55 protein-coding genes and 4 pseudogenes (2 of these 59 only partly in view) are annotated in these 56,196 nt (G+C 58.8%); 29 read left to right on the plus strand and 30 right to left on the minus strand.

What is annotated here, in order from left to right; all coding sequences use genetic code 11:
• Together ACZRMO_RS20510 and ACZRMO_RS20515 are read left to right on the plus strand one after the other, a co-directional pair.
• Window positions 1-19 carry the 3' end of a TetR/AcrR family transcriptional regulator gene (locus tag ACZRMO_RS20510; RefSeq protein WP_463974010.1) on the plus strand. It extends 587 nt beyond the left edge of the window, so 19 of the gene's 606 nt are visible here — the last part of the coding sequence; its start codon lies beyond the left edge, outside the window; its stop codon occupies window positions 17-19.
• Window positions 20-219: 200 nt separating this feature from the next.
• Entirely contained in the window at window positions 220-678 is a 459-nt protein-coding gene (locus tag ACZRMO_RS20515; protein WP_463974011.1) for an REP-associated tyrosine transposase, read from the plus strand.
• A 129-nt stretch (window positions 679-807) separates the two neighbouring features.
• Here the strand turns inward: ACZRMO_RS20515 and ACZRMO_RS20520 are convergent, their stop codons facing one another.
• Complete coding sequence (locus tag ACZRMO_RS20520) at window positions 808-1,248, minus strand: GlcG/HbpS family heme-binding protein (RefSeq protein ID WP_463974012.1); 441 nt, start codon at window positions 1,246-1,248, stop codon at window positions 808-810.
• A 256-nt stretch (window positions 1,249-1,504) separates the two neighbouring features.
• On the opposite strand from ACZRMO_RS20520, the gene gcl reads away from it, so the two are divergent.
• From gcl to ACZRMO_RS20560, 8 genes are all read left to right on the plus strand, one after another.
• On the plus strand, window positions 1,505-3,280 hold the full coding sequence (gene gcl, locus ACZRMO_RS20525) for a glyoxylate carboligase (RefSeq protein WP_026136466.1): 1,776 nt from the start codon (window positions 1,505-1,507) through the stop codon (window positions 3,278-3,280).
• Between the two features lie 10 nt (window positions 3,281-3,290).
• Complete coding sequence (gene hyi, locus ACZRMO_RS20530) at window positions 3,291-4,073, plus strand: hydroxypyruvate isomerase (RefSeq protein WP_463974013.1); 783 nt, start codon at window positions 3,291-3,293, stop codon at window positions 4,071-4,073.
• 172 nt (window positions 4,074-4,245) lie between these two features.
• On the plus strand, window positions 4,246-5,136 hold the full coding sequence (locus ACZRMO_RS20535; RefSeq protein ID WP_463974014.1) for a 2-hydroxy-3-oxopropionate reductase: 891 nt from the start codon (window positions 4,246-4,248) through the stop codon (window positions 5,134-5,136).
• A 172-nt stretch (window positions 5,137-5,308) separates the two neighbouring features.
• Entirely contained in the window at window positions 5,309-6,589 is a 1,281-nt protein-coding gene (locus ACZRMO_RS20540; RefSeq protein ID WP_463974015.1) for a glycerate kinase type-2 family protein, read from the plus strand.
• A complete protein-coding gene (gene pyk, locus ACZRMO_RS20545; RefSeq protein ID WP_017734355.1) occupies window positions 6,579-7,994 on the plus strand; it encodes a pyruvate kinase in 1,416 nt (471 codons plus the stop codon). The genes ACZRMO_RS20540 and pyk overlap by 11 nt, the downstream gene beginning before the upstream one ends.
• 129 nt (window positions 7,995-8,123) lie before the next feature.
• Entirely contained in the window at window positions 8,124-8,987 is an 864-nt protein-coding gene (locus ACZRMO_RS20550) for an urea transporter (protein WP_463974016.1), read from the plus strand.
• 31 nt (window positions 8,988-9,018) lie between these two features.
• The gene (locus ACZRMO_RS20555) at window positions 9,019-9,843 is read left to right on the plus strand and encodes an ion transporter (protein WP_463974017.1); all 825 of its coding nucleotides are present in this window, start codon (window positions 9,019-9,021) and stop codon (window positions 9,841-9,843) included.
• Between the two features lie 105 nt (window positions 9,844-9,948).
• Window positions 9,949-10,953 (plus strand): sulfate ABC transporter substrate-binding protein, encoded by a 1,005-nt coding sequence (locus tag ACZRMO_RS20560; protein ID WP_124525340.1) that lies wholly within the window; start codon window positions 9,949-9,951, stop codon window positions 10,951-10,953.
• Window positions 10,954-11,084: 131 nt separating this feature from the next.
• Here the strand turns inward: ACZRMO_RS20560 and ACZRMO_RS20565 are convergent, their stop codons facing one another.
• Complete coding sequence (locus ACZRMO_RS20565) at window positions 11,085-11,699, minus strand: DUF5666 domain-containing protein (protein WP_463974018.1); 615 nt, start codon at window positions 11,697-11,699, stop codon at window positions 11,085-11,087.
• A 173-nt stretch (window positions 11,700-11,872) separates the two neighbouring features.
• On the opposite strand from ACZRMO_RS20565, the gene ACZRMO_RS20570 reads away from it, so the two are divergent.
• Complete coding sequence (locus tag ACZRMO_RS20570) at window positions 11,873-13,069, plus strand: MFS transporter (protein WP_463974019.1); 1,197 nt, start codon at window positions 11,873-11,875, stop codon at window positions 13,067-13,069.
• Between the two features lie 39 nt (window positions 13,070-13,108).
• Here the strand turns inward: ACZRMO_RS20570 and ACZRMO_RS20575 are convergent, their stop codons facing one another.
• From ACZRMO_RS20575 to ACZRMO_RS20585, 3 genes and pseudogenes are all read right to left on the minus strand, one after another.
• Window positions 13,109-13,513, minus strand: coding sequence for a type II toxin-antitoxin system HicB family antitoxin (locus ACZRMO_RS20575; RefSeq protein WP_463974020.1), 405 nt, complete (start codon window positions 13,511-13,513; stop codon window positions 13,109-13,111).
• Between the two features lie 11 nt (window positions 13,514-13,524).
• The gene (locus ACZRMO_RS20580; protein WP_026136468.1) at window positions 13,525-13,713 is read right to left on the minus strand and encodes a type II toxin-antitoxin system HicA family toxin; all 189 of its coding nucleotides are present in this window, start codon (window positions 13,711-13,713) and stop codon (window positions 13,525-13,527) included.
• Window positions 13,714-13,820: 107 nt separating this feature from the next.
• Window positions 13,821-14,273, minus strand: a pseudogene (locus tag ACZRMO_RS20585) (cytochrome P450); the annotation flags it as partial.
• Between ACZRMO_RS20585 and ACZRMO_RS20590 the strand changes: the two are divergent.
• Window positions 14,268-14,705 (plus strand): annotated as a pseudogene (locus tag ACZRMO_RS20590) (transcriptional regulator); the annotation flags it as partial. The pseudogenes ACZRMO_RS20585 and ACZRMO_RS20590 sit on opposite strands and share 6 nt — an antisense overlap.
• Before the next feature lie 126 nt (window positions 14,706-14,831).
• Here the strand turns inward: ACZRMO_RS20590 and phnN are convergent.
• From phnN to ccmA, 13 genes are all read right to left on the minus strand, one after another.
• Window positions 14,832-15,392 (minus strand): phosphonate metabolism protein/1,5-bisphosphokinase (PRPP-forming) PhnN, encoded by a 561-nt coding sequence (gene phnN / locus ACZRMO_RS20595; RefSeq protein WP_463974021.1) that lies wholly within the window; start codon window positions 15,390-15,392, stop codon window positions 14,832-14,834.
• A gap of 49 nt (window positions 15,393-15,441) precedes the next feature.
• A complete protein-coding gene (locus ACZRMO_RS20600) occupies window positions 15,442-16,023 on the minus strand; it encodes a histidine phosphatase family protein (protein WP_463974022.1) in 582 nt (193 codons plus the stop codon).
• 226 nt (window positions 16,024-16,249) lie between these two features.
• The gene (locus tag ACZRMO_RS20605) at window positions 16,250-17,020 is read right to left on the minus strand and encodes a hypothetical protein (protein ID WP_463974023.1); all 771 of its coding nucleotides are present in this window, start codon (window positions 17,018-17,020) and stop codon (window positions 16,250-16,252) included.
• Window positions 17,021-17,263: 243 nt separating this feature from the next.
• Complete coding sequence (locus ACZRMO_RS20610) at window positions 17,264-17,662, minus strand: hypothetical protein (RefSeq protein ID WP_463974024.1); 399 nt, start codon at window positions 17,660-17,662, stop codon at window positions 17,264-17,266.
• Between the two features lie 16 nt (window positions 17,663-17,678).
• Entirely contained in the window at window positions 17,679-18,863 is a 1,185-nt protein-coding gene (ccmI, locus tag ACZRMO_RS20615) for a c-type cytochrome biogenesis protein CcmI (protein ID WP_463974025.1), read from the minus strand.
• The gene (locus ACZRMO_RS20620; protein WP_017734370.1) at window positions 18,856-19,329 is read right to left on the minus strand and encodes a cytochrome c-type biogenesis protein; all 474 of its coding nucleotides are present in this window, start codon (window positions 19,327-19,329) and stop codon (window positions 18,856-18,858) included. The genes ccmI and ACZRMO_RS20620 overlap by 8 nt, the downstream gene beginning before the upstream one ends.
• Window positions 19,326-19,862 carry a DsbE family thiol:disulfide interchange protein gene (locus tag ACZRMO_RS20625; RefSeq protein WP_017734371.1) on the minus strand — a complete coding sequence of 179 codons (537 nt, stop codon included), beginning with the start codon at window positions 19,860-19,862 and terminating at the stop codon, window positions 19,326-19,328. The genes ACZRMO_RS20620 and ACZRMO_RS20625 overlap by 4 nt, the downstream gene beginning before the upstream one ends.
• Complete coding sequence (locus ACZRMO_RS20630; protein WP_463974026.1) at window positions 19,859-21,847, minus strand: heme lyase CcmF/NrfE family subunit; 1,989 nt, start codon at window positions 21,845-21,847, stop codon at window positions 19,859-19,861. Before ACZRMO_RS20630 ends, ACZRMO_RS20625 begins: the two co-directional genes overlap by 4 nt.
• A gap of 3 nt (window positions 21,848-21,850) precedes the next feature.
• Entirely contained in the window at window positions 21,851-22,306 is a 456-nt protein-coding gene (gene ccmE, locus ACZRMO_RS20635) for a cytochrome c maturation protein CcmE (protein ID WP_026136470.1), read from the minus strand.
• Window positions 22,303-22,479 (minus strand): heme exporter protein CcmD, encoded by a 177-nt coding sequence (gene ccmD / locus ACZRMO_RS20640; RefSeq protein WP_003172771.1) that lies wholly within the window; start codon window positions 22,477-22,479, stop codon window positions 22,303-22,305. Before ccmD ends, ccmE begins: the two co-directional genes overlap by 4 nt.
• On the minus strand, window positions 22,476-23,231 hold the full coding sequence (locus ACZRMO_RS20645) for a heme ABC transporter permease (protein WP_463974027.1): 756 nt from the start codon (window positions 23,229-23,231) through the stop codon (window positions 22,476-22,478). The genes ccmD and ACZRMO_RS20645 overlap by 4 nt, the downstream gene beginning before the upstream one ends.
• Window positions 23,232-23,309: 78 nt before the next feature.
• Window positions 23,310-23,978, minus strand: coding sequence for a heme exporter protein CcmB (gene ccmB / locus ACZRMO_RS20650; RefSeq protein ID WP_017734375.1), 669 nt, complete (start codon window positions 23,976-23,978; stop codon window positions 23,310-23,312).
• Window positions 23,975-24,610 carry a cytochrome c biogenesis heme-transporting ATPase CcmA gene (gene ccmA / locus ACZRMO_RS20655; protein WP_124525354.1) on the minus strand — a complete coding sequence of 212 codons (636 nt, stop codon included), beginning with the start codon at window positions 24,608-24,610 and terminating at the stop codon, window positions 23,975-23,977. The genes ccmB and ccmA overlap by 4 nt, the downstream gene beginning before the upstream one ends.
• Window positions 24,611-24,810: 200 nt before the next feature.
• On the opposite strand from ccmA, the gene fliK reads away from it, so the two are divergent.
• From fliK to ACZRMO_RS20670, 3 genes are all read left to right on the plus strand, one after another.
• Entirely contained in the window at window positions 24,811-26,388 is a 1,578-nt protein-coding gene (gene fliK, locus ACZRMO_RS20660) for a flagellar hook-length control protein FliK (RefSeq protein ID WP_463974028.1), read from the plus strand.
• Complete coding sequence (locus tag ACZRMO_RS20665; protein ID WP_463974029.1) at window positions 26,385-26,714, plus strand: EscU/YscU/HrcU family type III secretion system export apparatus switch protein; 330 nt, start codon at window positions 26,385-26,387, stop codon at window positions 26,712-26,714. Before fliK ends, ACZRMO_RS20665 begins: the two co-directional genes overlap by 4 nt.
• Window positions 26,715-26,901: 187 nt before the next feature.
• The gene (locus ACZRMO_RS20670) at window positions 26,902-27,231 is read left to right on the plus strand and encodes an EscU/YscU/HrcU family type III secretion system export apparatus switch protein (protein WP_463974030.1); all 330 of its coding nucleotides are present in this window, start codon (window positions 26,902-26,904) and stop codon (window positions 27,229-27,231) included.
• Between the two features lie 129 nt (window positions 27,232-27,360).
• Here ACZRMO_RS20670 and ACZRMO_RS20675 read toward each other — a convergent pair whose 3' ends face one another.
• Both ACZRMO_RS20675 and moaB read right to left on the minus strand, forming a co-directional pair.
• Complete coding sequence (locus ACZRMO_RS20675) at window positions 27,361-28,548, minus strand: molybdopterin molybdotransferase MoeA (protein ID WP_463974046.1); 1,188 nt, start codon at window positions 28,546-28,548, stop codon at window positions 27,361-27,363.
• A gap of 22 nt (window positions 28,549-28,570) precedes the next feature.
• Complete coding sequence (gene moaB / locus ACZRMO_RS20680; RefSeq protein WP_017734379.1) at window positions 28,571-29,110, minus strand: molybdenum cofactor biosynthesis protein B; 540 nt, start codon at window positions 29,108-29,110, stop codon at window positions 28,571-28,573.
• Window positions 29,111-29,187: 77 nt separating this feature from the next.
• Here moaB and mobA point away from each other — a divergent pair, with 77 nt between their 5' ends.
• Complete coding sequence (mobA, locus tag ACZRMO_RS20685; RefSeq protein ID WP_463974031.1) at window positions 29,188-29,790, plus strand: molybdenum cofactor guanylyltransferase MobA; 603 nt, start codon at window positions 29,188-29,190, stop codon at window positions 29,788-29,790.
• 79 nt (window positions 29,791-29,869) lie between these two features.
• On the plus strand, window positions 29,870-30,091 hold the full coding sequence (locus ACZRMO_RS20690) for a YgdI/YgdR family lipoprotein (protein WP_016978480.1): 222 nt from the start codon (window positions 29,870-29,872) through the stop codon (window positions 30,089-30,091).
• A 55-nt stretch (window positions 30,092-30,146) separates the two neighbouring features.
• On the opposite strand, the gene ACZRMO_RS20695 is transcribed toward ACZRMO_RS20690, so the two are convergent.
• The 3 genes from ACZRMO_RS20695 to ACZRMO_RS20705 all read right to left on the minus strand — a co-directional run bounded on the left by ACZRMO_RS20695 (window position 30,147) and on the right by ACZRMO_RS20705 (window position 31,727).
• Complete coding sequence (locus ACZRMO_RS20695; RefSeq protein WP_463974032.1) at window positions 30,147-31,037, minus strand: pseudouridine synthase; 891 nt, start codon at window positions 31,035-31,037, stop codon at window positions 30,147-30,149.
• A gap of 43 nt (window positions 31,038-31,080) precedes the next feature.
• Window positions 31,081-31,416: a hypothetical protein gene (locus tag ACZRMO_RS20700; protein WP_003189932.1), complete on the minus strand. Its 336-nt coding sequence runs from the start codon at window positions 31,414-31,416 to the stop codon at window positions 31,081-31,083.
• A gap of 74 nt (window positions 31,417-31,490) precedes the next feature.
• Window positions 31,491-31,727 carry a glutaredoxin family protein gene (locus ACZRMO_RS20705; protein ID WP_207041428.1) on the minus strand — a complete coding sequence of 79 codons (237 nt, stop codon included), beginning with the start codon at window positions 31,725-31,727 and terminating at the stop codon, window positions 31,491-31,493.
• Window positions 31,728-31,955: 228 nt separating this feature from the next.
• Between ACZRMO_RS20705 and ACZRMO_RS20710 the strand changes: the two genes are divergently transcribed.
• Entirely contained in the window at window positions 31,956-33,680 is a 1,725-nt protein-coding gene (locus ACZRMO_RS20710; protein WP_463974033.1) for a cation:proton antiporter, read from the plus strand.
• Here ACZRMO_RS20710 and ACZRMO_RS20715 read toward each other — a convergent pair.
• The gene (locus ACZRMO_RS20715) at window positions 33,667-34,875 is read right to left on the minus strand and encodes an ammonium transporter (RefSeq protein ID WP_463974034.1); all 1,209 of its coding nucleotides are present in this window, start codon (window positions 34,873-34,875) and stop codon (window positions 33,667-33,669) included. The two genes, ACZRMO_RS20710 and ACZRMO_RS20715, sit on opposite strands and share 14 nt — an antisense overlap.
• A 346-nt stretch (window positions 34,876-35,221) precedes the next feature.
• Between ACZRMO_RS20715 and ACZRMO_RS20720 the strand changes: the two genes are divergently transcribed.
• From ACZRMO_RS20720 to dgt, 5 genes and pseudogenes are all read left to right on the plus strand, one after another.
• Complete coding sequence (locus ACZRMO_RS20720) at window positions 35,222-35,536, plus strand: ElaB/YgaM/YqjD family protein (RefSeq protein WP_463974035.1); 315 nt, start codon at window positions 35,222-35,224, stop codon at window positions 35,534-35,536.
• Between the two features lie 2 nt (window positions 35,537-35,538).
• Complete coding sequence (locus ACZRMO_RS20725) at window positions 35,539-35,922, plus strand: phage holin family protein (protein WP_012723020.1); 384 nt, start codon at window positions 35,539-35,541, stop codon at window positions 35,920-35,922.
• Window positions 35,919-36,260 carry a hypothetical protein gene (locus ACZRMO_RS20730; protein WP_463974036.1) on the plus strand — a complete coding sequence of 114 codons (342 nt, stop codon included), beginning with the start codon at window positions 35,919-35,921 and terminating at the stop codon, window positions 36,258-36,260. Before ACZRMO_RS20725 ends, ACZRMO_RS20730 begins: the two co-directional genes overlap by 4 nt.
• 93 nt (window positions 36,261-36,353) lie before the next feature.
• Entirely contained in the window at window positions 36,354-37,517 is a 1,164-nt protein-coding gene (locus tag ACZRMO_RS20735) for an EAL domain-containing protein (protein WP_463974037.1), read from the plus strand.
• Between the two features lie 71 nt (window positions 37,518-37,588).
• Window positions 37,589-38,218: pseudogene (gene dgt / locus ACZRMO_RS20740) on the plus strand (dGTP triphosphohydrolase); the annotation flags it as partial.
• A 157-nt stretch (window positions 38,219-38,375) separates the two neighbouring features.
• On the opposite strand, the gene ACZRMO_RS20745 reads toward dgt, so the two are convergent.
• The gene (locus tag ACZRMO_RS20745; protein ID WP_456134786.1) at window positions 38,376-39,740 is read right to left on the minus strand and encodes a deoxyguanosinetriphosphate triphosphohydrolase; all 1,365 of its coding nucleotides are present in this window, start codon (window positions 39,738-39,740) and stop codon (window positions 38,376-38,378) included.
• Window positions 39,741-39,981: 241 nt separating this feature from the next.
• On the opposite strand from ACZRMO_RS20745, the gene ACZRMO_RS20750 reads away from it, so the two are divergent.
• Window positions 39,982-41,670, plus strand: coding sequence for an LA2681 family HEPN domain-containing protein (locus ACZRMO_RS20750; RefSeq protein WP_463974038.1), 1,689 nt, complete (start codon window positions 39,982-39,984; stop codon window positions 41,668-41,670).
• A 131-nt stretch (window positions 41,671-41,801) separates the two neighbouring features.
• Here ACZRMO_RS20750 and ACZRMO_RS20755 read toward each other — a convergent pair whose 3' ends face one another.
• Window positions 41,802-44,951, minus strand: a complete 3,150-nt coding sequence (locus ACZRMO_RS20755) for a DEAD/DEAH box helicase (RefSeq protein WP_463974039.1) — start codon at window positions 44,949-44,951, stop codon at window positions 41,802-41,804.
• On the minus strand, window positions 44,941-45,756 hold the full coding sequence (locus tag ACZRMO_RS20760; protein WP_122769914.1) for a Hachiman antiphage defense system protein HamA: 816 nt from the start codon (window positions 45,754-45,756) through the stop codon (window positions 44,941-44,943). Before ACZRMO_RS20760 ends, ACZRMO_RS20755 begins: the two co-directional genes overlap by 11 nt.
• Window positions 45,757-46,268: 512 nt before the next feature.
• On the opposite strand from ACZRMO_RS20760, the pseudogene ACZRMO_RS20765 reads away from it, so the two are divergent.
• From ACZRMO_RS20765 to ACZRMO_RS20780, 4 genes and pseudogenes are all read left to right on the plus strand, one after another.
• A pseudogene (locus tag ACZRMO_RS20765) lies at window positions 46,269-46,985 on the plus strand (deoxyguanosinetriphosphate triphosphohydrolase); the annotation flags it as partial.
• 173 nt (window positions 46,986-47,158) lie between these two features.
• Window positions 47,159-47,560 (plus strand): response regulator, encoded by a 402-nt coding sequence (locus ACZRMO_RS20770; protein WP_463974040.1) that lies wholly within the window; start codon window positions 47,159-47,161, stop codon window positions 47,558-47,560.
• Between the two features lie 251 nt (window positions 47,561-47,811).
• Complete coding sequence (locus ACZRMO_RS20775; RefSeq protein ID WP_463974041.1) at window positions 47,812-48,435, plus strand: response regulator; 624 nt, start codon at window positions 47,812-47,814, stop codon at window positions 48,433-48,435.
• An 8-nt stretch (window positions 48,436-48,443) separates the two neighbouring features.
• Entirely contained in the window at window positions 48,444-52,076 is a 3,633-nt protein-coding gene (locus ACZRMO_RS20780) for a transporter substrate-binding domain-containing protein (RefSeq protein ID WP_463974042.1), read from the plus strand.
• 46 nt (window positions 52,077-52,122) lie between these two features.
• Here the strand turns inward: ACZRMO_RS20780 and ACZRMO_RS20785 are convergent, their stop codons facing one another.
• Together ACZRMO_RS20785 and ACZRMO_RS20790 are read right to left on the minus strand one after the other, a co-directional pair.
• Window positions 52,123-52,605, minus strand: a complete 483-nt coding sequence (locus ACZRMO_RS20785; protein ID WP_207041409.1) for a GAF domain-containing protein — start codon at window positions 52,603-52,605, stop codon at window positions 52,123-52,125.
• Entirely contained in the window at window positions 52,602-53,492 is an 891-nt protein-coding gene (locus ACZRMO_RS20790; protein ID WP_124525371.1) for an ATP-binding protein, read from the minus strand. The genes ACZRMO_RS20785 and ACZRMO_RS20790 overlap by 4 nt, the downstream gene beginning before the upstream one ends.
• A 163-nt stretch (window positions 53,493-53,655) precedes the next feature.
• Here ACZRMO_RS20790 and ACZRMO_RS20795 point away from each other — a divergent pair, with 163 nt between their 5' ends.
• Window positions 53,656-55,965, plus strand: a complete 2,310-nt coding sequence (locus tag ACZRMO_RS20795; protein ID WP_463974043.1) for a hybrid sensor histidine kinase/response regulator — start codon at window positions 53,656-53,658, stop codon at window positions 55,963-55,965.
• On the opposite strand, the gene ACZRMO_RS20800 is transcribed toward ACZRMO_RS20795, so the two are convergent.
• Window positions 55,919-56,196: the 3' portion of a MarR family winged helix-turn-helix transcriptional regulator gene (locus ACZRMO_RS20800; RefSeq protein ID WP_463974044.1), read on the minus strand. The gene runs 214 nt beyond the window's last position; the window shows 278 of its 492 coding nt (coding positions 215-492); its start codon lies beyond the right edge, outside the window; the stop codon is at window positions 55,919-55,921. The two genes, ACZRMO_RS20795 and ACZRMO_RS20800, sit on opposite strands and share 47 nt — an antisense overlap.

Below are 56,196 nucleotides of genomic sequence, written 5' to 3' on the forward strand. Positions count from 1 at the left end.
GGGGTGTGAGCCGGACTGATACAGCGCGGTGCCTGTGGGATTCGCGCTCCCACAGGGGTATTGTGCCAGACACACAATGTATGAACACCGCAAATCCAATGTGGGAGCGGGCTTGCTCGCGAAAGCGCCCTCCCCGACACATCTTGCCAAAAGCCTGCCGATCAACATCTACCAACCGGATCTAGCCTCTCAGAACCCCACTTGAAGAGAGGCCATGGAATGCCTGATCTTGCTACCTCACACCGCCTGCGCATCGGACGGTTCAGCGAACCCGACCGCATCTACCTGATTACCACCAACACACATGAACGAGTGCCTTTATTCACCAACTTTCATCTGGGTCGCCTGGTGGTTTGGCAATTCAGACTCGCTCAATATCAAGGGCTGGCTAACTCCCTGGCGTGGGTGGTGATGCCCGATCACTTCCACTGGCTGATCGAACTGCAAAAAGGCTCACTGGGCGATCTGATGTGTCAGGTGAAGTCGAAAAGCACTCGAACCGTGAATGGCGCCACAGGCCGCAAAGGCAGGCTTTGGCAATCCAGTTTTCATGACCGGGCACTGCGTAAGGAAGATGACTTGGTGAAGATGGCTCGGTATGTGGTGGCGAACCCATTGCGGGCGGGGTTGGTGGAGCGCATTGGCGACTATCCGCTGTGGGATGCGGTTTGGGTATAGGGCAGAGACCGAGTTGCCCCTTTCGCGAGCAAGCCCGCTCCCACATTTTGACTGCATTCCAAAGTGAGAGCTCGGTCAAACTGTGGGAGCGGGCTTGCTCGCGAAGAGGCCCTACCAGTCACCCTACGATCAAGCCGACACCCCCGCATCCGCCAACAACCCCACCCCCTCAATCGCCGTTATCGCGCACTGCTCGTCAATATCCGACGTATCCCCGCTGATCCCGATCGCCCCCAACACCCGACCCTCCTGATCCCGGATCAACACCCCACCCGGCGCCGGCACCACGCTGCCCTGCCCCAGGCTGTTCAACGCGGCGATAAACGCCGGCCGTTGCTGCGCGTCCAGTGCCAGCAGGCGTGAGCCCTTGCCCAGGGCAATCGCGCCCCAGGCCTTGCCGATGGCGATCTGTGGGCGCAGCAGGCTGGCGCCGTCTTCCCGTTGCAGGGTGATCAGGTGCCCACCGCTGTCGAGCACCGCGATGGTCAGCGGTGCCGCCGCAATGGTGCGCCCGGCAGTCAGGGCCTGGCTGGCCAGTTGGGTGGCGAGTTTCAAGGTTAAAGCGCTCATGGTGCCGTCCTTATCTTGTTATGGGAAAAGCGGTGGAGGTCTGAAGGATCAGATGCTCGATCAAACAAATAGAACACAATGACATTTGTTTTTGTATACAATATTTTCTAACAAACCTTCCATACGTCGCAAAAATGCCTTCCGACGAACGCAAAGGCCCGCCGATAAAATGGATTGACCTGCGCAGCTCACCGTGAATACACTTTGACCAGACACCACTTGTATACAATTACAAAACGCAAGAGGCACCAAAATCATGAGCAAAATGAGAGCAATCGAAGCCGCCGTTCTGGTAATGCGCCGTGAGGGCGTGGACACCGCCTTCGGTATCCCAGGCGCTGCGATCAACCCGCTGTACTCGGCCTTGCAGAAGGTGGGTGGCATCGATCACGTCCTTGCTCGCCACGTTGAAGGCGCCTCCCACATGGCCGAGGGCTATACCCGCACCAAGGCCGGCAATATCGGCGTGTGCATCGGCACCTCGGGCCCGGCGGGTACCGACATGGTCACCGGCCTGTACAGCGCCTCGGCGGACTCGATCCCGATCCTGTGCATCACCGGCCAAGCCCCCCGCGCCCGGATGCACAAGGAAGACTTCCAGGCCGTGGACATCACCAGCATCGTCAAGCCGGTGACCAAGTGGGCAACCACCGTGCTGGAACCCGGCCAGGTGCCCTACGCGTTCCAGAAAGCCTTTTATGAAATGCGCTCCGGCCGCCCAGGCCCGGTGTTGATCGACCTGCCGTTCGACGTGCAGATGGCCGAGATCGAGTTCGACATCGACGCCTACCAGCCGCTGCCCCTGGCCAAGCCACTGGCCACGCGAATCCAGGTGGAAAAAGCCCTGGCCTTGCTCGACCAGGCTGAGCGCCCGCTGTTGGTGAGCGGTGGTGGCGTGATCAACGCCGACGCCAGCGACCTGCTGGTGGAGTTCGCCGAACTGACCGGTATCCCGGTGATCCCGACCCTGATGGGCTGGGGCACGATCCCCGACGATCACCCGCTGATGGTCGGCATGGTCGGCCTGCAAACCTCGCACCGTTATGGCAACGCGACGATGCTCAAGTCGGATGTGGTGCTGGGCATCGGTAACCGCTGGGCCAACCGCCACACCGGTTCGGTGGAGGTGTACACCGAAGGACGCAAATTCATCCACGTCGACATCGAGCCGACGCAGATTGGCCGCGTATTCACCCCGGACCTGGGCATCGTGTCCGACGCCGGTTCTGCCCTGACCATGTTCATTGAAGTGGCTCGCGAGTGGAAAGCCGCCGGCAAGCTCAAGGACCGCAGCGCCTGGCTGCACGATTGCCAACAGCGCAAAGCCACCCTGCACCGCAAGACGCACTTCGACAACGTGCCGGTCAAGCCGCAACGGGTGTACGAAGAGATGAACCAGGTGTTCGGCAAAGACACGTGCTACGTCAGCACCATCGGTTTGTCGCAGATTGCCGGTGCACAATTCCTGCACGTCTATAAGCCACGCCACTGGATCAACTGCGGCCAGGCCGGCCCGCTGGGTTGGACCATTCCGGCTGCGCTGGGCGTGGTCAAGGCCGATCCGAGCCGCAAGGTCGTCGCGCTGTCCGGCGACTACGATTTCCAGTTCATGATCGAAGAATTGGCCGTGGGCGCGCAGTTCAAGCTGCCGTACATCCACGTGGTGGTGAACAACTCCTACCTCGGCTTGATCCGTCAGGCCCAGCGCGGATTTGAGATGGACTACTGCGTGCAGCTGTCGTTCGACAACCTCAACGCCCCGGAACTCAACGGTTATGGCGTCGACCACGTGGCTGTCGCCGAAGGCCTGGGTTGCAAGGCCCTGCGTGTGTTCGAGCCGGGCCAGATCCAGCCAGCCTTGCGCAAGGCGCAGGAAATGATCGAAGAATTCAAGGTGCCGGTGATCGTTGAGATTATTCTGGAGCGCGTGACCAATATTTCCATGGGCACCGAGATCAACGCCGTCAACGAATTCGAAGATCTGGCCCTGGTCGGCAACGATGCGCCGACCGCCATTTCCCTGCTCGATTAAGGAGAACCCTATGCCGCGCTTTGCCGCCAACCTGTCCATGCTGTTCACCGAGCAAGACTTTCTTGCTCGCTTCAAAGCGGCCGCCGATGCGGGCTTCGAAGGGGTGGAGTATCTGTTCCCGTATGAATTCAGCTCGGCTGAAATCAAGGCACACCTTGACGCCAACGGCCTGACCCAAGTGCTGTTCAACCTGCCGGCCGGTGACTGGGCCAAGGGCGAACGCGGCCTGGCGTGCCACCCGGATCGGGTTGAGGAATTTCGTGCTGGCGTCAAGCTGGCCATCGCCTACGCACAGGTACTGGGCAATACCCAGATCAACTGCCTGGCGGGCATTCGTCCGGCCGGTGTGGATGACGAGACCCTGGAAAAAACCTTCGTCGCCAACCTCAAGTACGCCGCCGACAAGCTGCAAGCCGCGGGCATCAAGCTGGTGATGGAGATGATCAACACCCGCGACATCCCGGGTTTCTACCTGAACAACACGGCGCAAGCCCTGTCGATCCGTGAGCAGGTGGGCAGTGCCAATCTGTTCCTGCAATACGACATCTACCACATGCAAATCATGGAAGGCGACCTGGCCCGCACCATGGCCGCGCACCTGGATGCGATCAACCATATCCAGTTGGCGGACAACCCCGGGCGCAACGAGCCGGGCACCGGTGAGATCAACTACCGGTTCCTTTTCGAGCATCTGGACCGCATTGGATACACGGGTTGGGTTGGCTGTGAATACAAGCCGTTGACCACCACCGACGCAGGTTTGGGCTGGCTCAAAACCCATAACGCGATCTAACGGACACAACACAAAACCAATGTGGGAGCGGGCTTGCTCGCGAATGCGGTGGATCAGTCGACGCAAATGTTGAATGAAAGACCTTCGCGAGCAAGCCCGCTCCCACATTTGGAACTCCTGTGCTTAGCAGACCGAGACTGGCCTGCCTATCGAATAACAAGAGGAATTTCTCATGGCTAAAATCGGATTCATCGGCACCGGCATCATGGGCCAACCCATGGCCGCCAACCTGCAAAAGGCCGGTCACCACCTGTTCCTCTCCGAACACCACGGCAAGGCCCCGCAAGCCCTGGTCGACGCCGGTGCCATCGCCCTGGCCAACCCGCAGCAAGTGGCCCAGGAAGCCGAGTTCATCATCGTCATGGTGCCCGACACCCCGCAGGTCGAGGACGTGTTGTTCCGCGCCGACGGCGTAGCCGCTGGCCTGTCGCCAAACAAAGTGGTGATCGACATGAGTTCGATCTCCCCCACCGCCACCAAAGCCTTTGCCGCGAAGATCAACGCGGCCGGCGCGCAATATCTGGACGCCCCGGTATCCGGTGGTGAAGTCGGCGCCAAGGCCGGCAGCCTGAGCATCATGATCGGTGGCGAGCCGCAGACCTTCGAACGCGCCCTGCCGCTGTTCCAGGCCATGGGCAAGAACATCACCCTGGTGGGTGGCAATGGCGATGGCCAGACCGCCAAGGTGGCCAACCAGATCATTGTCGCGCTGAACATCCAGGCGGTGGCCGAAGCGCTGCTGTTCGCCGCGAAAAACGGCGCCGACCCGGCCAAGGTGCGTGAAGCGCTGATGGGCGGTTTTGCCTCGTCGAAGATCTTGGAAGTGCATGGCGAGCGCATGATCAAAGGCACCTTTGATCCAGGCTTCCGCATCAACCTGCACCAGAAGGATTTGAACCTGGCGCTGGCCGGTGCCAAGGAGCTGGGGATCAACCTGCCAAACACCGCGGGCACCCAACAGGTATTCAGCACGTGCACCGCAATCGGTGGCGGCAACTGGGACCACTCGGCGCTGATCAAGGGCCTGGAGCATATGGCGAATTTCTCGATTCGCGACAAGTAAACCTTGATTTGAAATGCGGTCGAATGTGGGAGCGGGCTTGCTCGCGAAAGCGGTGGACCAGTCAGCATGGATGTTGAATGTAAGACCGCATTCGCGAGCAAGCCCGCTCCCACATTTGATCGCATTCCAATTGCTGCATCTCTAATAACAAGAATCCCCCGGGAGCCCGCTTATGTCGGTCGATCCGCAACACCTGCTTCGCGAGCTGTTTGCCACAGCCATCGACGCCGCCCACCCCCGGCAAGTCCTTGAACCCTACCTGCCCGCCGACCGCAGCGGCCGAGTCATCGTGATCGGCGCCGGCAAGGCCGCTGCCGCCATGGCCCTCGTCGTCGAAAACTGCTGGCAAGGCGAAGTCTCCGGCCTGGTGGTAACCCGCTACGGCCACGGCGCGCCCTGCAAGCACATCGAAGTGGTTGAAGCCGCCCACCCGGTGCCCGATGCCGCTGGCCTGGCCGTGGCCAAGCGCGTGCTGGCACTGATCAGCAACTTGAGCGAAGACGACCGCGTGATCTTCCTGCTCTCCGGCGGTGGCTCGGCCCTGCTGGCCCTGCCGGCCGAAGGCATCAGCCTGGCCGACAAACAAACCATCAACAAAGCCCTGCTCAAATCCGGCGCCACCATTGGCGAGATGAATTGCGTGCGCAAGCACCTCTCGGCGATCAAGGGTGGCCGCCTGGCGAAAGCCGCCTGGCCCGCGACGGTGTACACCTACGCGATTTCCGACGTGCCGGGCGACCAGGCTACGGTGATCGCCTCCGGCCCCACCGTCGGCGACCCCAGCACCTCGGCCCAGGCCCTGGCGATCCTCAAGCGCTACCACATCGACGCCCCCGCCGCCGTGCGCAGCTGGTTGCAGAACCCCGCCTCGGAAACCGTCAAGCCCGGCGACCCGGCGCTCGCCCGCAGCCACTTCCAACTGATCGCCCGCCCGCAGCAATCCCTCGAAGCGGTGGCGGTCAAAGTCCGCCAGGCCGGGTTCAGCCCGCTGATCCTCGGCGACCTCGAAGGCGAAGCGCGGGACGTGGCCAAGGTGCACGCCGGCATTGCCCGGCAGATCGTGCAACACGGCCAGCCGCTGGCGGCGCCGTGCGTGATCCTGTCCGGCGGTGAGACCACCGTGACCGTGCGCGGCAATGGCCGCGGCGGGCGCAACGCGGAATTTCTGCTGAGCCTTACCGACAGCCTCAAGGGCCTGCCCGGCGTGTACGCCCTGGCCGGCGACACCGACGGCATCGACGGCTCCGAAGACAACGCTGGCGCGATCATGACCCCGTGCAGCTACGCCCGCGCCGAAGCCCTTGGCCTGTCGGCCAGCGATGAGTTGGACAACAACAATGGCTACGGCTACTTCGCCGCCCTCGACGGGTTGATCGTCACCGAACCGACGCGCACCAACGTCAACGACTTCCGCGCCATCCTGATTCTTGAGACTGCCAAACATGACGCCTGACAAGAAGGTCAAAATCCTCGCCACCCTGGGCCCCGCCACCGACGGTATCGACGATATCCGCGAGCTGGTGGAGGCCGGGGTGAATATCTTCCGCCTCAACTTCAGCCACGGCGACCATGCCGACCACGCCCAGCGCTACCAGTGGATTCGCCAAGTGGAGCGCCAGCTGAACTACCCGCTGGGCATCCTCATGGACCTGCAAGGACCGAAGCTGCGCGTCGGCCGTTTTGCCGAGGGCAAGGTGCAACTGGTGCGCGGCCAGGCCCTGCGCCTGGACCTGGACCCGACCCCGGGCGACCAGTGCCGGGTCAACCTGCCCCACCCGGAAATCATCGCGGCGCTGGAACCCGGCATGGACCTGTTGCTGGACGACGGCAAGTTGCGCCTACGGGTGATCACCAAACACGCCGAGGCCATCGACACCACCGTGCTGAATGGCGGCGAGTTGTCTGACCGCAAAGGCGTGAATGTGCCACAAGCCTTGCTGGAGCTGAGCCCATTGACCGCCAAGGATCGGCGCGACTTGAGCTTTGGCCTGGAACTCGGCGTGGACTGGGTGGCGCTGTCGTTCGTGCAGCGCCCGGAAGACATCCGCGAAGCCCGCGAGCTGATCGGCGACAAGGCGTTTTTGATGGCCAAGATCGAGAAACCGTCAGCCGTGCAGCGCCTGCAGGAAATCGCCGAGTTGAGCGACGCAATCATGGTGGCCAGAGGGGATCTGGGTGTGGAAGTGCCGGCCGAGAGCGTGCCGCAGATCCAGAAAGACATCATCAGCGTCTGCCGCCAGCTGGGCAAGCCGGTGGTGGTGGCCACGCAGATGCTCGAATCCATGCGCTTCTCCCCGGCGCCGACCCGTGCCGAGGTGACCGATGTTGCCAACGCCGTGGCCGAAGGGGCGGATGCGGTGATGTTGTCGGCGGAAACCGCGTCGGGCGAATACCCGCTGGAAGCTGTGCAGATGATGAGCAAGATCATCCGCCAAGTGGAAAGCGGCCCGGACTACCAGGCGCAACTGGACGTGAGCCGGCCGAAGGCGGATGCCACGGTGTCGGATGCCATCAGCTGCGCGATCCGGCGCATCAGCAACATCCTGCCGGTGGCGGTGCTGGTCAACTACAGCGAGTCCGGCAGCTCCAGCCTGCGCGCGGCGCGGGAGCGGCCGGTGGCGCCGATCCTCAACCTCACGCCGAACCTGTCCACGGCGCGGCGCTTGAGCGTGGCCTGGGGGGTGCACTCGGTGGTCAATGACCGGCTGCGCCAGGTGGACGAGGTGTGCTCGACGGCGCTGGAGATTGCCCAGGCCCAGGGCATGGCGCAACGCGGGGATACGTTGGTGATTACTGCGGGGGTGCCGTTTGGGCAGCCGGGGTCCACGAACTCGCTGCGTATCGAGACGCTGATTTAGCGCCTGTAAGGGCCCTTTCGCGAGCAAGCCCGCTCCCACATTCGACTGCATTCCAAGGGATGTACTCGGTCAAGTGTGGGAGCGGGCTTGCTCGCGAAGGGGGCAACTCGGTCTAACTGACTTACCCCCATGCATAACCCAACTTGCCCCGACTGGGCCGAAGCCCTGCTCAACGGCTTCAGCCAGATATTCCTCCAGCGCCAGCCTCTATGCGGCCTGCTGTGCCTGCTGGCCATCCTGATCGGCGCCCCAGCCTTGTTCGGCGGCGCGTTGCTCGGTGGCGTCGCGGGTTTGCTCACGGCCCAGCGCCGGGGCTATCCCAAGGCCGAGCGCCAGGCCGGTCTTTATAGTTACAACGGCGTGCTGCTGGGCTTGTTGATCAGCCAGTACCTCCCCTGGTCAGCCTTGTTGCCGCCGCTGATCCTCGCGTGCGGCGGCCTGGCGGCGATGCTCACGCGACAATGGCTGAAACAGACGGCCTTGCCGCCCTACACAGCGCCCTTCGTGGGCCTGGGTTGGTTGCTGCTGGGCACGGTGCCGCCAAGCGCCCTTGCCCTGACCGAGCCGGATACCCTCGCCGTCGTTGCCGCGCCCTTTACCGGACTAGCGCAAATCATGTTGCTGGACCAACCGGCGGCGGGCGTACTGATTGCCCTTGGCCTGTGGCTGGCCAACCGGCGCGCCGCACTGTGGGCCTTGCTCGGCGCCAGTCTCGGCGTGCTGGTCGCGCTGCTGTTTGACGAACCGACCGGCGCCCTCCTCGGCCTGCACAGTTACAACCCGGCGCTGGCCGCATTGGCTCTGAGCCAAGTGCGCCGCCAACCCTGGCTACCACTGCTGGGCATAGGCCTGTCGATCCTCCTGATGCCAGCCTTCGCCGCCCTGCACCTGCCCGCGCTTACGGCACCGTTCATCCTCGCCTGCTGGCTGGTGCGCGCCGGTGTTCGCACGCTTCAGAAACCCCGCATGGACAGCCCCTTCGAATCCCCCTAGGCTTGCTCGACATCTGATTCAGGCGGGCTTTATGGACAGCAACAACGACTGGCGCCAGCGGCTCTACGTCATGATTTTCCAGACCGACACCAACGCCGGGCGACGCTTTGACGGCATCTTGTTGCTGATCATCCTCGCCAGCCTGGTGATCGTGATGCTCGACAGCATCGACGAGATACACCAGAACTACGCCGACGTGCTGGCCTACATCGAGTGGGGCTTCACCGTCATCTTCGCCATCGAATATGGGCTGCGGCTGTATTGCTCGCCCAAACCGTTGCGGTATGCCTTCAGCTTTTACGGGCTGGTGGATTTGCTGGCCATCGTGCCGGGCATCCTCGCCCTGTATTACAGCGACGCGCAGTACCTGTTGATCATCCGCATCATCCGCATGCTGCGCATCTTCCGCGTGCTCAAGCTCAGCCCGTACCTCAAGCAGGCCAACTACCTGATGGCGGCGCTGCGCGGCAGCAAGCAAAAGATCGTGGTGTTCCTGGTCAGCGTGTGCACCCTGGTGACGGTGTTCGGCACCCTGATGTACGTGATCGAAGGCCCGGAACACGGCTTTACCAGCATTCCCAAGGGCATCTACTGGGCCATTGTGACCCTGACCACCGTGGGCTTTGGCGATATCGTGCCGAAGACGCCCTTGGGCCAGGTGATTTCGTCGCTGGTGATGATCACCGGTTATTCGATCATCGCCGTGCCCACCGGGATTTTCACCGCCGAACTGGCCAGTGCCATGCGCGGTGAACAGCTGCAACACGACTGCCCGGTGTGCAAGAAAAACAGCCACGAGCCCAACGCCGCATTCTGCTCGCGCTGTGGGAGTAATCTTTTTCGTAAAGTGGAATAAGCAAAGTGCGTTTTAATCTTTAAACGTCTATGCAGGCCCGGCTATAGTCGCTGGCAAATTGCCGTCATTTACACCGTCACCTTCTCGAACAACAAGGAATGAGCAGTGAAAAAACTCGTTAGCGCCTCCCTACTGGCCGCCGGCCTTGCCCTGGCGGGCGCCGTCCAGGCCGCCCCCGTGACACTGCTTAACGTCTCCTACGACGTGATGCGCGATTTCTACAAGGACTACAACGCCGCCTTCCAGAAGCACTGGGACGCCGAGCACCCGAACGACAAGCTGACCTTGCAGATGTCCTTCGGCGGCTCGAGCAAACAAGCGCGCTCGGTGATCGACGGCCTGCCGGCTGACGTGATCACCATGAACATGGCCACCGACATCAACGCCCTGGTGGACAACGGCAAACTGGTGCCGGACAACTGGGTCACCCGCCTGCCGAACAACAGCGCACCGTTCACCTCCGCCACTGTATTCATCGTGCGCAAAGGCAACCCGAAAGCCCTGAAAGACTGGCCGGACCTGTTGAAAGATGGCGTGCAAGTGATCGTGCCCAACCCGAAAACCTCGGGTAACGGCCGCTACACCTACCTGTCGGCCTGGGGCTATGTGCTGAAAAACGGCGGCGACGAAAACAAGGCCAAGGCCTTTGTCGGCAAGCTGTTCAAGCAAGCGCCAGTACTGGACACCGGTGGCCGTGCGGCCACCACCACGTTCATGACCAACCAGATCGGCGATGTGCTGGTGACGTTTGAGAACGAAGCCGAAATGATCGCCCGTGAATTCGGCCGCGACCAATTCGAAGTGATCTACCCAAGCGTCTCCGCTGAAGCTGAGCCACCGGTGTCGGTGGTCGACAAAGTGGTTGAGAAGAAAGGCACCCGCGCGGCGGCCGAAGACTACTTGAAGTACCTGTGGTCGGCAGAAGGCCAGGAAATCGCGGCCAACAACTACCTGCGTCCACGTGACCCGAAAGTGCTGGCCAAGTACACCGACCGCTTCCCGAAAGTCGACTTCCTGTCGGTGGAGAAGACCTTTGGTGACTGGCGCACCGTGCAGAAAACCCACTTCAATGATGGTGGGGTGTTTGACCAGATCTACAGCGGTCAATAACTGAATAAACGCGGTTAAAACTGTGGGAGCGGGCTTGCTCGCGAATGCGGTGGATCAGCCAATAAATCTGTTGACTGACACACCGTATTCGCGAGCAAGCCCGCTCCCACATTTGGTTCTGTGCTTGGCAGTTACATCGGTGGAGTTACGCCATCCTTGCCAGCTGATATTGCTTGAGCTGTGATGGTCCCATCCGCCCCCTTCGCCGCAAACAACACCACCTTCACCCCCGCCTTCAACAAGCTGCGATCCCCTGGCTCCAGGTTGACGATCGGCACATCCTCCGGCACCACGATCTTCTGCTCACCGCCCTTGTACTTCACGGTCAGCGTGCGCCCGTTGCTCACCACCAGGTCACCCACGGTGCCGTTGGTCATGCTGCTGCCTTCCTTCAAGTCGAACGCTCGGTGCCCGTCGCCGGTGCCGGCCATGGCCGGTGGGAACACGTGCACTTCCAGCGCGGTCAGGCTGCCGTCTGCGTTGGGCATGGCGGCGGAGCCGATGTAGCTGCCCGGTTTGATTTCATCGATCTTGGCCAAGGTGACGGCGCGCACCTGGGTGGTCGGGGTCAACAGCACCGTGACGTCTTCGCCGCTGTTGACCTTGACGTGCATCGCGTCACCGTCAATGGCGGTGATTTCGCCGCGCACGCCCACGCGCGGCGCCTCGGCAGCGTGGGCCAGGCCCACGGCCATGGCAGCGGCGAGGGTTGAAGCCAGGAGCATCTTGTTCAGCGTGATCTTCATGGGATTTCCTGTTTCGGCAGTTGTGCCTGAATGTATCATCGCCCTTCGAGGCAAAAGTTAACGATTCAGTCATTAATTTGCGGCATGAGTGTTATCACCGCCAGCAGCCTTCTGCCCAAAGAGCCATATCTTTACTCTCGCACGCCATCTTCCTTCGCTTTTATGAGACCACCATGAACGCTACCCCACACGCTTCAAGCACCATGACCCGCGGGATGGTGATGCTGTTTGCGTTCTGCTGCGGCGCCATCGTCGCCAACATCTACTACGCGCAGCCCGTCATCGAGCTGATCGCCCCGGACATCGGCCTCACACCTGCCATGGCCAGCCTGATCGTGTCGTTGACGCAAATCGGCTACGCCCTCGGCCTGTTTTTCCTGGTACCCCTGGGCGACTTGTTGGAAAACCGCAAGCTGATGATCAGCACCACTGTGCTTGCCATCGCCAGCCTGCTCGGTGCGGCGTTTATCCAGCAGCCGAACCTGTTCCTGCTGGTGTCGTTGCTGATCGGCTTCAGTTCGGTGTCGGTGCAGATCCTCATCCCGCTGGCCGCGCACCTGGCGCCCGCCGAGTCCCGTGGCCGGGTGGTCGGCAGCATCATGGGCGGCCTGTTGCTTGGCATCCTGCTGGCACGGCCGGTATCCAGCGTGGTGGCGGACCACTTCGGCTGGCGCGCGATGTTCATGGCCGCCGCTGGGTTGATGGCGTTTATCAGCGTGGTCCTGCTGATCACCATCCCCAAGCGCCAACCTGACCACAGCGCCACCTACGGACAACTGCTGCGCTCCCTGGGCAGCCTGCTGCGCAAGCAACCAGTACTGCGCCAACGGGCGTTCTACCAGGGTGGCATGTTCGCTACCTTCAGCCTGTTCTGGACCGCCGCGCCGCTGGAACTTGCGCGCAATCACGGCCTGAGCCAAAGCGAGATCGCCCTTTTTGCCCTGGTCGGTGCCCTGGGCGCCATTGCCGCGCCCATCGCCGGCCGCCTGGCAGATGCGGGCCACACCCACCGCGCTTCGCTGCTGGCCATGCTGTTTGCCGCGTTGAGCTTTCTGCCGGCGTTCGTCCATCCGCTGTACAGCGTGATCGGCCTGGCTGTCACCGGCGTGGTGCTGGACTTCTGCGTGCAGATGAACATGGTGCTCGGCCAACGTGCTATCTACGCCCTCGACGCCAACAGCCGCAGCCGCCTGAACGCGCTGTACATGACCAGCATCTTCATCGGCGGCGCCTTCGGCTCGGCGATTGCCAGCAGCGTGTACGAACACGGCGGCTGGCTGGGCGTGATGCTGGTGGGCAGCGCGTTCCCGCTGGTGGCGTTGTTGCGGTTCCTCAGTGTTCCCCGCGAAGCCGCCCCGGTAGCCGCGTAAACGCCTGACCTGTGGGAGCTGGCTCCCACAGGAGCAACCTCAGGAACGCACCAACTTCTCCAAGGCCGCATCCGCCAGGAATGACGAGCGGCTTTTGACCTTGTGCTCGCGCACATAGCGGTCGATACGCTGGATGACATAACCGGGCAAGGTCACATTGACCTTCTCGGTCTTGCCCAGATAGGGCGAGATGTCCAGCTCCAACATGCCCCAGCCCATGCCGGCATAGTCTTCGTGAGCATGATGATTGGCCACCGAGGTGGGCATCGGAATCGGCCCGCCCTCGGCGGCGATCTCCTGCAGCATGATGTGGGCAACCTCCACGGCGGAGTTGTACGCCTCTTCAAAACTGTCCCCGGCGGTGACGGCACCTGGAATATCGGGGATCTGAATACCGGTGGCGGTGAAGTCATCGCCCCATTCGATACAGATTGGGTATTGCATGAATACTCTCCTTAAAACTCAAACAAGCCAGCACGCTTTCTGATGCTTCTCACGGTGCCCAGCGGCAGGTCCTTCTTGGGGTGCGGCACCGGGATCGTGTACGGGTTATAGCGATGGGTAAAAATATGATGGCTGCCCGTGACCCGATCCAACACCCAACCTGCCTCTTGCAGTTCCTTGATCAATAACCTGCTTTGCACCGCAGCCTCCTTGGCTTGGCCTAAATAAAAGTAACCCTAGAGTTATATTTACTCAAGCACAAAATACGCAAGACTGACTGACGGCTGTTTTGCTGAATGTTGAAAAGCTACCCGTTTACAACGCGAAACCGGGAGATGCGGCCGTTCAGCGACGGCCAATAGCTGAATGGGGCAGGCAAGACCGGCTGGCGCTGCAACAACGCCAGAATCACCTGTGAAGCAAGCGTCAGCGCGAGTTGCTGGCCGGGGCACTGATGCCGGCCCACGCCAAAGCTGAACACTCGTCGCTGCGGGCGCTCAAGCAGGAAGCGGTCGGGGTCCGGGTTTGCAGCGCTGTCCCGGTTGGCCGAAGCCAGAAGCACCAGAATCGTAGCGTCCACATCCAGGGCCTGGCCGCCAATCGTGCAGCGCTGCGCCACGAATCGCCGGGTGTTTTGCACTGGCGCATCAAAACGCGCCACCTCTTCCACCAGCGCCATCGCCAGTGCTGGCGCGCGTTGAACCTGCTCCAGCAGGTCTGGCCGCCGAGCGAGCGTCACCAGCGTATTACCGATCAGGCCATTGAAGGGTTGATAGTGATCAGCCGCCAAAGCGCCAAGGCGTTTGTGCCGAACACGCCAAGTCGCTTGCAGTTCGCGCGTACCTGTTACGACCACATGGCCGGAACGCTGGCGGTGCAGTTGCATGACCACTTCATCGCGGCCGGCTGGCTGACGGGCGAAGGGACTTACCAGCTCAGCCCAGACGGCGAAAAAGTTATGGGTGAACTCGGGATTAATCTCCCTGCACTGCACGCCCAACGCCGGCGTTTTGCCTGCGGCTGCCTGGACTGGAGCATGCGCCGCCCGCACCTGGCCGGCGCGTTGGGCGCGGCGCTGCTGCACAGTGCGATTCGCAAGGAATGGGTGATTCAGGATCTGGATAGCCGCGCACTGGGGCTGACGCCCAAGGGCCGCAAGGCGCTGGTAGCACGATTTGGAATAGAGGCGTAAGAGCGATGAAAATCAAAGTGTGGGAGCGGGCTTGCTCGCGAATGCGGTGGATCAGTCAGCACATCTGTCACTGATAGACCGCATTCGCGAGCAAGCCCGCTCCCACAGGGGTATGGGGTGCTCAAATCAAATGGTGTTGTCCAGGCAACACAACAGCCGCTCGACCGTATGCTCCAGCGGCCCGGAGTTATCCAGCACAAACAACCCCGACGCATTGCCCGCGATCAGCTCTGCGGTGAACTGCGCATTCCGCGCCAGGCGCGCTTCAATGTCCGCCAGTGATTCACGCCCACGCGCAATCAAGCGCTGGCGCAACACCGCCTGATCAACCGTCAGCAACAACACCAACAGCGTCGGATAACGCGCGCGGGTCTGCGCCAGGTGCGCACGGGAGCCGTTGACCAGCACGTCGTCCCCGGCCGCCAGCCAGTCGTCGATTTCCTTGGGAATACCGTAGGACAAGCCATTCGCCTGCCAGCTCAGGGCAAATGCGCCCTCGGCGTCCATCGCGGCAAACTGGTCTGGGCTCACACCTTGCGCGGCCTCGCCCACCGCCTCCGCCGAGCGGGTGATGACGCGCCGCACGATGCGGCAACCGCGCGCGGCCAGGCGCGGTCGCGCGGCATCCAACAGGCTGTCCTTGCCCGAACCCGATGGCCCGATGAGATAGATCAACCTGCCTGCCATCCACACACCCTCTTCACCTGTTGCCGGTCAGCCCGCCGGCGGCGCCACTTTACAGCAGCGCACCGGTGGGCAGCGCCCCAGGATGAAAATTTTCCAGCACCAGGCTCTCGCCGTTCTTCAGTTGCCAGTCATAAAAATCCGCAAAGTCCCCGCGTGCCAGCCCACGGATCACCTTGGCCACAAAACCATGGGCCACCAGCAACACCGTGCCCGAAGGATAACGTGCCGCCAGTTCGGCCAAGCCTCGGTGCACACGGCTGACCACCTCGGCAATCGACTCGCCGCCCGTGGGCCCGACCGCCCATTGCCGGGTGATGTTCTGCGCCCACAGCTCTGGATGCAGCGCCTGGGCTTGCACTTGGGTCAGGCCCTCGAACACGCCCACATCGCGTTCGCGAAAGCTGTCCATGGTCACGGGTTCAAGGTGCAACGCCTGGTTAAGAATCTGCGCGGTTTGCTGGGCGCGCAAGCGTGGGGAGACGATCAGTGCGTCGATGCCTGCGGGTAATTTTTGACTGAGAAAAAAGGCTTGTTCGCGACCACGTTCGGTCAGTTCCGGGTCGAGCGCGCCGAGGTAACGTTGCTCGGCGTTGGCCCAGGTTTCGCCGTGGCGTACGACGTGTAGGTGCATGGGGCCTTGTCTCATTGAGTGACGTAGGAATAGCTGAATTTCAATATCAGCTTTGTCCTGATATTCGCAAGCTCTTGGCGCCCCTTGCCTCACCCTGTGTACAACCTTCGCTCGCCTGCCCTCTGTTTGGTCGCGGGTGCCCGGTTGCTTCCCGAAACCCGCGACCGACTCAGACCTACTGCTATTGGCTAATCATTGCCAGGGTTGCGCAGATCGAGTTGCCTCTCTACGACAAGTTTACGACCCTTGATTCCGTGAGCGATGGACGACTGGTGTTCAGGGCACGATCAGTAATGGTATAGATAAACCGAAAAATCCCACTCCCTGCACTACGAATTACGCTTGCCGGTAAAAAGAAGACATTTCCAGTAGGTAACATTGGCACCTGCGCAACCAGATTCGATGGCTGAGGAAACATTGCCTGCCCCCAATAGAGCCTGAGTAGATCACCTGATTCAAATTGACCGTTCGGATCAGAAAAGTCGTTATCCGGAATAGTGAAACTCACTCCCCCATGCATGTCGAGATAAGCGTTGGTGATAGCGGTGTTTGCCGGAAGATCCGCCGGGTACACGGGTGCGTGGGGGGAGTCTTGGAAAAAACTACTCGCATAGGGTGGAATAACGTCTACCGCAAATGGAGCATCTTTTGACTGCTCGATGACAGGACCGGGCGTGCCACCCGCGTCAAGCAGCTGCAAACTCCTGACCCAATAACGACCATGGCGAAACCCGAATGAGGGCGCCGGCACATACACGTTGAAATCAGGAGGTACTGGCGTCTGCGATAGTTGCACCGGTGGCGCCAATGGAGACCAGACGGGAGCCGTTGCATCGCGATCTTGAATTTCAGCGGCGATCCAATCAGTTGGACTTGAACTTGCACTAGTAGAACAGTTCAAGGTGATGCCTTGAAAAGCGGTGGGGGCAGTAATCAAGCCAGTAGCTGGATCAAGGGCCTCTAAAATGACCGGCGCGTCAACGGGTGTCGTACTCATCTCATATTCTCCGATAAGTTAAGGCGGCATATATTTTTGTATAACCCCTCAACTAACGGCTCTATAGCTGAAACAACGAGCGAACGACCCAAAACTACGCCTGCCAACGACCTCATTTAACCGACTTTACCCTCCCCCTGCTACTGTCATAAGTAACAGGTAGCTCATATTTCCGCGCCTCTCATAGAGAGAACGGGATGCTGGCAAGGGATAAAAGAGCGACCTTTCAAAGGTCGCCTTTTGTCATTGCGCGTACTTTTTGCTCAACCCCGGCGGCACGCCCTGCACGTTGGTCTCTTCCCACGGCCCGTTCGGGCTGATGGAGCGGCTCCAGCCGTTGCTCCAGCGGTAATACGTACGCTGGCGGTAGAAGGTGTCGGGCTGGTCTTCCAGCACATAGACCTTCATGGTGCCATCCCAGTGGCTCGCCGCACCCGGTGGTGGGGCGAAGGTAGGCGATGACGTCGGCACCGGTTTTTTCGGCGGCGCGGTCACCGGGGTGCTGGGCTTCGTGCTCGGCTGGGTCGCCGGGCCCGACGGTGGGATGGTCGGGCCGGTCGGCGCGGGAGGTGGCCGGTGGACCGCACAAGCACTCAAGCCCAATACCAGGCTGAGCAGGGTGATACGTGCGAATGCGCTCATGGGCGTTTCCTCGAAATTACTTATCCGGACTGTCGATGGTCAGCTGCTGCAGCGCAGTGGTGGTGCTGGCCAAGGGTTGGCTGCGGCCGATCCACTCGCCAGCGGTCGGAAGACCGGCCCGGGATATGCGCGCAACCAGTTGGACTTCGGGGAAGTTCGACAGTTTCAACTGCGGCATCATTGCGTCGGCATCGCCCAGTTCGACGGTCACCGGCAGTTCCGCGACGGTGACGCGCTTGGCCGCCAACGGTGCTGGCGGGCCGGACACGGCGCGGGCGAAGATGAACACGCTGTCACTTGGCTGGGCCTTGGCCTTCACGTCCGGCGCCAGGTCCACACGGACTTTGAGCACGGCTTTCTGCGCGACGCTGCCACCACTTTCTTTGAGCTTATCAGCGGCGCGGTCAATGCCGCCTTGCAGCGCGGCACGGGAGCCATCTTCGGCCGGCAGTTGCGCCAACAGGCGGCTCCAGTAGTCGATCGCTTCCTGGTAACGCTGGCCTTCAAAGGCGGCGATACCCAGCAGGCCGAGGCTGGTGACTTCCTTGGGGTCCAGCTTCAGCGCTTCGTCGGTCAAGGCCTGGACCTTGGGCGACCACTGTTTGTTGTCGGCAAAGTACTGCGCCTGGGCCCACTGGCCGAGCAGTTCCGGCTGGCGCCCGGCCAGGGCCGCCGCACGCTCGAAGACCTTGGCCGCATCGGCCGCGCGGTCCTGGGCCATGTAGGCGCGACCGAGGAAGTACAGGCCTTCCGGCGAGTCCGGCTGGGCGATGGCGGCGCGTTCCAGGCGCTGGGTCATGTCTTCCATGGACACCGGCGGTTGGGAGAATTCGCGGGTCAGTTCGACCTTGTCGCTGGCGCCGAAATGCAGGTACAGGCTCACGCCCAACACCGGCACCAGGAAGGCCGCGAGCAACGGCAGCGGTTTGCCCAGGCGCGATTCGCGGGGTTTGTCCACGCCTTCGGTGTCGGCCAGCAATTCGCGCGCGGCTTCGGCGCGGCCGGTGTCGAGTTGGGCTGCGTTGAGCACGCCTTCGTCCTGCTGCACTTGCAGCTCGGCGACACGTTCCTGGTACAGCGCCACGTTCAACGCGGTGCGATCCTCTTCACGCTGGGCACGGCGGCCGCGCAGGACAGGGATCAACAGGAAACTCAGGGCAATCAGAAGCAGCAAGCCGGCTGCGAGCCAGAAATCAATCATCAGTCTTGGTGTCCAGCAATTGGTCGAGGCGTTTACGCTCTTCAGGGGACAGCGCGTCGGAACCGTCAGTCGGCGCGGCGCGGCGCCGGCGGATGATCACGGCCATCACCACCACACCGCTCAGCAACAGCCCGGCGGGGCCGAACCAGAGCAGCGCGGTCTTGCCGGTGAGCGCCGGTTTGTAGCGCACGAAGTCACCGTAGCGATCGACCATGAAGTCGATGATCTGCTGGTTGTCCTTGCCCTCCCCCAACATGCGGAAGATCTCGCGGCGCAGGTCGGTGGCGATGGGCGCGTTGGAGTCGGCGATGTCCTGGTTCTGGCACTTGGGGCAGCGCAGTTCCTTGGTCAAGTCGCGGAAACGCTCGCGCTCGGCGTCGTTGGCAAATTCGTAGGTGTCGATGGCGGCGTGGGCCACACCCGCCAGGCCCAACGCCAATACAGCGGCGGCTAACAGACGCTTCATGGCTTGGCCTCATCGACCAGCGCCTGGTACTTGGCGGCCAGTTGCTCACGCCACACCACTTCGTCGATCACGCCGACGTACTTGTCGCGGATCACGCCCTTGGCATCGATAAAGAAGGTTTCCGGGGCGCCGTACACGCCGAGGTTGAGGCCGAGGTTGCCGTCCTCATCGCGGATATCCAGCTGATACGGGTTGTGGAACTCCGCCAGCCACTTCAAGGCGGCGGCGTTGTCATCCTTGTAGTTGATGCCGTAGATCACCACGCCCTTCTCGGCCAGCTTGTTGAGCACCGGGTGTTCGACGCGGCACGAGATGCACCAGGTGCCCCACACGTTGACCAGCGCCGGCTTGCCCAGCAGGTCGGCCTGGGTCAGGGTTTTGTCGCCCTGCACGGTGGGCAGGCTGAACGCCGGGAACGGCTTGCCGATCATCGCCGACGGCAGCTCGGACGGGTCCAGGTACAGGCCGCGATACAAGACCACCGCACCCAGCAAAAACACGATCAGGGGGATCGCCATCAACCAACGTTTCATACCGCCGCTCCCTGCAGACCGAGGGCTTCACGCACCCGGCTCTTGACCTTGACCCGATAACGCCGATCCAGCGCTGCCAGCAAACCACCGAACCCGGTGAGCAGGCCGCCGAACCAGATCCAACGCACAAACGGCTTCACATGCACACGCACCGCCCAGGCACCGTCGCCCAGCGGTTCACCAAGGGCCACATAGAGGTCACGGGTGAAACCGGCGTCGATGCCGGCTTCGGTCATCATCGAACTCTGCACGGTGTACAGGCGTTTTTCCGGGTGCAGCACCGCGACTTCCTTGCCGTTGCGGACTACGCGCACGGTGCCTTTGTCTGACGTGAAGTTCGGCCCTTCGAAGTGCTTGGCGCCTTCAAAGATGAAGTGGTAACCGGCCAGGTCCATGGACTCGCCCGGCGCCAGGCGCAGGTCGCGCTCGGCGCTGTTCTGGCTGGACAGCACCACGCCGAGGGCGCACACGGCGATGCCGATATGCGCGATCTGCATGCCCCAGTAGCTGCGGGTCAGGCCTGGCAAACCCTTGAGCAAACCTTTGTGGCGGGTCTTGTCGAAGATGTCACGCACGCCGGCCAGCAAGACCCAGGCGGCGAGCAGGAAGGTAGCGAGCACCGCCCAGTTGAAGTCGCCGTAGGCAAAACCGGCGATCACCGCCAGGGCCACGCTGCCGAGCAATACCGGCATCAGCATGCCCGCCAGCCATTTAACCGGGGTGTCTTTCCAGCGCACCAGCACGCCGACGGCCATCACCACCATCAACAGGCCCATCAACGGGATAAACAACGCGTTGAAATACGGCGGGCCGACGGACAGCTTGGCGCCGCTCAGCGCATCCAGCACCAGCGGGTACAGGGTGCCGAGCAGGATCATCGACGCGGCCACCACCAGCACCAGGTTATTGCCCAGCAGCAGGGTTTCCCGCGACCACAGGTTGAAGCCGACCTGGCTCTTGACCACCGGCGCGCGCAGGGCGAACAGGGTCAGGGAACCACCGACGACAAACAGCAGGAAGATCAGGATGAAAATGCCCCGCGCCGGGTCGGAAGCGAACGCATGCACCGAGGTCAGCACGCCCGAACGCACGAGGAACGTGCCGAGCAGGCTGAGGGAAAATGCCGCGATGGCCAGCAACACGGTCCAGCTCTTGAACACGCCACGTTTTTCGGTGACGGCCAGCGAGTGAATCAACGCCGTGCCCACCAGCCAAGGCATGAAGGACGCGTTTTCCACCGGGTCCCAGAACCACCAGCCGCCCCAGCCGAGTTCGTAATAGGCCCACCACGAACCGAGGGTGATACCGATGCCGAGGAAGGCCCAGGCGACGATGGTCCACGGCCGCGACCAGCGCGCCCACGCCGCATCCAGGCGGCCGCCGAGCAAGGCGGCGATGGCGAAGGCGAAAGCCACCGAGAAACCGACGTACCCCATGTAGAGCATCGGCGGGTGCACGATCAGGCCGATGTCTTGCAGCAGCGGATTAAGGTCATGCCCGTTGGTAGGAATCTGCGGCAGGATGCGGCTGAACGGGTTGGACGTCATGATCAGGAACAGCAGGAAGCCGATGCTGATCATGCCCATCACCGCCAGCACCCGCGCCAGCATGACTTGCGGCAGTTGGCGCGAGAACACCGACACGGCGAAGGTCCAGCCGCCGAGGATCAGCGCCCACAGCAGCAACGAACCTTCGTGGGCGCCCCACACGGCGCTGAACTTGTAGTACCAGGGCAACGCGGTGTTGGAGTTATTCGCGACGTAGGAGACGGAAAAGTCGTCGGTCATAAAGGCGTAGGTCAGGCAGCCAAACGCGAACAGCAGGAAAGCAAACTGGCCCCAGGCGGCCGGCTGCGCCAGGCTCATCCACAGGCGGTCACCGCGCCAGGCGCCGAGCAACGGCACCACGGCTTGCACGATGGCAAAGCACAGGGCGAGGATCATCGCCAACTGGCCGAGTTCGGGAATAAACAAAGCGGCGTTCATGACTCAACCCTCCTTGGCGGGGGTGGGGGCGGACTGGCCGCTGTCCTTGAGGGCTTTGGTCACCTCGGGCGGCATGTATTTTTCATCGTGCTTGGCCAGCACTTCATCGGCCACCACCACGCCATCGGCGTTGAGCTTGCCCAGGGCGACGATGCCCTGGCCTTCGCGGAACAGGTCCGGGAGGATGCCGCGGTAGCTGATGGTCACCGACTTGCTGAAGTCGGTGACCACGAAGGTGACGTCGAGGGAATCGCCGGAGCGCTTCAGGGAGCCGGCCTCGACCATGCCGCCGGCGCGGATGCGCGTGTCCAGCGGTGCTTCGCCATTGGCGATCTGAGTCGGGGTGTAGAACAGGTTGATGTTCTGTTGCAGGGCGCTCAAGGCCAGGGCCACGGCAATGCCGACGCCGGCCAGGATGGCAAGGATGATCAACAGACGCTTTCTACGCAGCGGATTCACTTTTCTGTCTCCCGGCGCAGACGACGCGCCTCTTGTTGCAGGTAACGCTTGCGCGCCAGGATCGGCGCGGCGACGTTGAGGGCCAGCACTGCCAGGCAGATGCCATAGGCCGTCCAGACGTACAGGCCGTGGTGGCCCATGGCGAGAAAATCACTGAACGAAGCAAAACTCATCCGCGTGCTCCCAGGCTGTGTTGCACTTCGGCCTTGACCCAACTGGCGCGGGCTTCGCGCTTGAGCACTTCGAGGCGCATGCGCAGCAGCAGCACGGCGCCGAAGAAGCAGTAGAACCCCAGCACCATCAGCAGCAGCGGCGCCCACATTTCCACGGGCATCGCCGGTTTTTCGGTGAGGGTGAAGGTGGCGCCCTGGTGCAGGGTGTTCCACCACTCCACCGAGTATTTGATGATCGGGATGTTGATCACGCCAACAATGGCCAGTACCGCGCAGGCCTTGGCGGCGCTGTCACGATTACTGATGGCGTTGCCCAAGGCAATCAGACCGAAGTACAGGAACAGCAGGATCAGCATGGACGTTAGTCGCGCATCCCACACCCACCACGAACCCCAGGTCGGCTTGCCCCAGATGGCGCCGGTGACCAGCGCCACGGCGGTCATCCACGCACCGATGGGGGCGGCGCATTGCAGGGCGACGTCAGCGAGTTTCATCTTCCACACCAGGCCGACGATGCCGCACACGGCGAGCATCACGTAGCAGGACTGGGCCAGCATCGCGGCGGGCACGTGGATATAGATGATGCGAAAGCTGTTGCCTTGCTGGTAGTCCGGGGGCGCGAAGGCCAGGCCCCAGACCAGGCCGATGCCAATCAGCAACACGGCAGAGAGGCTCAACCACGGCAGCAGTTTGCCACTGATGCCGTAGAACCATTTGGGCGAGCCGAGCTTGTGAAACCAGGTCCAGTTCATTGCTGTTTCCATCACGGTTGCTTTTCGTCGATGCGAAAAGCTTAGGGTCTTTACTGGCTAACGCTTAGCCAGACCTCATTATTCGCCGACGCTGATCTTCAGGCCGGCCGCTATCGCAAAAGGTGTCAGGGTTACCGCCAGGGCGGTCAGGCTGCCAAGCCACAAGAGGTAACCCGTCGCCGGCATGCCCATGAGCGCGGCTTGCAATGCACCGCTACCGAGGATCAACACCGGGATATACAAAGGCAGAATCAGCAGGGCCAGCAACAGGCCGCCACGCTTCAGGCCCACGGTCAACGCCGCGCCTACCGCCCCCAGCAAGCTGAGGACCGGCGTGCCGAGCAACAGGCTCAGCAGCAGGATCGGCAGGCATTCAGTGGGCAGGCCGAGCATCATCGCCAGCAGCGGCGAAAGCAAGACCAGCGCCAGGCCGGAAAAAGCCCAGTGTGCCAGTACCTTGGCCAGGACCAGTAGTGGCAAGGGGTGCGACGAAAGGACCCACTGTTCCAGGGAACCGTCCTCGAAATCACTGCGAAACAGCCCGTCCAGCGAGAGCAGCACGGACAAAAGCGCGGCCACCCACACCAGTCCCGGAGACAAGGTTTGCAACAGTTTAGTCTCGGGACCGACCGCCAACGGGAACAGGGCGATGACGATGGCGAAGAACACCAGCGGGTTAGCCAACTCGGCCGGACGACGGCACAACAGCCGCGCTTCGCGGGCGACCAACAGGGCGAAGACACTCATGCTGACCACCGTCCCAGATCGAGGTCGCGGTAACCGGCGGGCATGCGATCCAGGGTGTGGTGGGTGGTGAGGACCACCAGGCCGCCGTTCTCGCAGTGCTGGGCCAGGTGTGCTTCCAACTGGGCGACGCCTTGTTTATCGAGGGCGGTGAAGGGTTCGTCGAGAATCCACAACGGCGGGCCCGGCAGGTACAAACGGGCCAGGGCCACGCGGCGCTGCTGGCCGGCGGACAGAGTGTGGCAAGGCACGTCTTCAAAACCCTTGAGGCCGACGGCGGCGAGGGCCTGCCAGATGGCGTCACGGGACGCGGGATGATGCAGGGCGCTGAGCCAGCTGAGGTTTTCTTCGGCGGTGAGCACGTCCTTGATGCCGGCGGCGTGGCCGATCCAGATCAGGTTGCGCGCCAACTCGGTGCGTTGTTCATTGAGGGGTTTGCCGTTGAGCCGCACTTCGCCGGCTGTCGGTTGCATCAACCCGGCCAGCAGGCGCAGCAAACTGGTCTTGCCGCTGCCGTTGGGGCCGCTGATTTGCACCATGTCGCCGCCCGTCAGCCGCAGTTCGAGGTGCTCGAACAGCAGGCGCAGGTCGCGTTCACAGGAGAGCGCTACGGCTTCTAGAAGAGGGCTGGTCAAAAGATCGCGGGCCTTTACGGTTCAAGTCGGCGGTGCAGCGGCCGTTAAAGAGAAGTGCACAATAACGGCTTCGGCGACCGATTTTAGAGAGCTGGATCAAATAGTTGTGAGGTTTTTAGCGCTCTCTTTGCAGACGGGCCCCATTATACATGCGATGCCCTACTCTAAAGAGGGCAATTTCCTTCAAGACGGCGCGCGCGATGACCGGTGAGATCAACCTTCCTACGCTTCCACCTGCACCGGCGACCGGGCCCAGCCCTGCACCCGCCACCGGTGAATTGCTGAAACTGCTGGAACCGCAGATCGGCTTGATCACCCCAGGGAAAACGGTGAACGCCGAGGTCATCGCCCTGAAACAAGGCGGTGAAGCCTTTCAGCTATTGCTCAAGCTGACCCTGGAAAGCGGGCGCCAGACCCTGGTGCAAGCCAGCAGCGCACAGCCCTTGCCCCTGGGCAGCAATGTCGCGGTGAGCCAGACCCCCGCCGGCAACCTGACCCTCAGCCTGCAACAGGCCTTGAGCGCCAATGTGGCCGCGCTGACCCGCATCGACACCAGTAAAATGCCCGAAGGCACGCTGCTGCAAGCCAAGGTGCTGACCACCCAGATGCTGCCCCAGGGCACGGCGCAACCGGCGATCTATCGCTCACTGGTGACCGTGCTCAACAACGCCCTGGCCGGCGCCACGCTAACCCTGGAAAGCCCGCAACCGCTGCGCGTCGGCAGCTTGCTCAGCGCCGTGGTGCAGAACGCGCAGACCTTGAACTTCGTGCCGCTGAGCGGGCTCAAGGATCAACTGGCGATCACCCAGCAACTGGCCACCCAACAAAGCCGCCAAGGCTCGCTGGATGCCGTCTTCAGCGCCTTGCAGGACCTGCCACGGGGCGGCGGCACCTCCGCCGAACTGCGCGCCGCCGCCGACCGCCTGCTGGCCGCCCTGCCCGACCTGTCCCAGGTCAGCAACCCGAAAATCCTCGCCCAGGTGATCCAGAACAGCGGCGCCTTTCTGGAGGCCAAGCTACTCGCCGGGCAAAACCCAGGGGTTCCGCCGCTGGACATGAAAGGTGCCCTGCTGCGCCTGGTCGCCGACCTGCTGCCGGCCCTGCCCACCAGCACCAATCTGAATGCGATCCTGGCCGCCAACACCCTGGCCCAGGTGTTGCCCAACTTTGTGCGCAGCCCGCTGAACACCCTCGGTCAGGTCAGCGCGCGCCAGACACCCGCGGGCTTCCCGCTGCCCGAGCGGCTGATGGCGAAACTGGAAGGCGAAGGCGACCTGGAAAACCTCCTGCGCCTGGCCGCCGGGGCCATCTCGCGCTTGCAGAGCCACCAGCTGTCGAGCCTGGAACAGACCGGCACCACCGCCGATGGCCGCCTGCAAACCACCTGGCAGCTGGAAATCCCCCTGCGTACCCTGCAAGACATCGTGCCATTGCAGGTCAAGTTCCAGCGCGAAGAACCGGCGCCGGACAAGGACCAGCCGGAACGCAAGGACAAGAAAGACCCCAAGCAGATGCTCTGGCGCGTCGAACTGGCCTTCGACATGGAGCCGCTGGGGCCGTTGCAGGTTCAGGCGCAATTGAACCAGGGCAAACTGTCGAGCCAGCTGTGGGCCAGCCGGCCCTTCACCGCGAGCCTGATCGAAAGCCACCTGGGCACCCTGCGCGAACGGCTGGTGACCTCGGGCATCAACGTCGGCGACCTCGACTGCCATCTCGGCACCCCGCCACGCGGGCCGAAAACCGGACTGGAACAACGCTGGGTGGATGAAACCGCATGAAGAACCCCAACCCGCCGCGCCAGGCGATTGCCCTCAAGTACGACGGCCAGCAAGCGCCAACCCTGACGGCCAAGGGCGACGATGCATTGGCCGAGGCGATCCTCAAGCTGGCGCGGGAAAACGAAGTACCGATCTATGAAAATGCCGAGCTGGTGAAACTGCTGGCGCGCATGGAGCTGGGGGACAGCATCCCGGAGGAGTTGTACCGCACGGTGGCGGAGATCATTGCGTTTGCCTGGACGTTGAAGGGCAAGTTCCCGGTGGGGTATGACCCGGATGCGGAGCCGGTGGAGCGGGACGTTACCGAGCGTGGTGACGACTACTGATAGGCATACCGGGATTCAAATGTGGCAGTGAGCTTATGTGGGAGCGGGCTGATCGTTCCCTCGCTCTGCGTGGGAATGCATCCCTGGACGCTCTGCGTCCGTTCTCGAACGCGTGACGCAGAGCGTCACCGGCGGCGTTCCCACGCAGAGCGTGGGAACGATCAAGACGCTGGGTGGATGAAACCGCATGAAGAACCCCAACCCGCCGCGCCAGGCGATTGCCCTCAAGTACGACGGCCAGCAAGCGCCGACCCTGACGGCCAAGGGCGACGATGCCCTGGCCGAGGCGATCCTCAAGCTGGCGCGGGAAAACGAAGTACCGATCTATGAAAATGCCGAGCTGGTGAAACTGCTGGCGCGCATGGAGCTGGGGGACAGCATCCCGGAGGAGTTGTACCGCACGGTGGCGGAGATCATTGCGTTTGCCTGGACGTTGAAGGGCAAGTTCCCGGTGGGGTATGACCCGGAGGCGGAGCCGGTGGAGCGGGATGTCACAGAGCGTGGCGACGACTACTGAGCACTTCCAGACGTACATCAATCCAAATGTGGGAGCGGGCTTGCTCGCGAATGCGGTGTATCAGCTAACAGATGTATCAACTGACCCACCGAATTCGCGAGCAAGCCCGCTCCCACAGGGGATTTGTGTTCAGTTCAAGACTTCGCTCAGGGGAATGAAGTTGACCACATCCCCCTCCGCCAACGTCGTCCCTTCCAACACCTCCACCAACCCCTCGGCCCACGCCGCGCTGCGCAGCACGCCGGAGCTCTGGTTGCGGTAGATGATCGCCTTGCCCTGCTCGATACGCCCGCGCAGGTACTCGCGGCGATTGCCCGGTTTGGGCCACTCGAACCCCACCGGCACTTCGAAGCGCAGCGGCTCGACATCCGCCACGCCTTGGCGGCGCAGCAGGTACGGCCGCGCCAGCAATGCAAACGTCACCAGGGTCGACGCTGGGTTGCCCGGCAGGCCGATGACCGGCACGCCACGGAAGTGCCCGAAGGTCAGCGGTTTGCCCGGCTTGATCGCCAGTTTCCACAGCGCCAGCTCGCCCTCTTCACGCAGCGCAATGCCGAGGAAATCCGCCTCGCCCACCGATACACCGCCGGTGGACAGGATCAAGTCGACGTTGCCCAGGCCCGCCAGGCGCGTGCGGGTCTGTTCCAGATCGTCGGGCAGGATGCCGACGTCGATCACCTCGCAGCCCATGCGTTCAAGCCAGGTGCACAGCACGCGGCGGTTGCTGTTGTAGATCTGCCCGGGGCCCAGGGGCAGGCCGGGTTCGATCAATTCGTCACCGGTGGACAGCACAGCGACGCGCGGACGGCGTACGACCTCAAGACTGTCGCGCCCCAGTGAGGCGGCGAGCCCCAGTTCGATCGGCCCCAGGCGTGTGCCGGCGTTCAAGACCAGCTCGCCGACCGTGGTTTCCTGGCCCTGGGGGCGGATGTTCTGCTGAAGGTGCAACGGCTCGGTAAAGCTCACGCGCTCGTCGGCGTGGACCACGGCGTTTTCCTGCATTTCCACGCAATCGGCACCTTCGGGTACCGGCGCGCCGGTGAAGATGCGCGCGCAGGTGCCAGCGGCCAATGGCTGCGGCGCCTGCCCGGCGAAGATGCGCTGGCTGACCACCAGCGGCTCGCCGTGCCAGTCCGCCAGGCGCAGGGCGTAACCGTCCATGGCGCTGTTGGGCCAGGGCGGCAGGTCGAGGGTGGCGATCAGGTCTTGCGCCAAAACGCGGCCATCGCACTCGGCCAGGGGCAAGGTTTGTTGCTCGCGGATCGGCGCAGCCTCGGCCATCGCCAGCAGTTGCGCCAAGGCGTCTTCCACCGGCATCAGGGCGCCGGTCTTGCCGGGCTTACCCACGGGAGGCGCAGGGTTCGGCCTGCTTCAAGTGAGGGACGAAGTTGCACGGGCGGTGACGGTTGTCCAGTTGCTCGGCGAGGATGCCATCCCAACCGGTGCGCACCGCATTGGTGGAACCCGGCAGGCAGCACACCAGGGTGCCATTGGCCAGGCCAGCCAGGGCGCGGGATTGCACGGTGGAGGTGCCGATATCGGCCACGGAGATCTGGCGGAACAGTTCGCCAAAACCGTCGACCTGCTTGTCCAGCAGACAGCTCACCGCTTCCGGGGTGCTGTCGCGGCCGGTGAAGCCGGTGCCGCCGGTGATCAGCACGACCTGCACCACGTCTTCGGCGATCCAGTGGGCAACCTGGGCGCGGATCTTGTAGAGGTCGTCCTTGAGCAACACACGCTCGGCCAGGTTATGGCCAGCGGCGGTGAGGCGATCGACGAAGACCTGGCCCGAAGTGTCGGTGTCCAGGGTGCGGGTGTCGCTGACGGTCAATACAGCGATATTCAGGGGTACGAAGGGCGCATCTGCCTTGGCGGTCATGGCACGGTCCGGTTGTCGAAGAAACAGGCCGGTGTTATATCACAGCCCCCCCCTTTTGCTGCCGCTGCGGAACTGCCATGCCTATCGATTCATCTGCCCTGCCCTGTTCGGTTCTGTTGCTGTCCGGTGGCCGTGGCCAGCGCATGGGCGGCCTGGACAAGGGCCTGCTGGAATGGCGAGGCCAACCGTTGATTGCGCATCTGCACGCCCTGGTGCGGCCGCTGACGGACGACCTGATCATCTCGTGCAATCGCAACCCCGAGCACTACGCCGCCTTTGCCGACCAATTGGTCAGCGACGACAGCGCGGACTTCCCCGGCCCGCTCGCCGGGATTCGTGCAGGGCTTGGCGCCGCACGCCATGGGCACCTGCTGATCCTGCCGTGCGATGTGCCGCAACTCGACGCACGCTTGCTGACCGAGCTGCGTGAGAAAGCGCAGCGCAATCCCCGTGTGCCGGTGATGGTGCGCCATGGTCAATTCTGGGAGCCGCTGATCTGCATCCTGCCCACCGCCCTGCGGGACGCGGTCGAGGCGGCCTGGCATGCCGGCGAACGCAGCCCACGGCAGATCTTCATGAAACTGGGCGCGGTGGGCCTGGAGTGCCCGGCAGATGATCCGCGCCTGGCCAACCTGAACACCCCCGAGCTGTTACTTCCCAGTCCCGGCGTGTCAGAATGAACCTTGCACAAGGAACTTTGCCGGCGCCTCGCGCGTCACAAGGTCAGCTTTTCAAAAGAATTCTCTCGGAGACAACACCATGACTCAACGGACCATCGCCGCTCTCATGCTTGCACTGGGCCTCGCTACCCTCGCCGGTTGCGCCTCGCCAACAGTGATCACCCTGAATGACGGTCGCGAAATCCAGGCCGTCGACACCCCTAAATTCGACAAGGATTCGGGCTTCTACGAATTCGAACAGCTGGACGGCAAGCAGACCCGCATCAACAAGGATCAGGTCCGCACCGTTAAAGACCTGTAAGTCTTAGCGTTTGCCAACAAGGCCCGCCGCGTGCGGGCCTTGTCGTTTGTGGGGGTTACCAGTCGAGGGTGATCTGGCTGCGGAACTGGCGCTCTTCGCCGCTCACCGGGTCGATAAAACGCACGCCCTGGGCCAGCAGTTTCAGCGGGTTGGCGTAGTCGTCCACGGCATCCTTGATCACTTCAGGATAGAACGGGTCGTTGCAGATACTCGCGCCGAGTGCGGTCATGTGCACGCGCAACTGGTGCTTCTTGCCGGTCACGGGGAACAGGCCGTAGCGCCACAGGTCGCCGTGCTTTTCACGCACTTCCACCGCCGTTTCGGTGTTGCTGGCGCCAGGACCTTCCTGCATGCGGAAGAACGGTTCGCCCTCCACCAGGCGGCTTTTATGCACGAGCGGAAAGCTCAGGTCTGGCAGCGCTGGCGCAATGGCTTCGTAGAATTTATCGATCTGGCGCGTGGGAAACAGCTGTTGATACGCCGAGCGGCTGGCCGGATTGGCCGAGAACAACACCAGCCCCGCCGTGTGCCGGTCGATGCGGTGCAGAGGCACCAGTGAAGGGTTGTCCAAACGGCGAATCAGGCGGCGCAGCAAAGTTTGCTCGACGTACTCACCGGCGGGCGTCACCGGCAGAAAGTGCGGCTTGTCGGCGACCACCAGGTGCTCGTCGGCGTAAAGGATGGTCTCCTCCACCGGGATCACTTTTTCGTTCGGCACTTCGCGGAAGTAGTAGATGCACAGGCCTTCCTTGTAGGCCAGGTCCAGGTGGATCGGGTTGCCATTGATATCCAGCACCCGGCCCCGCGCGATGCGGTCCAGCCAATGCTCACGGCTGATCGCCGGGAAGTGCTCGCACAGGCACTCCAGCACCGTGGCCCAAGGCCCGGGTGGCAGGTACAAAGTGCTGGCCTGGTGCTCGGACGGGATAAAAATCGAAGTGGACATGCGTAAAGCCTAGGGAAAACCGGCGGGCATTATCCCGCATGGCTCAGGCCTTGGCCAATTGCGCCCGCAGCACCGGCGAGGCGCTGGCGGCCTCGGTGAACTCCTTGAGCCAGCGCAACACGTCCACCGCTTCCCAGCGGCCCGGATCGTACAACGCGTACAACAAGCCCTGGTAACCCACTACATCCAACTGCTTGTGATAACCGGCGCGCTGGAACAACGCTTCGATCTCGGCGAAGCAGGTATTGAAATGCACTTTGTTAAACGGCGTCTTGCCTTCCGTGACCAGGCCGTCGAGGCGCAGCTCGTTCACCGCATCGCGCACGACATCGGCGGACATGCGATTGACGCTGCTTTTCAGTTGTTCAACATTCACCACGGGCGTTCCCTCTATTCAATCGCTGTACAAACATACAGTAACGTAATATTTGGAAACCCGCCATCGCCTAAACCTCAGCGCAGGAAGGCGGCAACCTGATCACCGTCGAACGGCCAGTCCAACTCAGCCCCTGTATCTACCCGCCGAAGCACCGGAATCCTTAGGCCATAGGCGTCAGTCAGGTCTACGGGGTCGGTTATATCCACCAATTCAACCAGCAGCCCGTGTTCGACGAGCGGCATTATTTCGGCTTCGGCAATCTCACAAAGATGGCAACCCAGGGTGCCGAACAGCTGGCATTCAGGAAGCATGACAAATGGCCCTGATCAGAAAGTAGGCGGTCATTCTATGCCCGCACTATCCCTGTGGCGAGGGAGCCTGCTCCCGCTGGGGCGCGGAGCGGCCCCAAAATCCTGGGAGCGCTTCGCACTCCAGCGGGAGCAAGCTCCCTCGACACAATAAACCCTGACCTGAATCAGCATGGCCTATAACTGATTCAGCGATTCTCGCGGCTTTTTGCCTGCCCCTTTGCAACGGAGATGCGTGTGTTTGCCAACCTGCTGATCATTCTGGCCTCATCCCTGGTGGTGATTGCGCTGTTTCGCCGGCTGCAATTGCCGCCCGTGCTGGGCTACCTGTGTGTAGGCCTGGCCGTAGGGCCGACCGCCCTGGACTGGGTGAATGACAGCGAAGAGCTGCCCGATCTCGCTGAACTTGGCGTGGTGTTCCTGCTGTTCTCCCTGGGCCTGGAGTTTTCCCTGAGCAAAATGTTCGCCCTGCGCCGCGTGGTGTTTGGCCTGGGCAGTTTGCAGGTGTTGGGCTGCGGCGTGCTGCTGGGGCTGTTGCTGATGATCCTCGGTGTGGCGCCGGGCATCGCGTTGTTACTGGGCGCGGGGTTGGCGTTGTCCTCCACGGCCATTGTCAGCAAGGAGCTGACCAGCCTCGGCGAAATCTTCAGCAGCCATGGGCAGAATGCGATTGGCGTGTTGCTGTTCCAGGACGTGGTAGCCGTATTGCTGCTGACCCTGGTGCCGGTGTTTGCCGGCACCGGCGAGCAAGCCTGGTATATCGCACTGCCGCTGACCCTGGCCAAGACCGTGGTGTTGTTTGTCGGTTTGTTGCTGGCCAGTCGCTGGCTATTGCCGCGCCTGTTTCATGAGGTGGCGGCGTCCCATTCGGCGGAGCTGTTTGTGCTGCTGGCGCTGGTGATCGTGTTGCTCACCGCATGGCTCACGCACTTGCTGGGCCTGTCCCCTGCCCTCGGTGCCTTCCTCGCCGGCATGCTGCTGGGGGAAAGCCACTACCGCCATCAGATCGAAGCGGATATCCGCCCGTTCCGCGACATCTTGCTGGGGCTGTTTTTCGTCAGCATCGGCATGCTGATCGACCTGCAACTGTTCGTCAGCCACAGCCTGTTGATCCTCGGCCTGACCCTTACCTTGATGCTGGTCAAAGGCTGCGTGGTCGCCGCACTGGTCAAATGGCGCGGCAGCGACAGTGAAACCGCCTGGCGCAGCGGCCTGGCCCTGGCCCAGGGCGGCGAGTTCTGTTTTGCCTTGATGGCACAGATGCAGCAGAGCCGGTTGATCCCGGACGAGTTCAACGGACTGCTGCTGGCCGCCACCTTCTGTTCGATGCTGCTTACGCCACTGCTGTTGCGCGCCGCGCCGGCCATCGCCCTGCGCCTGCATCGCAAGCCGAACCAACAAGTGCAACTGGAAGAAATCACTGCGCTCAACGCCGAGCTGCGCGGGCACGCGGTGATTTGCGGGTATGGCCGCGTTGGGCAATCCATCGGGCGTTTTCTGCGCAAGGAACAACAGGCGTTTATCGCCCTGGATGACGACCCGGAGCGGGTACAGGAAGCCGCCACCGAAGACAGCAGCGTGCATTACGGCGACTGCCGGCGCGGTGCGCTGCTCAGTGCCGTGGGCCTGGAACGCGCGCGGCTGGTGGTGATTGCCGTGGACAACACCGAAGTGGCCCTGGCGGTGTTGAAGGAAGCGCGACGCATCAACTGCGAGGTGCCGATCCTGGTGCGTACCCGCGATGACAGCCAACTGGCCGAATTGAAAGCCGCGGGCGCCAGCGAAGTGGTGCCCGAGCTATTGGAGTCGAGCCTGATGCTCGCCTCCCACGCCTTGATCCTGCTGGGCCTGCCGGACCAACAGGTGCAGGCACGGGTCGATGAAGTGCGGCAGAACCGCTATCGCCTGCTGCACGGTTTTTACGCCCAGGCCGACAACCCGATCAATCCTGACTGACCGCGCCAATCTTATGGATCGACAAGTCCGCGCCGTAGTATTCCTCTTCCTGGCTCAGGCGCAGGCCCGATACGCGCTTGATGGTGCCGTACACCAGGAACCCGCCTGCCAACGCCACCGCCACGCCGAGGGCGGTGCCGATCAACTGGCTGATCAGGCTGACGCCGCCCAACCCGCCGAGCACGGTCTGGCCGAAGATGCCGCAGGCGATGCCGCCCCATACACCACACAGGCCGTGCAGCGGCCACACGCCGAGCACGTCGTCGATCTTCCAACGGTCCTGGGCGGCAATAAAGCACCAGACGAACAGACCACCGGCGACCGCCCCGGTGACCAGCGCGCCCACCGGATGCATCAAGTCGGAACCGGCACAGATCGCCACCAGCCCGGCCAATGGGCCGTTGTGCAGGAAGCCTGGGTCATTGCGGCCGATGATCAGCGCCGCCACCGTGCCGCCGACCATGGCCATCAGCGAGTTGACCGCCACCAGGCCACTGACGCCGTTCAGCGTCTGCGCACTCATGACGTTAAAGCCGAACCAGCCCACGATCAGAATCCACGAGCCCAACGCCAGGAACGGAATGCTCGACGGCGCAAACGCCACCAGGCGGCCGTCCCGGTAGCGCCCGTTGCGCGGGCCCAGCAACAGCACCGCCGCCAACGCCAGCCAGCCGCCCATGGCGTGTACCACCACGGAACCGGCGAAGTCATGGAAGCTGGCGCCAAAGGTCGCCAGCAGCCAGGCTTGCAGGCCGAAATTGCCGTTCCACACCATGCCTTCGAAAAATGGGTAGATAAACGCCACGATCAGCGCCGTGGCGCACAGTTGCGGAACAAAACGTGCACGCTCGGCAATGCCGCCGGAAATGATCGCCGGGATCGCCGCCGCGAAGGTCAGCAGAAAGAAGAACTTCACCAGGCCATAGCCATGATCGGCGCTGATCACCGCCGCCGGTTGCATGAAGCTCACGCCGTAGGAGATCCAATAGCCTATAAAGAAATAGGCCAGGGTGGAGATGGCGAAGTCGCTGAGGATTTTCGACAGCGCATTGACCTGGCTTTTCTGGCGCACGGTACCGACTTCCAGGAACGCGAAGCCGGCGTGCATGGCCAAGACCATGACCGCGCCAATCAGGATAAACAGGGTGTTGGAACTGTGGACCAGCGTGTCCACTGCACTTTGCAAATTTTCCATGGAGGTTGGCAGGCCTGCATTAAAGGCAAAAAGCACCAAAGCGGTTCAAACCAGGGTTGCGCGCACTAAATTGGCACCACCGGCTCCACCCCTCTTCAGAGGGTGTGAACCGCTTTAGCGCAGCGATCAACGCAACAGGCCGATGCCGACAGGGTTTTTCCGCGAGTTTCAGTTATTTAGGGTAAGGTTTTTGAAGGCTTCCTGCCCGACCGCCCGGATTTCGCGCAAGCCCCGTGGCGTGCGCACCAAGGCAAAGCAAAAGCTGTACCAGACAATTGCACTGAACCTTCACCGATACCGGTGACTCGAAAGCCACAGTACAGATCAGCCCATCACGGAGATAACCATGGCCAGAAAAACCGCAAAGACTGCTCAAGAAATTCTGCTAGAGGATTTTCAAACCCTGGTCAGCGACACCGAGAAGCTGCTGGATGACACCAAGGTGCTGGCCGGCGACCAGGCTGACGAGCTGCGCAGCAAGATCCACGACAGCCTGCTCAAGGCCCGCGAAACCCTGCAACTGACCGAAGATTCCCTGCGCGAACGCGGCCAGGCCGCCGTCACCGCCACTGAAGATTACGTGCAGGCCAACCCTTGGCAGTCGGTAGGCATTGCCGCCGGCGTGGGCTTTTTGATCGGCCTGCTGGCCACAAGGCGCTAATCATGTCTATCGGCGAAACCGGCTCGTCAACGGGCACTACTTCAAGACGTCTGGGTGCGGCCGTGCTGGGCTTGCTGCACAGTCATGTCGAGTTGTTTGGCATCGAATTGCAGGAACAGAAGGCCCGCACCGTCAGCCTGCTGCTGTTTGCCGGCCTGGCACTGGTGTTTGCGCTGCTGTTGCTGGTGGGGTTGTCGACGCTGGTGATGATCCTCGTGTGGGACACCGGCTACCGCCTCACCGGGATCATCTGCCTCTGCGTGTTCTACAGCCTGGCCGCAGCGTTCTGCGGGGTGCGCTTGAAAGCGGCGGTGTTCGATGAATCCACGCCGTTCCACGCCACCCTCGAAGAACTGGCCAATGACCGGGAGCGCCTGCTGCCATGAGCATGACTGAAATCCCGCAGAACACCTCACGCCGGGAAATGCGCAAGGCGTTGATCCGCCTGCGCATGGAAATGCACCGCCAGGAGATTCGCCACGAGTCCCAGCAATTGCTGGCACCGCTGACCAAGGTGCGCAACATGGGCCAGAACTGGCAGGACAACCTGGGCATCAAGCATGCGCCGCTGTGGGGCGTGGCCGCGGTGACGCTGCTCGGCTTCTTCACCGGCAAGGGCGCCAAGGGCGGCAGTATCAGCAGCCTGACGCGCCTGGTGCGGCTGGGGGCCGGGTTGATCCCGCTGATCAAACTGGCGATGCAGGGTGCATCGCGAAAAGGCTGAGCCACCCTGGCTGCATTCTTGCAAACAGAAGCGGCCCGGCTCTCGTGTTCGAGAGCCGGGTCTTTTTTTTCGCCAACTATTCAAGGAGGCCCTGTGATTGACGGGCAACCGCTCGCCTGCTTCCAGCCGTTTATCGACACCGCCACCGGGCGCATTGCCGGCGTCGAAGCCCTGGGTCGCTTGCGTCAACCTGATGGCCGCCTGCTCTCTGTGGGCCCACTGTTCGCCGACCCGCGCACGCCTGGCGCGACCTTGCGCCGCCTCGACCGGCAAATCCGCGACAACGCGTTGAGCCGCTTGCATGAAGTGCCCGAAGACTGGTTCCTCAGCCTGAACATCTCGCCACGCTGGATCAACCGCCTGCGCCCGGGCCAAGCGCTGCCCAGCCTGAAGCAGGTACACGCCCAGGGTGTGGATCCGCGGCGGATCGTGTTCGAGATCACCGAATTGGGCGGTGATATCCAACGCCTGGCCGACGTGGTGGCGCGCTATCGCGAAGCCGGCGCGCGCATTGCCATCGACGATTTCGGCGCGGGCTATTCCCAGCTCGACCGGGTGTTGGCCCTGCAACCGGATATCCTCAAGCTCGACATGCGCCTGTTCCAGGATGCCGCACGCGGCGGGCCGAGCAGTGAAGTGGTGCGGGCGCTTGCGCAAATGGCCGAGAAAACCGGCTGCTGGATCATTGCCGAAGGCGTGGAGACCGAAGCGCAGTTGAGCTTTGCCCTGGAGTGCGGTGCGCGCTATGTGCAGGGTTATCTGTTCGCCCAGGCCCAGCTGGACTGGTTTGCCGCTGACGCCTTCGTGCCGCGTTTTGCGCAACTGCGCACGCAGTATGTACAGCAAAAACTCGCCGAGCGTGGACGTATCATGCTGCTGCGCCAGCAGTTGGCCGAACTGATGAAAATCCTCCAGGCCTGGGCCCAAGGCCAGGCGCCGCTGAGCCATCTGCCGCAACTGCCGGACTTCCCTTGGCTGTTGCGCTTCTACCAGTGCGACCGCCATGGCACCCAACTGACCCCCAACTTCGAATGGCGGCACGATGCCTGGCAGTCCGACAGCCGCTATCTGGGCCACAACTGGTCGTGGCGCCCGTATTTCTATCACTTGCTGGCCGAAGGCTGGGAGGAGCGCCGGCTGAATCTGTCCTCGACCTACCGCGACGCCACCACCAACCAATACTGCCTGACCGCCGGACAATTCTTCGATAACGGTCAGCGCTTGCTGTTAATCGATATCGATGCCGCCGGCCTGTAGATTTTCGCTTGCCCCGCCAAGGCGGAACCGGGAAGCTGGAGGGGTCATTCACCGAACGGAGAGTCCCCGCCTTGGATTGGCCCACCCTACTGACCCGCGAACGTCTTGGAAAAACCCTGCACAGCCCGGAAGAGCTGGGGCGCAGCCCGTTTCACAAGGATCACGACCGCATCATTTTTTCCGGCGCGTTTCGCCGCCTGGGCCGCAAGACCCAAGTGCACCCGGTGTCGAGCAACGACCACATCCATACGCGCCTGACCCACTCGCTGGAAGTCAGCTGCGTCGGCCGTTCCCTGGGCATGCGCGTCGGCGAAACCCTGCGCAGCGCCCTGCCCGACTGGTGCGACCCGAGCGATCTGGGCATGGTGGTGCAATCGGCCTGCCTGGCCCACGACATCGGCAACCCACCGTTCGGGCACTCCGGCGAAGACGCCATCCGCCACTGGTTCCAGCAAGCGGCCGGGCGCGGCTGGCTGGACGACATGAGCAGCGCCGAGCGCAATGACTTCCTCAATTTCGAGGGCAACGCCCAGGGATTCCGGGTACTTACCCAGTTGGAATATCACCAGTTCGACGGCGGCACCCGGCTGACCTATGCGACCCTGGGCACCTACCTCAAATACCCTTGGACCGCCCGCCACGCCGACGCATTGGGCTACAAGAAACACAAGTTCGGCTGCTACCAGAGCGAGCTGTACTTAGGCCTTGCAGCCAAAAATTACATTTTCTGAAAAGCAACAGCCAAAAGGTTATAAGTGCAACCATTTGGCAATATCAAGAAGGCTTAGCTTTCAAAAAAAGAATAAGTAGGTTTTTGCTAGAACGCCACTTTACCATCTATCCAGAGGGCCAAGCCACCTAGATTCGCTCCCCGCCCATACCACTAAACTGTCGAGCCAAGTGCATGGCATAGTTATCTGTCATACCGCTCACGTAATCCAGAACCTGCATGATTGCACCATATTCCTTGGAAACACCCCCACTGGCGTCTAAATTCTTCAAGTCCAGTCCAAGAAGCTCAACCACCCTTCTAGTCTTCGAATCAGCCACACCATCCTTTCTGACATATTCCAAAGCTGCAGAGCAGCTAACGTTAAGTAGTGTAGAAATAGTGCTATAAGCCCCTATTTCCAACTCAACCTTTCTTGGATGCTGGAAGATTTCATCTCGAGCAAGACCTTTGGCGGCTGCTACACATTCACGCACGTTCTTACCACAAAGATCTAAGATACCTAACACCTTGCCACTCATGATTTCATTATGGTTATTCATGAAAGCATTCACTCCAGCATCTACAAAAGCCGAGATAACTTTTCCACGAACCATAGAGAGCCTTCGGCCAACTTTCATACCTTGAATTTCATTGACGAGCTGATTCTTCTGTTGGTCGCCAAGGACAAGACACAATATTTCAAATACCTTATCCCACTCAAGGATGCCCATCTCTACACCATCTTCTAAATCAAGAATGGCATAGCAGAAGTCATCAGATACTTCCATCAAATTAGCCAGCGGATGGCGACACCGCCAACCATCACCCAGCTTTAACAAACCTGTCGCATCAGCCACTTCATTAAACAAACCCAACTCAGAACAGTAAATACCATATTTATTCTGGATAGGCCTTTGCATATTAACAGCATCACCTGCCAGCCAAGGATACTTAATAAAAGCTCCAAGTGACGCATAGGTTAGCCGCATCCCCCCTTCATAGGGATGATACTCCGATGTGGTTAAAACCCTGAACCCTTGAGCATTACCTTCAAACCTACGCAAATCAGCAGCTTCATTGAATGGCAAGTGCTCAACAATCATTGCTCCAACATCATTGGTAAACCAGTGACGAATAGCTTCTTCACCAGTATGCCCAAAGGGAGGGTTTCCAATGTCATGAGCGAGACAAGCAGTTTGGACGATATCACCGATATCAGAAGCTGAATGCTGTTCAGGGATGAGTCTTTCATTGAGAAGCTCTTGCCCTACTCTCACTCCCAGAGTCCGACCAACACAAGCTACTTCTAAGCTATGTGTGAGGCGATTATGGACATGGTCATTAGTGGCGAGTGGATGAACCTGAGTTTTTCTTGCAAGGCGTCTGAAAGCCCCGGAGAAAATAACCTTGTCATGGTCCGAATGAAAAGGTGAACGGCCTAGCTCAGATTTCGGAGGCCGACCGCCAAGACGGGTGTTATTAAGTAGCTTATCCCAACTCATACTAGCCATATCACTACCTTTAACACATATGCAAAGCGTATAAATATAGCTCAGGCATGGATATATGCAATAAAAAACAAGAAAAAAGCATACGCACTAATAACTTATTAAGAGCTGACTGCTTAACCCCGCATAGCATCCCGAATACTAAAATAAACTCTACAGCCAGCACATCACTTTACCCAATCCTTCAGGACAGGATATAGTTACAACATCGAAAAATAACCAAGACATTCGCAGGCGGGAACACATGACTGATAAACCTCTCAACAATCAAGAAATAGATAAAATCAGTCAAAAAATGGATTTACTGATAGAAACCTCAAGCACCAACCTCATAAACTACTGCCAGACAGTCCAGAAAAAGAAAGGTGAAACTAAATTTCTGACAGCTCAACTTTATTACACAGTCGGCACGGGATATTACTCAGCATACAGAGCTATAATCGCGGACGAGTGGAGCTCGCCCCACATAAAAAGAGCAATCTATTATTTGCGAAAAGCCTTACATGAACTGACCAATCAGAAAGATAAATACTATAGCTTTGAAAGCCGTAAAGGACTTGCCCACTTTAGCACTGCACACCTACGCTCAAAAATAAGTATAAATCTTGCAAATTATCTTACCGAACAACACCGGCATCTTGAAGCCTTAGAATTTTATGATTTGGCTATTGATGAAAAAAATGCTTTCGGCCTCGCCACCAAGGCCCGATGCCTGATAGAAGCCAGCGAGAGCATATATGATGAAAACTCAAGATTCTTCTTTTACAAACAATCATATAGGCTTTCTAAAAAAGCAAAACTATCAGAAAGCGTGAGCACTCCGGGAGAACAGAACTTATTTGAGCAGCTAAATCACCGCCTCAATCATTACTGCAAATGGTTTGAAGCCCAATACCCTGAATATCTAGATTCCGACCACTCAGACACTCACAAAGAAAACTTTATGAACAGAAAGCATAAATCATACCTTGACTGGGTGGGGAAGAATAAACTATTCCTGAACTTCACAAACAATGTCATCACAGAGGAATACGCATACGAAGATTGTCTTTACTTGCCTTCATTTAGTGGCAAAATAAATCGCTTATTACTCCCCAGTGAAGAGCTTGCATACCACTCTCACTTTGAAGAGATAAAAGACACCTATAAATATGCTAGATACCTATTCCATACCGCCTTACAAATCCCAATCGAAACTGAGCACATGTATAATTCGACAACCTCACAAGTCGAAAGCTACGATTCGACCTTCTACGATTTAAAGACCAATCACTACAGAACAGCTCTTCGCTGCCTTTACTCTATACAAGACAAAATCGCTTACTTCATCTATAAATTCTTTAAAGTCTCAGACAATGAAATACCCGAACACAAAGTCAACATAAACAGCATATTTTCTTCTAACCAGAAACCCGCTATTTGGTTGAGTGAAGTCAAAAACCCATATTTGAGAGCACTTTATTTTCTGAGCCAAGACATACATGATACTGGCGAAAAAAATAGCACTACCAATAAAGACCCTAACGCTAACCTTTTCCTAGCCGATGTTAACTACCCAAGAGCAAACGTTGTAAATAAAATACGGAATGCTCTTGAGCATAAATCGCTGAAAATAGTTGACTCGTTCGGATATGAGCTATCCCAGAAACTCTACAACCCGGAAAACACCCTAAAGGCAGCCGAAACAAAGCTGAGCGAGCTGGATGCTGATAGCGAAGAGCACAAAGAACTAGTCGAGCTTATAAAAGAAAAAAGACGGCTCCAGTCGTATGGTGAAGCCATATCAATCGAGGACCTTGAACAGCAGATCATGGGCCTATTCAAAATGTCCAAAACGGCAATGATGTACCTAGCCTTGTCCATTCACCACCAAGAAAAATCGCTACCTGATGACGACACCCTAATCGCATCTAGAGAGGTTCCCTATCGCTAAGTTTGGCTTTACCCAGAAACTAGGACCGCATATTTTCGTTCTTTTTATGATTGCAAAGTAAAGTGGTAAGGCTAGCGTCAGGCACTAGCGTGCCTGACGTATTTTTGCTTTCATGATTGTGAGTAGAACAATCAGCTAGAAAGAGTCCTTTTTATAAAATCCTGATAGTACAATGGGAAATCCCTCACACAGTTGATCAAAACCTCTTCAGAGTTTTTAATTCGAATATTAATTGAGTCGCTGGACTGGACCAGAGCATTCGATAAAACCTGAGAAATATGACGATCTGTGACACCCATTTCGTACAACTGAATAGCATCTACGGAGGGTAGTCCATACCGTAGCTTTTTCTGTAAGCTCGATAGATTATCTATAAGCTGCTGATCGGCCTCTGGCTTTATTAACTTTAGTAGTTCAATCACAGAGCCCAAAAGCAACGTTCCATCGTACGCAACTCCAGACTCGCAAGCATCGATGACATGCTCATTTGTAAGCTCTCGCCTTTTGCTCCCCCAAATAAGTTTAGATCCTGCTTTTACTAAGTGCGTTCTTAACTCATGGTAAGGGATGCCTTTTATCCACTCTGACACTAACGACCTAAGATTATCACTTGACTCAATCTTACGAATACTTTTGCTATTCGATTGCAAATAAACAAAAGGCCACAAAAGATCTAAAGCCTCAGACTCACTGGTGCATCGCTCGAGCAAATGAATATTAGATGTTATCCAGTCTTTTATTTCTTGGGCTTGTGTTAGACCGAATAGCGTTTTTCCAAATGCACGCCGTTCGACCTCCAAGGGGCAGTTGCTTTCAATATTTTTCGCAATAATTTCAAAGATCAATAAAATAGTTTCTTTATTTTCATCACTACTGAGACTGTAAGCTAATGTTTGTTGAGCTAAGTGTACAGCACCATTTTCTCCGAAGGCTTCCTTTGTATCATCCCAATGAGCAAGCAAGTACCCTTCTATTGATGCAACGATATTTGCTTTCTGTTCGGCTTGTTCAAGAACACCTTCAATGGAAAACTTAAGAGCCGACTTGCCTTTAGCATATTCTATTAATTCACCTAGGAATTTTTTCGGAGCCTCAAGATAACCTTTTAAATAATCTATTGGGTCAACATTCAGATAATATTTCTTATCGTCACTCCTAATAGGCTCCAATATATTTAATATACTACTAGTACAAGGCTCAGAATTCTCAAAATTAAGAATTCTTTTGAACTCAGCCCATTTCCAACGACCCTTATCAGAAGATCTCATATCAAAAATATCAGGATCGGCAAAAATTATACTACCTTCGGTGTACATACCAGAACGACCAGCTCTACCGATTAGGTTATGAAAATCCCTGACTTTTATGGGCTTGCCCGCTTGATAGATACTCGTTATCAGCAGATACCTTATTGGGAGATTAACACCTTGTGCGAGAGTGGAAGTGCAAATAACAAATTTTATCAGGCTTTTCTGCATCGCATATTCTATCGCAACTCTCAACCCTTGCGGCGTATTACTGCTGTGAGAGTAAACACCTAAGGCAGCACATTTAGTAGTTGCACTATTCTTACCCAAATGAACTTTGTGCAGATTCAGTAATTTTTCTACCTCAACATCATTTGAATATTCACTTGGCTTAGGAATGGGTAGATTTCTCGCGTAAATATCAACTGCCGCTTTGGCAAGGGTTGAGACAGCTGATTTAACGCCGCAAAATATTGCTACGCTACCATTAGACACCAGTTTCAAACCTAGATATATCGCAATACTCTTTCCATCGGCCTTGTCCGGGAAAAATCTATCAGTTCTCTCTCTTGGCTTGCGTGAAAGCTGATATTTTTCAATTACTCTCGGAACGAAAAAGGTTTTTTCATCAGTGTTATTCTGCTCTACAAACTCAAGCCTACCCAGTGAGTCTTTCCAACTTGCAAACGCCACTGTTCTATACGTTGAAAGTATGCTTGCACCATTGACATTTACTCCTTCATCGCCATTAAGCCAACTACCTATAGCATGAGAGTTGTTAATAACTGCAGATATAAGTATGGTCTGGGCATCTTTAGGGATCAAAGACTTTAGAGATGAAAGTAAAAGCTCATAAGTAACACCCCTAGGGCCACTATCGAATTGATGACCCTCATCATAAATTACAACCCCAATCTGCTCTGCGAGTTCTGGTGTTTGACGCAGTATGTACATCAATTTTTCGGGAGTTAGAACTAATATACTGTCCGTTTCTATTGAGCTAAAATCAAGATCTAAAAATCCATCAAGATCAAATTCAGAAAAATCCATCTGCGGTACGTCGGATACACCATCAATACTGACAATTTCACCGTCGAAGCTTCTGGAAAGCTCACTCCTAATTTCTTGACAAAGTGCTTTGAATGGAGCAACTACAATTACCAGACTTGCTCTCGCCGATAAAAACGCACTGCGAATAATTAGTTCGATTGACTTTGTTTTTCCTGCACTAGTAGGCATCTGAATTATTGCTGACGAATCCTTAAGCACCCCTTCCTCCCCCAGCAGACGCTGAGAGGGCCAAAGCTCTTTAATCGAATCGTCTTTTGAAAGGTAGCTACTCCAAGTTTCTTTTGGCAGGCCGGAGAAACGAGGCAACAGCATCCAAGATGAATTCTTTAGCCTGAACTTAACTATGGCACAAATCACATCTGCAAATAATAGCTCTCTGTCTGAGCCTATATCATAAGCTTTTGTTCTAAGATTAACTAACTCCACCTCAATACCAGAGACGCCTTCGCCGCTACCGTAATAATCCGAAAGTTTCTGCGAAACTCCAATAATATTAGATTTGTACTTCTCTCTAGCATCATTAAAGTAAGTGGAAAAATCACCTACTAACAGCCAGTGCAATAGATCCTCTAAGTGCGACGCCTCTAGGTAAGGACACTCTGATGGCAACTTTCTTATTAAAACACTTGAGCTTCCGGGTAAATCACACAAGTAATACGACGCCGACGCCAGCAAAATCAAATAAGGATCTATTTCAACATCAAGTTTTGATTGAAGGTATGAATCAAAGAACTGAGCGGAAAATTGCAGATCAGCTTTCAACTCAGCTAACCGCTCGGCTGGTGTATCTGTAGCGTTAACGGCTAAGCATACCTCACCAAGAGTTGCGATGGAGAGTATCAGCAACTTTGAAGGATCGCTATTAGTCTCAATATGATGTTCGGACGGAACATTATACTCGTACATTTTAGCTTTTGAACGAGTCACACCCAGCAAAACACGCGACGCTCTTTCAGGCTTCATCGGCTGCTCTCTTATATAGGCTATGCACAAGCTCCATAAAATCTTTGCCCTTTATGATAATAAGAGCCAGCGAATTCTTACTGGGATGGCCAGTTGCATCTGAGCTAGAAGCTTCTAATGGTTCATATATTCCATTTTCATAAAGAGCAACTGCCCCATAAACATCTTTATAAGGCCTATCAACTGGATTTTGAAAGCGACCTATTTTTTGTGCATCTTGAATGCTACCAGCCTCATAAAACCGCTGCCTTATGGCATTTAGTGACTCTGCCTTCCTAACGTTATCTTTACCGGAGTCATCTATCGCCACCTGCAACCTCTCATTGGCTTTTTTTCCGGAAAGTTGAGCTTTAACTTCATACATGGCCAAGCAATCATCAGGAGAATCGGTTGGTGACAGCATTTTGAATCCGAGGACATCAGAGCCCTTAGTAGATTCATTTCTGATAGTTTTTCTATCGTACCTCGTTCTAGGAACCCAATATCCTGAAATGAACTCAAGATAATCCGAAACCAGTATTTCAGCGAAGTCACCTGATCTAGTACCGGGTCCAAACCCTCCTGTTTTTGTTGGAAACTTTAAATCATTCAAATACTCGGCTCTGGTTTTTCCTGTGAACTCTCTTAGAAAGTCAATATGCAAATCACTACAGTACTGGCTCCTGAAGTGTTTAGCCCACTCTGACAATATAGCCTGATCCGTCTCGTGTACTAGCTCAAATACTTTGACAGGAGCACCGTCTTTTGTTTTGAGTGCGACACCAGTATCTTGCAGCCAATTAAGGTAAGCTGGAGTAACTGCCATACCTACTTGACCTTCTGAATTCTTGATAATTTTCGATGGATGCTAATTGAAGGCAATTCAATACTCAAGACTTCCAATATGCTCGATTTGCTTTTAAACATGCAGTACTCCATTACTAGGCGAGAAACTCTCAAAAATTCAACCCTATATGATTTCTGCACTGATGTCGATTAGCCACCCATTTGGCCGCTTTGTGCTCGACCCGAAAGATTAAGTTTTGCAGAGCACCCTTTCTGGGGAGGCTCGTGTTGCTCTATAGGCGACCTAACACGCATCTCGTGGTCATCGACCCTATAGACCTAAGGTGCCATTGCTACCCCTTGGCATGTCTATCCCTATCAAGAAGCCTCATTACTTGACGCTACGTTCTACTCAGAGCTCGAAAGGTTTCCTACCGCTAACGCAGCCCATGCATGTGGTGCAGTACTTTGAAAGAAACCCTTAAATTTAGAATTTTAACTATACAAATCAACTAGATAGCAACTTTCCAGTTTGGTTGCTAAATTGCCTGTAGTGGGTTGCCGATTCTTGAGCAAATCGCGCAAAAGCTCGGCCTGCCGCAGTTGGAGGAACAACGTTGGGCGCGCCATCCGCTGGTTTACTTGATGGAGGCGGCGGACGACATCTGCTACGCCTTGATCGACCTGGAGGACGGCCTGGAAATGGAGTTGCTGCAATACGCCGAGGTCGAAGCACTGCTGCTCAACCTGGTGGGCGATGACTTGCCGCAAACCTATCGACAGCTGGGCCCCGGCGACTCGCGCCGACGCAAACTGGCGATCCTGCGCGGCAAGGCCATCGAACACCTGACCAACGCTGCGGCACAAGCCTTCGTTGAACAACAGGACGCCTTGCTCGCCGGCACCCTCCCCGGTGACTTGGTGGAACATATGCACGGCCCGGCCCAACGCTGCGTGCTGGATGCCAAGGACATGGCGCGCAAGAAAATCTTCCAGGACAAACGCAAGACCCTGCATGAAATCGGCGCCTACACCACCCTGGAAATCCTCTTGAACGCCTTTTGCGGCGCCGCGCTGGAACAGCATGGCGGCCGTACGCCGTCGTTCAAGAACCGGCGCATTCTCGACTTGCTCGGCAACAGCGCGCCAAACCCGGCCTGGCCGTTGCACGCCTCGTTCCTGCGCATGATCGATTTCATCGCCGGCATGACCGACAGCTACGCCACCGAAATGGCACGGGAGATGACCGGGCGCTCCAGCCCGCAATAACGTCGGCAATCAACCAGCCTGTTCCCTGAAAGGAATCGCCCTACGACGGGAACAGAGCTGCCTGATCGAATTCGCACAACCACTCAAAGAATAATCTCGCGCGCTTCTGGCCGACCTTGAAAGCAATTCCTACGCTCCGCCCCATCGACGCTTGACTCAGTGTGTGCCCTTTTATGCCCCAACATTGCCTGCATATTCTGCTGGTGGAGGACCATCCCTTTCAGCTTCTGGCAACCCAGTGCCTGCTCAAGAGCTTCGGCTTCGAGCAGCTGACGCTGGCGGAAAATGCCGAACATGCGATTCGCCAGATGACCCGGTCCCGGACGCCTTTCGACGTCATGCTCTGCGACCAGTGCCTGCCGGACCTGCCTGGGCTGGAACTGGTCGAAATAGCCAGCCGTCGGGGCTTCATCCGCGCAGCCATCCTGCTCAGTGGCCTGTCCATGCTTGAACTGTCGAAGCTCTATGCCCAGGCACGGCAACGCGGCCTACCCTTGTTGGGTTACTTATCCAAGCCATTGAATCGAGATGAACTTACCGCACTGATAAATCAGACTTCTGACATACAGCTGTAAGACTTTAAACATCAACTAATACGAAAAACACATTACAACGCCAACCTCGGATCGTTCTGCATGCCATTGCCTCCATACAATGGTCGACACACTGACACACCCAAGCATTAATTCCTGACAAATCGTAAGCAGATGCCTTTTTTGTTGTAGGAGTTTTCCTGTTTTGTATCCAGCACCACTGAGACTCATGCTCACAACACACCATCTGAGCTAATGTGCCCGCTTTATTTGCACTTGCATGGAATGGGATTATGAACTCAGTTTTCATTATCGATGACCACCCTGTTATAAGGCTGGCGATTCGAATGCTGTTGGAACACGAAGGCTATAAAGTCGTCGGCGAAACAGATAACGGTTGTGATGCGATACAGATGGTCCGCGAATGCCTACCGGACCTGATCATTCTTGACATCAGTATTCCAAAACTTGACGGGCTCGAAGTACTGTGCCGGTTCAACGCCATGAACACCCAGATGAAAACCCTCGTCCTGACCGCCCAGAGCCCCACGCTGTTCGCCACGCGCTGCATGCGTTCGGGTGCCGATGGCTACGTATGCAAGGAGGGCGACCTGAGTGAACTGCTGAGTGCCATCCGTGCCGTATTGTCAGGCTACAACTACTTCCCTAGCCAGGCATTGAATGCCAACGGCGTGGACACCAACTCCCAGGAACTTGAACTGTTCAAGTCCGTTAACGACAGGGAGTTAATGGTGTTGCAACTTTTTGCACAAGGCCGCACCAACAAAGAAATCGCCAAAGGTATGTTTTTAAGTAACAAAACAGTCAGCACCTACAAAAAGAGGCTCATGCAAAAACTGAAAGCCAAATCCTTGGTAGAACTTATCGAGTTGGCAAAACGAAACGCGCTAGTGTGAGAAAGCGGATGCCCAGGTGTATAAAGGATTATCTGATTGTATTGAGTGCAGGCCTATGCTTGAGCACGGCCGTGTTTGCGGCTCAAACCGAACCGCAACATTTCACCCTGTTGAGCCGTGTGGGGTCCCTTCAACTGGACACTCAGCTGGACAAAGCCCAGCGCCAGTGGCTGCAGAACAAACGCGAATTGGTGCTGGGCACTGCGCAACCGGACTACCCGCCCTTTGACCTTACGTCCAGCGGGCAAGACTACGAAGGGCTTACTGCCGACTATGCAGGGATTCTCGCCAAGGCACTGGCGATGCCAGTCAAGGTGTTGCGCTATCCCACCCGAGAGGCCGCCATTCAAGCACTCGAAAAAGGTGAAATCGATCTGCTCGGTTCCTCCAATGGCTTTGAGGCTGCAAACCCTCGGCTCACGCTTTCCACGCCGTACGCCGTAGACCAACCGGTATTGGTGACCCGTGAGCATGAGACGCGCAGCCTCAGCGAGGGCCTGGCGGGGCTGCGCTTAAGCCTGGTTTATCACTACCTGCCACTGGACGAAGTACAAAAGCTGTACCCCAAAGCAGCCATCCGTGCCTATCCCTCGTATCAGAATGCCTTGAACGCGGTGGCATTCGATCAGGCAGACGTGTTTCTCGGCGACACCATTTCTACCCACTACATGATCAACAAGGGCTACCTGAAGAATATCCGCATGGCCAACTTCGGTAAGCACGAAGCTTACGGATTCAGCTTTGCCCTGCGCCAGGACCAGCAGATGCTTCTGGGTATCGTCAATTCGGTGCTGGCGACGGTACCCAGCAACGAACGGGACAGCATTGCCAAACGCTGGAGTGCAGGCAGCGACATCCTGCTGACCGACCAGAAGCTGCAACTGAACGACCGCGAGGAGCGCTGGCTGAGGGAACACCCGGTGGTCAAGGTGGTTGTGAACGAAACCTTCGCGCCGGTAACGTTCTTTGATGCCGACGGCAACTTCCGTGGCATTGCTGCCGACCTGCTGGAGCTGATTCGCCTGCGTACCGGGATGCGTTTCGAGATCGTCCGCGTGCGGGGTATCAGCACGATGATCGAACAGTTGGAGACTGGCAAATCCGACATGATCAGCGCCATCGCGCCCAGCCCCGAACGGGAAGCCCAGCTCAACTTCAGCCGGCCCTACCTGGAAAACTCCTATGTGATGTTGACGCGCAAAGAAGATCAGGCGCCAGCCAGCCTGGAGGCAATGGACGGTAAACGCCTGGCATTGACCCAAGGCAGCCCGATTTCAAAATTCCTGCGTGAAAACTTCCCGAGGATTCAACTGGTAGAGACGATCGACACGTTCAAATCCGCCGAACTACTGGTCCAGGGCCATGTAGATGGCGCAGTGAACACCTTGGTGGTTGCCAACTACTTCCTGTCCTCACCCATGTTCCAGGACAAGATTCAGACCAGCTTCAGCATTGGCACGACGCCAGCCGCCTTTGCCCTGGCGACGTCACGCTCAGCGAACGAACTGAGTTCAATCCTGGACAAGGCCTTGCTGAGCATCGACCCGGATGAACTGGGGGTCATCAACAGTCGGTGGCGAGGCTACACCGCCGCCTCCGACAGTTACTGGCGCAACTACCACGACATGATTGCCCAGATCATCCTCGGTACCGGGCTCTTGCTGCTGATATCCCTGGCGTGGAACGCCTACATGCGCCGGCAGATCAGGCATCGCAAGATGGCCGAGCGCGCACTCAACGATCAGTTCGAGTTCATGCGGGCGCTGGTCAACGAAACCCCACACCCCATTTACGTGCGTGACCGCAAGGGACTACTGCAGACCTGTAACGACAGCTATCTGCAAGTATTTGACGTCAAGCGCGAGGACGTGATCGGAAAAAGTGTCATGCAGATCAGCACGGCCCTCGACACTGAAGCCGCTCATTACCACGCCGACTACCAACGCGTCGTGGCGCAAGGCAATCCGCAAATTCTCGATCGTCCCCTGCATATCCGTGGCAAAAAACACACGATCTACCATTGGATCCTGCCTTACCGCGATTCCACTGGAGAGGTCCAAGGCATCATCGGTGGCTGGATCGACATCAGCGAACGGCGCCAGCTATTCGATGAACTGCGCACGGCCAAAGAGCGTGCCGACGAGGCCAACCGCGCCAAAAGCACCTTTCTGGCAACCATGAGCCACGAAATCCGCACCCCGATGAACGCGGTGATCGGCATGCTGGAGCTGACGCTCAAGCGGGCTGACCAGGGCCATCTGGATCGCCCGGCGATTGAAGTGGCCTATAACTCGGCGAAGGACCTGTTGGAGTTGATTGGCGACATCCTCGACATCGCGCGTATCGAATCCGGTCGCCTGAGCCTCGCCCCCGAGCGGGTCAACCTGAAAGAGGTGATCGAGTCAGTGGTGCGCGTGTTCGACGGCCTGGCACGTCAGAAAACCCTCAGCTTGCTGCTTGAGTACAAGCCTGATCTGGATGACAACGACGTACTGATCGATCCGTTGCGCTTCAAGCAGGTGCTGTCCAACCTGGTCAGCAATGCCATCAAGTTCACTGAGCGCGGTCAGGTGAAGATCCGGGTCGAGGTACTTGCTACTAACCTGCCGCAGCGGGTCGAGATGAAACTGGTCGTGGAAGACACCGGCATTGGTATCAGCCGGGACGATCAACTTCGCCTGTTCGAACCCTTCGCCCAGGCAGATAACTCAGGGCACCTGGCCCGCAGTGGTGCGGGTCTGGGACTGGTCATCTGCCGCAGCCTGTGCGAGATGATGGGCGGGCAATTGAGCCTGAGCAGCGTGCCGATGGTGGGCACCCAGGTGCATATCAGCTTGAAAATGCCGCGCCTGCCACCGCTCCAGGCAGTGGATGAACTCAAGCCGGCGACACCCGCTTCTGCCTCGGTGCTTAACGTACTGGTGGTGGACGACCATCCCGCCAATCGCTTGCTGATGTGCCAGCAACTGGGCTACCTGGGGCACCAGTTCACGGCCGCCCAGCACGGTGCTGCGGGGTTCCAGGCCTGGCGTCAGGAACACTTCGACCTGGTGATCGCCGACTGCAACATGCCCATCATGAATGGCTACGAATTGAGCCGGTCTATCCGCGAGTACGAACTGCGCGAGCAGCGACCGCCGTGCATTGTGCTGGGCTTTACCGCCAACGCCCAACCCGAAGAGAAACAGCGCTGCGCCGAAGCGGGCATGGATGACTGTCTGTTCAAACCCATCAGCCTCACCGCGCTGGAACGGCAATTAACACAAATCAGACCGCAACCCTGCAGCGTAAAGCTGGACCTTGGCAGCCTGGACGCGCTGACGGGAGGCGACCCGCAACTCAGCCAGCGCCTGCTGGAGGAGCTGCTCAGCAGCAGTCGCCATGATCGGGAAAAATTGGTGGCATTGTCGGTATGCCAGGCCCCGGCACAGGACATCATCGAGCAGGCCCACAAGATCAAAGGTGCCGCGCGTATCGTGCAGGCTCACGATTTGGCCGGGCAATGTGAGGCGTTGGAGCAAGCCTGTACCCGAGGGGAGCAGCAGCCGGCGATCGAAACAGGGATCAAGGCCCTGGAAAAATGCATGCTTGAGTTGGAGAGAATGCTGCAAACACAACTCAACGAACTCAATCGTGCCTGACAGCCGTCCTCAGGGAGCGAAATTTCTCGCTCCCTGAGGGATCAGATCAGCAGTCGGTCAAACGCAGGAAAATCGCCGCCAACTGTTCGATCCCCGCCTGATCTTGCGCGGTGAAGCGCGCCAGCGAAGGGCTGTCCAGATCGAGGACGCCAACCAGCCGGCCATCCTTGACCAACGGGACCACCAGCTCGCTGTTGGAGGCGCTGTCACAGGCGATATGCCCTGGGAATGCATGCACGTCTTCCACCCGCTGGGTTTGCCGCGAGGCCGCCGCCGCACCGCACACACCACGGCCAAACGGGATACGTACACAGGCGATCTGGCCCTGGAACGGCCCGAGCACCAGCTCTTCATTGCGGTTGAGATAGAAGCCGGCCCAGTTCAGGTCGTCCAGCTGGTTGAACAGGAACGCGGAAAACTGCGCACTGTTGGCGATGAAGTCACGCTCGTCGGCGAGCAGCGATTGCAGTTGCGCACACAGCATGGCATAGCCATCAAGGCCGGTGCCGGCTTGTTGTAGATCGATCACGGTTGACGCTCCAGCAATTTGAGGCCCACCCAGTAACGGGCGAATTGATACGCGCAACGGCCGTTGCGATTGCCGCGCCCGGTTGCCCAGCGCACAGCAAGGATGTCGAGGTTTTCATCACGCTGCCACTGCAAGCCGGCCTTGCCCGCCAGCTCGCCGATCCAGTGCTCCACTACATCCAGGAAGTGTTCCTGGGTGAACGGGTAGAACGACAGCCACAGGCCAAAACGGTCCGACAGGGCAATCTTGTCTTCCACGGCTTCGCTCGGGTGCAGCTCGCCGTCCACGCGCTTCCAGTTGTCATTGTCGCTCTGGTTTTCCGGGACCAGGTGACGACGGTTCGACGTGGCGTACAGCAGCACGTTTTCCGGCGCCTGTTCGAGGGAGCCATCGAGCACGCTCTTGAGCACGCGGTAATCACCCTCGCCCGCTTCGAACGACAGGTCATCGCAAAACAGGATGAAGCGTTGCGGCAGCTTGAGCAGTTGCTCGACCACGCGCGGCAGGTCGGCCAGGTGGTCGCGTTCGATCTCGATCAAGCGCAGGCCGGCCTGCGCATGTTGGGCCAGCAAGGCGCGCACCATGGACGACTTGCCGGTGCCACGCGAACCCCACAGCAACGCATGGTTGGCGGGCAGGCCATCGAGAAACTGCTGGGTATTGCGTGCCAGGGTTTCACGCTGCTTGTCGACGCCGATCAGGTCGGACAGACGCATGTCCAGGCTGACTTCCAGTGGCAACAAGAAGCCGCTGCGGCCTTCACGCTGCCAACGGGCAGCCAGGCACTGGTTCCAGTCGATGGCTTGGCGCGGCGCGGGCAACAAGGGTTCCAAGCGGGCGAGCACTGCATCGGCCCGCTCAAGAAAGGCATTCAATCGAGAATCCACGATTATTCCTCTGGCAAGTTCTTGCAAAAGATGGCGTATTGGCAGCCCCGCGGCAGAACACACGAGGCTGCGTAAAAACCGATTAATGCCGGGCAAGCCAGAGCCGGTGGATGTTCAGCTATGCTTGCCGGGCGAAGGGAAACGTGAAGTGGTTCAACACCCGATGGATATCAAGTTCGCCCACCGCTTGTCTTATAAACAAGCCAGATTGACTGTGCTGGTCGGTTTCGTCTTGGGAACCTTGCTCAGTCTGATCCAAATCGGCATTGATTATGCCAGCGAAGACGCATCCATCAACCGTGAAATACGCTCGCTGCTCGAAATCAGCCACAACCCCGCGTCCCGTATCGCCTACAACATCGACGCCGAACTGGCGCAAGAGCTGACCCTGGGCCTGCTGCATTCTCCGGCGATCATCCGCGCCCGGTTAGTCGACAACAACGGCGTGGTGCTCGCTGACGTCAACCGACCCCGCGCGCAAAGCCCCTACCGCCCCATCAGCGACTTTCTGTTTGGTGCCAACCGCCAGTTTGAAGACCGATTGTTTCTTACACACATGCCCAACGAATCCCTCGGCGAGCTGCACCTGGATGTCGATACCTACGCGTTTGGCAGCCGCTTCCTGCGCCGCGCCGAGATCACTCTGCTCAATGGCTTTGCCCGCAGCCTGCTGCTGACCGGGATCCTGCTCGGCCTGTTCTACGTGATGCTGACCCAACCTCTGGTGCGCATCATTCGAGCGCTGAGCACCAGTAAACAAACACGCCTGGATTGCCCGCCCGGTCACGAAAACGACGAGATCGGCGTGTTGGTGAACGTGGCCAACCAGCAATTCGAAAACATGGAAACCGAGATCCAGCAGCGCCGCCACGCCGAAGACCGCCTCACCGAATACCTGGGGCAACTGGAGCATATTGTCTCGGCGCGCACCCTGGAGCTCAAGACCAGCAACCAGCGGCTGAGCCAGTCCAATGACGAGCTGGAAGCCGCCAAGATCAACGCGATTGGCATGGCACAGGCAAGAGCGGCGTTCCTGGCCAACATGAGCCACGAAATCCGTACGCCGCTCAATGGCCTGCTGGGGATGATCGCCCTGTCCCTGGACAGCCCGCTGAACGCCGAGCAGCGCCAGCAACTGTCCATCGCCCATGATTCGGGCAAGGTGCTGGTGGAGTTGCTCAACGATATTCTCGACCTGTCCAAGTTCGATGCCGGCCAGCTTGAACTGGAGTCGATCCCCTTCGACCTCGGTTCATTGGTGGAAGACACCGCGAACCTGCTGTCGCAGAACGCCGCGTCGAGCGTCGAGCTGACGTGCCTGATCGATCCGCTGTTTCCGGCCCAGGTCATCGGCGACCCGACGCGGGTGCGGCAGATTGTCAGCAACTTGCTTTCCAACGCGCTGAAGTTCACACGCTTCGGCCGCGTGGACGTGCGCCTCAGCACCCACAACGACCAGGTGAGGATTGAGGTGTGTGACACCGGGATCGGCATTGCGCCAGAAGCACAGCTGAAGATATTCCAGCCGTTTACCCAGGCGGGTGCGGGCATCACCCGGCAGTTCGGCGGCACCGGGCTGGGCCTGGCCTTGACCCACAACCTGTGCGAAGCGATGCGCGGCCGCTTGAGCATCAGTTCCGAAGTGGGCTTCGGCAGCCAGTTCTGCGCCGAACTGCCACTGCCCACTCACTTGCCCGCCGCCCGCCAGGCGCCACTCCAGGGTGAGGTGATCGCCATTACCAGTGCCGGCAGTGGCTTGGCGGAGCTGCTGACCAGCCTGTTGCCCCATTGGGGGCTCACGCCACATTGCTATCCCCGTGACGCGGATATGAGCGGACGAAACCCCGATCTGTTGATCACCGACTGCCCCGAATGCCTGTTCCGCCTACGCCCCACCCTCAACGCGCCGATCTTGCTGGTCACCGCCTATGGCAATTTCATGCCCAGCGAAGAAGTCGCAGCGCTGGCGCCATTGCAACAACAGGCGCGCCCTTTGAGCCGCAATGCGCTGTACCAGATCCTGCAACGCAACCTGCGCAGCGACGCGCAACCGTTCCTCGACCCGATCCAGATGGACGCCCCACCCCTCACGCACCGGGCGCGCATCCTGCTGGTGGAGGACAACCCGGTCAATCAACTGGTGGCCAAGGGCATGCTCGGCAAGCTGGGCTGCGAAGTGATCGTCGCGGCCCATGGCGGTGAAGCGCTCAAGTGCCTGGAGGAACAGCACTTTGACTTGGTCTTGATGGACTGCAACATGCCGGTCATGGATGGCTACGAGGCCAGCCGGCAGATTCGTCGCAGCGGGCGCTGGCCGGACCTGCCCATCGTGGCCTTGACCGCCAACGCCCTGGCCGAAGAGCGCGAGCGCTGCCGGGCGGCCGGGATGAATGACTACCTGGCCAAGCCGTTCCGCCGTGAAGAGCTCAAGGGCCTGCTGGACCTATGGGTGCCGCGCTCGACAAACCTCTGATTTGCGCGAGTAACTGATCAAGACCGTCGCGCAGGGCGTCGGCCTGGTTAAGATCGACACCGCTGTCGCACAACAGGCGGGTTTTCAGGCCGTGTGCCTGATCCCGCAACTGCACACCCGTCTCGCTCAGGCTCAAATGCACTTCACGCTCGTCCCGCGCACTGCGCTGGCGCCGCACCAGCCCAAGCTGCTCCAGGCGCTTGAGCAGCGGCGTGAGCGTGCCCGAATCGA

The organism is Pseudomonas sp. B611 (assembly GCF_055407965.1).

Coding starts and splice junctions, on each gene's coding strand:
- ACZRMO_RS20575 (WP_463974020.1), bottom strand. CDS start 13,513: ATGCAATACCCAATCTGTATCGAATGGGGCGATGACTTCACCGCCACC.
- ACZRMO_RS20620 (WP_017734370.1), bottom strand. CDS start 19,329: ATGAAGCGTCTGTTAGCCGCCGCTGTATTGGCGTTGGGCCTGGCGGGT.
- ACZRMO_RS20710 (WP_463974033.1), top strand. CDS start 31,956: ATGCGTGTGTTTGCCAACCTGCTGATCATTCTGGCCTCATCCCTGGTG.
- phnN (WP_463974021.1), bottom strand. CDS start 15,392: ATGGCAGGCAGGTTGATCTATCTCATCGGGCCATCGGGTTCGGGCAAG.
- ACZRMO_RS20540 (WP_463974015.1), top strand. CDS start 5,309: ATGTCGGTCGATCCGCAACACCTGCTTCGCGAGCTGTTTGCCACAGCC.
- ACZRMO_RS20565 (WP_463974018.1), bottom strand. CDS start 11,699: ATGAAGATCACGCTGAACAAGATGCTCCTGGCTTCAACCCTCGCCGCT.
- ACZRMO_RS20795 (WP_463974043.1), top strand. CDS start 53,656: ATGGATATCAAGTTCGCCCACCGCTTGTCTTATAAACAAGCCAGATTG.
- ACZRMO_RS20610 (WP_463974024.1), bottom strand. CDS start 17,662: ATGAGCGCATTCGCACGTATCACCCTGCTCAGCCTGGTATTGGGCTTG.
- gcl (WP_026136466.1), top strand. CDS start 1,505: ATGAGCAAAATGAGAGCAATCGAAGCCGCCGTTCTGGTAATGCGCCGT.
- ACZRMO_RS20775 (WP_463974041.1), top strand. CDS start 47,812: ATGAACTCAGTTTTCATTATCGATGACCACCCTGTTATAAGGCTGGCG.
- ACZRMO_RS20725 (WP_012723020.1), top strand. CDS start 35,539: ATGTCTATCGGCGAAACCGGCTCGTCAACGGGCACTACTTCAAGACGT.
- pyk (WP_017734355.1), top strand. CDS start 6,579: ATGACGCCTGACAAGAAGGTCAAAATCCTCGCCACCCTGGGCCCCGCC.
- ACZRMO_RS20730 (WP_463974036.1), top strand. CDS start 35,919: ATGAGCATGACTGAAATCCCGCAGAACACCTCACGCCGGGAAATGCGC.
- ACZRMO_RS20515 (WP_463974011.1), top strand. CDS start 220: ATGCCTGATCTTGCTACCTCACACCGCCTGCGCATCGGACGGTTCAGC.
- ACZRMO_RS20550 (WP_463974016.1), top strand. CDS start 8,124: ATGCATAACCCAACTTGCCCCGACTGGGCCGAAGCCCTGCTCAACGGC.
- ACZRMO_RS20600 (WP_463974022.1), bottom strand. CDS start 16,023: ATGCACCTACACGTCGTACGCCACGGCGAAACCTGGGCCAACGCCGAG.
- ACZRMO_RS20520 (WP_463974012.1), bottom strand. CDS start 1,248: ATGAGCGCTTTAACCTTGAAACTCGCCACCCAACTGGCCAGCCAGGCC.
- ccmI (WP_463974025.1), bottom strand. CDS start 18,863: ATGATTGATTTCTGGCTCGCAGCCGGCTTGCTGCTTCTGATTGCCCTG.
- ACZRMO_RS20625 (WP_017734371.1), bottom strand. CDS start 19,862: ATGAAACGTTGGTTGATGGCGATCCCCCTGATCGTGTTTTTGCTGGGT.
- ACZRMO_RS20750 (WP_463974038.1), top strand. CDS start 39,982: ATGACTGATAAACCTCTCAACAATCAAGAAATAGATAAAATCAGTCAA.
- ACZRMO_RS20720 (WP_463974035.1), top strand. CDS start 35,222: ATGGCCAGAAAAACCGCAAAGACTGCTCAAGAAATTCTGCTAGAGGAT.
- ACZRMO_RS20780 (WP_463974042.1), top strand. CDS start 48,444: ATGCCCAGGTGTATAAAGGATTATCTGATTGTATTGAGTGCAGGCCTA.
- ACZRMO_RS20760 (WP_122769914.1), bottom strand. CDS start 45,756: ATGGCAGTTACTCCAGCTTACCTTAATTGGCTGCAAGATACTGGTGTC.
- ACZRMO_RS20570 (WP_463974019.1), top strand. CDS start 11,873: ATGAACGCTACCCCACACGCTTCAAGCACCATGACCCGCGGGATGGTG.
- ACZRMO_RS20665 (WP_463974029.1), top strand. CDS start 26,385: ATGAAGAACCCCAACCCGCCGCGCCAGGCGATTGCCCTCAAGTACGAC.
- ccmD (WP_003172771.1), bottom strand. CDS start 22,479: ATGAGTTTTGCTTCGTTCAGTGATTTTCTCGCCATGGGCCACCACGGC.
- ACZRMO_RS20555 (WP_463974017.1), top strand. CDS start 9,019: ATGGACAGCAACAACGACTGGCGCCAGCGGCTCTACGTCATGATTTTC.
- mobA (WP_463974031.1), top strand. CDS start 29,188: ATGCCTATCGATTCATCTGCCCTGCCCTGTTCGGTTCTGTTGCTGTCC.
- ACZRMO_RS20755 (WP_463974039.1), bottom strand. CDS start 44,951: ATGAAGCCTGAAAGAGCGTCGCGTGTTTTGCTGGGTGTGACTCGTTCA.
- ACZRMO_RS20605 (WP_463974023.1), bottom strand. CDS start 17,020: ATGAGTACGACACCCGTTGACGCGCCGGTCATTTTAGAGGCCCTTGAT.
- ACZRMO_RS20715 (WP_463974034.1), bottom strand. CDS start 34,875: ATGGAAAATTTGCAAAGTGCAGTGGACACGCTGGTCCACAGTTCCAAC.
- ACZRMO_RS20630 (WP_463974026.1), bottom strand. CDS start 21,847: ATGAACGCCGCTTTGTTTATTCCCGAACTCGGCCAGTTGGCGATGATC.
- ACZRMO_RS20675 (WP_463974046.1), bottom strand. CDS start 28,548: ATGCCGGTGGAAGACGCCTTGGCGCAACTGCTGGCGATGGCCGAGGCT.
- ACZRMO_RS20745 (WP_456134786.1), bottom strand. CDS start 39,740: ATGGCTAGTATGAGTTGGGATAAGCTACTTAATAACACCCGTCTTGGC.
- fliK (WP_463974028.1), top strand. CDS start 24,811: ATGACCGGTGAGATCAACCTTCCTACGCTTCCACCTGCACCGGCGACC.
- ACZRMO_RS20670 (WP_463974030.1), top strand. CDS start 26,902: ATGAAGAACCCCAACCCGCCGCGCCAGGCGATTGCCCTCAAGTACGAC.
- hyi (WP_463974013.1), top strand. CDS start 3,291: ATGCCGCGCTTTGCCGCCAACCTGTCCATGCTGTTCACCGAGCAAGAC.
- ACZRMO_RS20645 (WP_463974027.1), bottom strand. CDS start 23,231: ATGAACTGGACCTGGTTTCACAAGCTCGGCTCGCCCAAATGGTTCTAC.
- ACZRMO_RS20705 (WP_207041428.1), bottom strand. CDS start 31,727: ATGCTTCCTGAATGCCAGCTGTTCGGCACCCTGGGTTGCCATCTTTGT.
- ACZRMO_RS20695 (WP_463974032.1), bottom strand. CDS start 31,037: ATGTCCACTTCGATTTTTATCCCGTCCGAGCACCAGGCCAGCACTTTG.
- ACZRMO_RS20535 (WP_463974014.1), top strand. CDS start 4,246: ATGGCTAAAATCGGATTCATCGGCACCGGCATCATGGGCCAACCCATG.
- ACZRMO_RS20770 (WP_463974040.1), top strand. CDS start 47,159: ATGCCCCAACATTGCCTGCATATTCTGCTGGTGGAGGACCATCCCTTT.
- moaB (WP_017734379.1), bottom strand. CDS start 29,110: ATGACCGCCAAGGCAGATGCGCCCTTCGTACCCCTGAATATCGCTGTA.
- ACZRMO_RS20690 (WP_016978480.1), top strand. CDS start 29,870: ATGACTCAACGGACCATCGCCGCTCTCATGCTTGCACTGGGCCTCGCT.
- ccmB (WP_017734375.1), bottom strand. CDS start 23,978: ATGAGTGTCTTCGCCCTGTTGGTCGCCCGCGAAGCGCGGCTGTTGTGC.